This window comes from Pseudomonas orientalis, assembly GCF_002934065.1.
Classification (GTDB): Bacteria; Pseudomonadota; Gammaproteobacteria; order Pseudomonadales; family Pseudomonadaceae; genus Aquipseudomonas; species Aquipseudomonas orientalis_A.
This window is the reverse complement of the sequence record NZ_CP018049.1, coordinates 1,211,691-1,269,361: the sequence shown is the minus strand read 5'-3', so window position 1 is coordinate 1,269,361 and position 57,671 is coordinate 1,211,691. Positions and strand designations below refer to the sequence as shown.

25 protein-coding genes (2 of these 25 cut by a window edge) are annotated in these 57,671 nt (G+C 59.6%); 16 read left to right on the top strand and 9 right to left on the bottom strand.

The features are described 5' to 3' along the window. On the top strand, nt 1-2,632 hold the 3' portion of the coding sequence (locus BOP93_RS05555; protein ID WP_104501843.1) for a dermonecrotic toxin domain-containing protein. The gene continues 2,939 nt to the left of window position 1, outside the view; the window shows 2,632 of its 5,571 coding nt (coding positions 2,940-5,571); the start codon falls outside the window, past its left edge; the stop codon is at nt 2,630-2,632. Nucleotides 2,633-2,710: 78 nt separating this feature from the next. After that, nucleotides 2,711-3,628 carry a transcriptional regulator MetR gene (metR, locus tag BOP93_RS05550; protein ID WP_104505242.1) on the top strand — a complete coding sequence of 306 codons (918 nt, stop codon included), beginning with the start codon at nt 2,711-2,713 and terminating at the stop codon, nt 3,626-3,628. A gap of 933 nt (nt 3,629-4,561) precedes the next feature. On the opposite strand, the gene BOP93_RS05540 is transcribed toward metR, so the two are convergent. Next, complete coding sequence (locus BOP93_RS05540) at nt 4,562-5,068, bottom strand: GNAT family N-acetyltransferase (RefSeq protein ID WP_104501841.1); 507 nt, start codon at nt 5,066-5,068, stop codon at nt 4,562-4,564. Then, nucleotides 5,065-5,475: an NUDIX hydrolase gene (locus tag BOP93_RS05535; RefSeq protein ID WP_104501840.1), complete on the bottom strand. Its 411-nt coding sequence runs from the start codon at nt 5,473-5,475 to the stop codon at nt 5,065-5,067. Before BOP93_RS05535 ends, BOP93_RS05540 begins: the two co-directional genes overlap by 4 nt. A 156-nt stretch (nt 5,476-5,631) precedes the next feature. Between BOP93_RS05535 and BOP93_RS05530 the strand changes: the two genes are divergently transcribed. Beyond that, a complete protein-coding gene (locus tag BOP93_RS05530) occupies nt 5,632-6,339 on the top strand; it encodes a hypothetical protein (RefSeq protein WP_104501839.1) in 708 nt (235 codons plus the stop codon). Here the strand turns inward: BOP93_RS05530 and BOP93_RS05525 are convergent, their stop codons facing one another. Next, nucleotides 6,340-7,653: an HD domain-containing phosphohydrolase gene (locus BOP93_RS05525; RefSeq protein WP_104501838.1), complete on the bottom strand. Its 1,314-nt coding sequence runs from the start codon at nt 7,651-7,653 to the stop codon at nt 6,340-6,342. It abuts the gene before it with no gap. 201 nt (nt 7,654-7,854) lie between these two features. Between BOP93_RS05525 and BOP93_RS05520 the strand changes: the two genes are divergently transcribed. The 4 genes from BOP93_RS05520 to BOP93_RS05505 are packed head-to-tail and all read left to right on the top strand — an operon-like array spanning nt 7,855 to nt 13,910. Then, complete coding sequence (locus tag BOP93_RS05520; protein ID WP_104501837.1) at nt 7,855-9,732, top strand: putative bifunctional diguanylate cyclase/phosphodiesterase; 1,878 nt, start codon at nt 7,855-7,857, stop codon at nt 9,730-9,732. A 19-nt stretch (nt 9,733-9,751) separates the two neighbouring features. Continuing rightward, on the top strand, nt 9,752-10,720 hold the full coding sequence (locus BOP93_RS05515) for a cytochrome-c peroxidase (protein ID WP_104501836.1): 969 nt from the start codon (nt 9,752-9,754) through the stop codon (nt 10,718-10,720). Continuing rightward, on the top strand, nt 10,717-12,534 hold the full coding sequence (locus BOP93_RS05510; RefSeq protein WP_104505241.1) for a DAHL domain-containing protein: 1,818 nt from the start codon (nt 10,717-10,719) through the stop codon (nt 12,532-12,534). Before BOP93_RS05515 ends, BOP93_RS05510 begins: the two co-directional genes overlap by 4 nt. Next, the gene (locus BOP93_RS05505) at nt 12,531-13,910 is read left to right on the top strand and encodes an ATP-binding protein (protein ID WP_104501835.1); all 1,380 of its coding nucleotides are present in this window, start codon (nt 12,531-12,533) and stop codon (nt 13,908-13,910) included. The genes BOP93_RS05510 and BOP93_RS05505 overlap by 4 nt, the downstream gene beginning before the upstream one ends. Before the next feature lie 19 nt (nt 13,911-13,929). Here the strand turns inward: BOP93_RS05505 and BOP93_RS05500 are convergent, their stop codons facing one another. Next, nucleotides 13,930-14,202, bottom strand: coding sequence for a type B 50S ribosomal protein L31 (locus tag BOP93_RS05500; RefSeq protein ID WP_104501834.1), 273 nt, complete (start codon nt 14,200-14,202; stop codon nt 13,930-13,932). Between the two features lie 106 nt (nt 14,203-14,308). Beyond that, on the bottom strand, nt 14,309-14,788 hold the full coding sequence (locus BOP93_RS05495) for a hypothetical protein (RefSeq protein WP_104501833.1): 480 nt from the start codon (nt 14,786-14,788) through the stop codon (nt 14,309-14,311). A 184-nt stretch (nt 14,789-14,972) separates the two neighbouring features. On the opposite strand from BOP93_RS05495, the gene BOP93_RS05490 reads away from it, so the two are divergent. Together BOP93_RS05490 and BOP93_RS05485 are read left to right on the top strand one after the other, a co-directional pair. Next, nucleotides 14,973-16,592: an FMN-binding glutamate synthase family protein gene (locus tag BOP93_RS05490; RefSeq protein WP_104501832.1), complete on the top strand. Its 1,620-nt coding sequence runs from the start codon at nt 14,973-14,975 to the stop codon at nt 16,590-16,592. A 175-nt stretch (nt 16,593-16,767) separates the two neighbouring features. Then, nucleotides 16,768-17,907, top strand: coding sequence for an OpgC family protein (locus tag BOP93_RS05485; RefSeq protein WP_104501831.1), 1,140 nt, complete (start codon nt 16,768-16,770; stop codon nt 17,905-17,907). Between the two features lie 370 nt (nt 17,908-18,277). Here the strand turns inward: BOP93_RS05485 and BOP93_RS05480 are convergent, their stop codons facing one another. From BOP93_RS05480 to BOP93_RS05470, 3 genes are all read right to left on the bottom strand, one after another. Next, a complete protein-coding gene (locus BOP93_RS05480; protein WP_104501830.1) occupies nt 18,278-18,478 on the bottom strand; it encodes a hypothetical protein in 201 nt (66 codons plus the stop codon). Nucleotides 18,479-18,637: 159 nt separating this feature from the next. Further along, nucleotides 18,638-20,695 (bottom strand): M3 family metallopeptidase, encoded by a 2,058-nt coding sequence (locus tag BOP93_RS05475; RefSeq protein WP_104501829.1) that lies wholly within the window; start codon nt 20,693-20,695, stop codon nt 18,638-18,640. Between the two features lie 143 nt (nt 20,696-20,838). Next, nucleotides 20,839-22,260, bottom strand: a complete 1,422-nt coding sequence (locus BOP93_RS05470; RefSeq protein ID WP_104501828.1) for an amino acid permease — start codon at nt 22,258-22,260, stop codon at nt 20,839-20,841. A 959-nt stretch (nt 22,261-23,219) separates the two neighbouring features. On the opposite strand from BOP93_RS05470, the gene BOP93_RS05465 reads away from it, so the two are divergent. From BOP93_RS05465 to BOP93_RS05450, 4 genes are all read left to right on the top strand, one after another. Next, nucleotides 23,220-28,100, top strand: coding sequence for a hypothetical protein (locus BOP93_RS05465; RefSeq protein WP_157943448.1), 4,881 nt, complete (start codon nt 23,220-23,222; stop codon nt 28,098-28,100). Between the two features lie 119 nt (nt 28,101-28,219). Beyond that, nucleotides 28,220-33,256 carry a hypothetical protein gene (locus BOP93_RS05460; protein ID WP_157943447.1) on the top strand — a complete coding sequence of 1,679 codons (5,037 nt, stop codon included), beginning with the start codon at nt 28,220-28,222 and terminating at the stop codon, nt 33,254-33,256. 187 nt (nt 33,257-33,443) lie between these two features. Further along, the gene (locus tag BOP93_RS27280; protein WP_157943446.1) at nt 33,444-33,962 is read left to right on the top strand and encodes an ecotin family protein; all 519 of its coding nucleotides are present in this window, start codon (nt 33,444-33,446) and stop codon (nt 33,960-33,962) included. 313 nt (nt 33,963-34,275) lie between these two features. Further along, a complete protein-coding gene (locus tag BOP93_RS05450) occupies nt 34,276-37,368 on the top strand; it encodes a transglycosylase domain-containing protein (protein ID WP_104501824.1) in 3,093 nt (1,030 codons plus the stop codon). On the opposite strand, the gene BOP93_RS05445 is transcribed toward BOP93_RS05450, so the two are convergent. Continuing rightward, entirely contained in the window at nt 37,355-41,992 is a 4,638-nt protein-coding gene (locus BOP93_RS05445) for a hypothetical protein (protein WP_104501823.1), read from the bottom strand. The genes BOP93_RS05450 and BOP93_RS05445 overlap by 14 nt on opposite strands. Nucleotides 41,993-42,126: 134 nt before the next feature. Between BOP93_RS05445 and BOP93_RS05440 the strand changes: the two genes are divergently transcribed. The 3 genes from BOP93_RS05440 to BOP93_RS05430 form a co-directional block, all read left to right on the top strand. Then, complete coding sequence (locus tag BOP93_RS05440; protein WP_104501822.1) at nt 42,127-47,205, top strand: dermonecrotic toxin domain-containing protein; 5,079 nt, start codon at nt 42,127-42,129, stop codon at nt 47,203-47,205. A gap of 210 nt (nt 47,206-47,415) precedes the next feature. Then, a complete protein-coding gene (locus BOP93_RS05435) occupies nt 47,416-53,634 on the top strand; it encodes a membrane-targeted effector domain-containing toxin (protein WP_104501821.1) in 6,219 nt (2,072 codons plus the stop codon). 230 nt (nt 53,635-53,864) lie between these two features. After that, nucleotides 53,865-57,671, top strand: the 5' portion of a protein-coding gene (locus tag BOP93_RS05430; protein WP_104501820.1) for a dermonecrotic toxin domain-containing protein. 1,374 nt of this gene lie beyond the right edge of the window; 3,807 of the gene's 5,181 nt are visible here — the first part of the coding sequence; it begins with the start codon at nt 53,865-53,867; its stop codon lies beyond the right edge, outside the window.

Here is a 57,671-nt window from a genome sequence, read left to right as displayed (position 1 = left end):
CGAGATGATCCAGACAGGCTTTGCTTGGCCGGCCACCACTTCGCTGGCTGTCCATCAGTTGAATGCCCATATGGGCCGCTTGCTCGAAGCCCATCGTAATGACTCACGCTCCAACGACGATCTGGCCAATGAAAAGTACCATCTTCAAAGCGCCAAGTTGTTCAACGGCATCAAAATCGCCCTGAGTATTATCCCGATGATTGGCACCGCCGTGTCCCTGGCAGACGCTGTCACCAACCTGTATCAGGCGGTGGCTGCGTTTCGGCGCGGTGACATAGGCGACGGCATCGACCTGCTGGCCTCAGTGTTCGAAAGCCTGGTGTATGCGGCCATGGATGCCCTGGCCATGGCCGCCGTGCCCAGCACACGCGCCAGCACCGCCCGCCAACTGACCGCAGCGCGCCAAGCCAAACAAGTGCCGAAGCCAAGCTTATGGCGAACGTTGAAGCAGCGCCAAGGCACCACCACCCGGCAGCGCTTCGCAGGCTTCGAACACCCCGCCCCCCTTGCAAGCGGCAGCCTGCAACCGGTGCTGACCGGGCCCTATCGCCACACCTTGCGCCATAACGTGTCCGGCGATTACTTCATACTCAGTGAAGGGCGTTATTACAGAGTCAGGTACGACGCTGGCACCGGAGAAATGCGCCTGATTACCAGAAACAGGTATGACAGCCTGATCGTTGAACTGGACCATGCCCTGCAATGGGACACCTACGGTGCGCTGCATGGTGGTCGCAACACCGTTTATGGCGGTGGCAGCCGGCGCAGAGGGCATGGGCAAGCCCAGCCGGGCAGCGTTCCACCAGCGGTCAATCGGCAACTCCCGGCACCCGCGCTGGAGGTCAATACGCGGCGCGCTACGCTCGGTAACGATGTGACAACCCAATACAACAACCTTAAGACCCAAGTCGATGCCAGCACCGCAAAGTTAAGAAAACACGCAAGCGACTATCCAACCCCCTCAACCACGTCCACTCAAAGAACAACAGACAGCAAAGCCCTGGATGTCGACCTGGCCAGGGACATCGAAAGCGCCAAGAAGATGTATACGTCGCTCGAACTGGCCCAGCAACAGCAAGTCCGCCTACCCGACTTCAACTATGCTGCAGAAATGAGTAAAACAGCCCACATTGTGTCGGACCGACTCAATCACCTGATTCACCATGCCAGCAACCGGTCCGTGGCGTCACTTGACCGATCCATGGCGATCACCCAGCAACTGGATAGCCTGTCTCCAGCCTCCCCCACAACTCAAACACTGCTCAGTGAAGTGAGGCAATGCCGCCTGGCCATTCTTGATGATCTTAACGTGATAGAGCGCTCGATGAAGGACATGGGCACCTGGAGCAAACGCATTACCGCCAGACCGCCACGCACTGAGGTCGCGGCCAACCTGGCTCATTGGAAACAAAAATTTACCGACCTGCGCATTACCAGCATGCGCAGCGGCCAACTGTTGCACCCAATCACCCGCCGACAGCCAACCGTGAGCATTGACTGGATCTACCAGGAAATCGCGGTGAATCAGGCCAGGCACAACGTCAGCCGCGCTCTAACCGCACACATGACCCTGTCCGAAGCCAATATCAGCCGGGTTGAACGCAATCGAATATTGCAGAACTGCATCAAGGTCTATGAAGAGTTTTCCCGTGATCTGAGTGCCTGGAACGAGAAGTCACCAGATCATTTCGATCCGAACTTCCTCCAACTCATGCAAAAGGACCTTGACCGCTTGGTTCGAAAAGCCGACCGGGCCATCAAGAGACCCGCTTCCGAGCCCAATCCAAACGCTACTCGGACCGCCTTTGAAACCGAGGACGGGCAACTACTGATAGGCACCGAAAAACCCGCCGGGCAACAATCACCGCGACAATTCATCATCAGCGACGCCGACGGCAACCCCACTGAGGTATGGGATAGAGTTGGCGACAGCAACACCTACCGTTTGAACCCGACCCAGAGCCAACCTGCCGCCGCCCCGCCTGCGCTGCCCACCGACCGCCGCGCCACGCTTGCGGATGCCCGTACCCGCCTGGACGGAGTGGATGCTTTTGAAAAGCAGGTGCAAGGGTACAAAACCATGGAGCCGATCAACCTCGAACACAGGCTGGTCACCGAAGCCAGACAACTCAGGATTCGCGCCAATAACGTGCAAAGCCTGGACGCGGGCAACCCGATTGTTGATCAATTGCGCACTCGTGCAACTGCGCTTGAACAGGCAGGCGAAGCCTTACGGATCCAACGCAGCCTGGAAAGCCCAACGCCGACTGAAGGCTACCTGGACTATCTGGTCGGTAAAGGCCGAGTGGTGATTCGAAAAATCGGCGCGCGTAAAAAGCTCAGGGACAAACGCCCTGACGGCAAAGACGACTACCTGCAGGAATACGAGATCTACGACTCGAACCGGCAGGCTAAGGCTGACCAACCGATCTGGTACGCACACTTTCACTATGACGCGCCGCAGTCCTCGTTCGACAGTTTCCCCAAGGCGCATTTAAAGCGCTTTGAACAACGCTACCTGGGCATGAAATGGCAAGCCGCAGCAGAGGGACTGGCATTTGCAGACACTAAAATCTGGCGTGGGTCTATCGAAAAGCCCTTCGCCAGAATGCACTTCCAGGCGCTGAAATAACCCCGACAGGCAGGCGGCCAACATGAAGAGCGCTCAATGAATTATTATTGAGCGCAAATTTTATTCATGGAGGCCGCCGTGCTGGAAATTCGTCATCTAAAAACGCTGCACGCGCTGCGCGAGGCCGACAGCCTGGTGGAAGCCGCCGAACGCCTGCACTTGACCCAGTCCGCCCTCTCCCATCAGTTCAAAGAACTGGAAGAGCGCCTGGGCATGCCGCTGTTCGTGCGCAAGACCAAACCGGTGCGCTTCACCAGCGCTGGCCTGCGCCTGCTGCAACTGGCCGACGCCACTCTGCCACTGCTGCGCGGTGCCGAGCGCGATATTGCGCGGCTGGCTGGCGGTACCGCTGGGCGCTTGCACATGGCGATCGAATGCCACAGTTGTTTCCAGTGGCTGATGCCGACCATCGACCAGTTCCGTGATGTCTGGCCGGAAGTCGAATTGGACCTGGCCTCGGGCTTTGCCTTCGCGCCGCTGCCGGCCCTGGCCCGTGGCGACCTCGACCTGGTGGTGACCTCCGACCCGATGGAACTGCCAGGCATCACCTACGTGCCGCTGTTCACCTACGAAGCCATGCTGGCGGTGGCCAACCAGCACGCGCTAGCGAACAAGTCTTACATCGTGCCGGAAGACCTGCTGACAGAAACCCTGATCACCTACCCGGTGGAACGTGACCGCCTGGACATCTTCACCCGCTTCCTTGAACCGGCCGACGTCGAACCCGCCCAGGTGCGGACCTCGGAGCTGACCGTGATGATGATGCAACTGGTGGCCAGCGGCCGTGGGGTGTGCGGCATGCCCCACTGGGCGCTGCATGAATACAGCTCACGCGGATATGTGAAGGCCAAGCGTTTGGGTGAGAAGGGTTTGTTCGCTACGTTGTATGCGGGCATTCGTGCCGACATGCTCGATGCGCCTTACATGCGCGACTTTTTGCTGACGGCCAAAGACACCTCGTTTTCCACCCTGGATGGCGTCAGCGCAGTGCGTTGAGCTACAGCATGTCGACTCAATGTGGGAGGGCGGTGCGACGATTCGACTTGCGCCATCCCACATTTGGCTATCATGAGGCGCGGATATGGGAGTGCTTCGTCGAGCGCGCAAGCACGTTGCCACAGTCCTCCGCCAAGGGAAAAGCTTACTCGCCGGTCATTGCTCTTGATGAAACGCAGCAGTGGAATACTTACTCGGCGCTGCATGACGGCCGTCTCACCGGATATGGTGGTGGCAGCGGACGGGGACGGGGAGCATCGGGCGCGGGTCCGAGCAGGCCAGTCGCCCTAGAGCAACAGATGCCCGCGTCCGCGTCCACCCCCCCATCTGGGTCGCTCATTTCCACTATGTGGCGCAGGACTCGGCGTTCGACAGTTTCGTCAAAGCGCATTTGAAAACACGTGCACAGCGCTCGCTGGGAATGACCTGGCAAAAGGCTGAAGTGAACACCGGAGCCACCTTCGCGGACGTTGAGATTTGGCGCGGCAATATTGATAAGCCCTTTGCAAAGAAACACTTCGAGGCTCTGAACTAACTTAAATGACGCAAGGGCGAACATGAGGAGTTCGCACCACGCTTTCGTGACAGCCTGAAAGCCGACAATCATCCCACTGATACCCAGCGATCCAACTGTGGGAGCGGGCTTGCCTTAATGCCAGTCAGTCAAGGCTTTTTGTAGGAGCGAGCTTGCTCGCGAAAGACGCACAGACGCCGCGTTATTCAGGAAGCCCGCGTTATCGTTGACGTTTTCGCGAGCAAGCTCGCTCCTACAGAAGGCGATGACGTTAAACTGATTGGCATTAAGGCTTGCCTGCGAAGGCGGCCTGGCAGTCGACCAAGATGCTGGATCAGACTGCCGCCTCGCAGGCAACTCGGCTCATCGGTCACACCGCGGCGATGCTATCGCGGGCAAGCCAGCTCCCACCTTGGACTTCAGCCAACCTGGAGTTCGCGCCACATGTGGATCTTGTCGAAATACTCGACACCTACCCGCACCGCCAGTGGCTCGAGGCCGTACTGGATGAAGCCGCAGCGTTGGTAAAGTGCCAACGCAGCTTCATTTCCAGCGGTGACGGTCAGTTGAATCAGTTTCAAGCACGGATGCCGGCGAGCTTCCTCAAGCGCTGCTTGCACCAACTGCCGCCCCATTCCCTTCTGCTGATAAGCCTCGGTCACGTACAGGCCGAACAAGGTCACCTTGTGCCGCGCCTTTTCGCGAGGCTCGTAGGCCAGGCCGACGATACCGGCCAGTCGCTCTCCATCAAAGCCGCCCAACAGGCAATCCAGCGGGCTGTCGAGACGCTTTTCCCACCAGCTCAATGGCATCGAGGCACGCTCCGCGACACTGGACGTGAACGCTTGGGGATAGGCGCCATAGGCCTCGAGCATCAATGCCCGATAGGCTTGCGCATCGTCGGCGTCCAGCGGGCGAATCATCATGCGCTAGCCAGCGAATCGCGATAGAACGGCAGGATCAAATCGCGCGTCAATGGCGCCAGATGCAAGTCACCTTCGCCCATGGGGTCGATCCAGCACACCTCTTCAATCTCTGCTGAAGGGGTGACGGCGACGTCGACCTGCACCTTGAACAACGCAGCCTCTACGGTAAAACCCGGCTCGTTGGCCGCAGGCGCCGAGAATAGGCCAAGATAGACGGCTTGGTTTGGATCAACGCGCAGGTTCAGCTCCTCGTGCAACTCACGGACGAGCGCCTCGGCAGGTTGCTCGCCGGCGTCGATCTTGCCACCCGGTTGCATGAAAGCCAGGGTATCGCGCTTGCGCACCAGCAGGGTTTGGCCGTCGCCACGGATCAACAGCGCGGCTGCAATGCGGATAATCTTGGACATGAAACGCCCTCCCTCGGATTGAAAAGCGGCCAAGGATCCCATGCACATTCTGCACACGCAACTCGCGCGCGCAGAGCGTTTTTTTCCGACATACATACACCGCAAAGCCCAGTTTCGGCCGCGTGTACCAGCAGCAACTGGCCGAGATATTTCCCGATGTACATCTTCGCGCACGTCATAGAACAAACCGGCGCTTCCCTGAAACTCAATTTGATCACTCAAACCCGCCAGCAGCTCGGCGTGCTGGATGAAGCTGAGTTTCGCCGCTGGCTATCGAACCCGAGAAGCTTGAGCCGAGCCAATCAAGAGCGATTATGCAGTTCCATTCTGAACCTGCGATTCGAGCTGTCCACGCTTGAACATATACACCTGTCGACACAGCATTTCAGGCAACCTCTGTCTGCGCTGGACAAAGAGGAGCTGTTTAAGAAAGCCAGAAGGCTCATTGGCAAAAACGACAACTTCGACAAACAAATCAGAACATCGATTCCCCGCGTTCAAACCCATAGGGTTGAAAGGCCAGGGCCGGCGCTGCCTCGCGTCCCGGAAGTCCTGCCCACTCGCAACCCACACATCAACGTCGTGAAGCTGGATGATCTGGCGCGCACCCAGAAAAAACTCCTGCCCGCCCCCGCCACGGCCAAACTTGAGGAAATCATCCAGGATATCCAGGCCGGCCGTCTCAGCCGCAAGCGAAGAGGCAACTACACCTATGTCGATCTACCCCAGGTAGAGGCCGGCTCGGGCCGTGGTCTATGGCGCGTGGCGATTGAACAAAACGGCAAGGACGGCGGCAAAAACGTCTACATCATCAGGGGCATCTTTGATTACCACGCCAGCAAGCACGTAGCCTGGGGCGTTTAGCTACAGGAGTGGCGGTACCTCGTCGGGCGCCTTGATAAACACGCTGTACTTGGCGCCCTCCATGGCCTCGAATGCGATCAGCTTGTCCACCAGCGGCAGGTTCAGCACCTTGCCGGCGTTGAGCAACAGCATGCCGTTGTCGGCATTGAGGTTGCGCGCCAGCACCATACCGTCCTCCAGCTCGCGGGTGGTGAGGACTTTGACCGTAGGATCGCCCAGAGTCACATCGCTGAGGAAGGTGGCGCAGGCCTGCACGAAATCCTCCACCAGCTCCGAGTCATACAGGCGCCCGGCGTACTTGCGGATATACAGCAGCGCTTCGTCGCTGTTCAGATGCCGCTCCAGGATCAAGCCCTTCTGCAACTCGATGAAGTCCACGGCCAGCTTCAACAGCCGCGAGCCGGGCGGGATCGCGTCGCCCTTGAGGTGGTCGGGAAACCCCGAGCCGTCCCAGCGCTCCTGGTGATGACGAATGATGCGCGCCGCGTCCTTCATGGGCTCCAGCGTCATCAACAGCGACTCGCTCTGGGTCGGGTATTCGCGATACAGCGCGCGGTCGGTACTGTGCAGCTTGTCCGATGGCGCAATCATCATGCTGTCGTTCCAGCTGAGTTTGCCGATGTTGTAAAGCGCGGCGGCCATGGTCAGGTCGCGGGTGCTGGCTTCATCCATCGACTGGGCGGCGCAGTACACGCGGATCAACTCGATCAACGCGCGGTTGGTCTGCTTGTCTTTGGGCAGGCGCAGGTTGGCCAGCAGGGAAAACACTTCGGTACCGGTCACATAGCTGCGCTTGAGCTCGTCGTAGGCCAGGTCGAGCATGTCGGCGGTCTGTTGCAATTCGGCGGTGCGCGCCGTCACGCGTTTTTCCAGGGTGGCGTTGAGCGCCTTGAGCTGCTCGTGCTGAGCCTGGGTGAGACGTTCGAGCCGCTGGTGTTCGAGGGTTTGCTGCAGGATCAGCTGCAACTCCTCATCATTCCAGGGTTTGCTGATGTAGCGGTGGATCTGGCCGTCGTTGATCGCCTTGATCATAGTGGTCAAGTCGGCGTAACCGGTGAGCAGAATGCGGCGGGTACCCGGGTAGAGACAGTGGACCTCGGCCAACAGCGTGGCCCCGTCCATACCCGGCATGCGCGCATCGCTCATCACCAGATCGATGGGCCGGGTCGCCATAATCTCCAGCGCCTGAGCGCCGCTGGTGGCCAGCACGACGTCATAGGGCTGGCTGCGCAACAGGCGGCGCAGGCTGTTGAGGATCGATTCTTCATCGTCGACCAGCAAAACGGCGGGCTTGGGAGCGAGTTGTTCATCCATGGCGACTCTGCCTTCAAATTAAATCAAGTTAAGCTAAATTGAACCGCTATAACACGTATACGGTGTTGATTTGACGCGAAGTAGCCGCCGATATCAAGGTAACTCAACTATGCTGTCACGGCAGATGTGCACTTCGTTCAACTGTAGAACCAAGGAAGGAATCGTTATGCCATCGACCCTTTTGCATCTGTGGAGCGCGCCATGAATCCGGAGCCGGGACGCGCCAACCGTCGCATACTCATCGTCGATGACACCGCTTCGATCCACCAGGACTTTCGCAAGATCCTCTGTGCCGACGAGCACGGCGAGCCCTCCCTCGATACCTTGGAATCAGCTCTTTTCGGCACCGCCGCGCCAGTACGCCAGGCATTCGAGCTGGACTCTGCCTACCAGGGTCAGGAGGCACTGGTGCTGGTAAACAAGGCACTTGAGGCCAATGCGCCCTACGCCATGGTGTTTATCGATATGCGCATGCCCCCCGGCTGGGACGGGCTGCACACCATCGAACAGCTGTGGGACGTCGACCCCAACCTGCAAATTGCCCTGTGCACCGCCTATTCCGACTATTCCTTCGAGGCCATCGAAGCGCGCCTGAAATATAACGATCAGTTGCTGATCCTGAAAAAACCCTTCGATGCTTTGGAAATCCGTCAGATGGCCAGTGCGCTGACCTGGAAATGGCAACTGGCCCAGGACGCCGTGCTCAAGGTGATCGGCCTGGAACGCACCATCGAAGAACGCGTGCAGGAACTGCTCAAGGTCTCGCACCTGTTGCACTACGACGCCTTGACCGAGCTGCCCAACAGTACGCTGCTCGGTGACCGGCTGACACAGGCCATCGCCCTGGGCCGGCGGCATGACACGCAACTGGCGGTGATGTTTATCGGGCTCGACCGCTTCAAGCGCATCAACAACGCCCTGGGCTACCCGGCGGGCGACGAGGTACTTCAACAGGTGAGCCAAAGCCTGGTGGCGACGGTGCGCGCGTCGGACTCGGTGTTTCGCTACGGCGCCGACGAATTCGTGATCCTGCTCAACGACATCCAACATCCCCTGCAAACCCAGCATATTGCGCAAAAGGTGCTCAATGCCGTCAGCGCGACCCGTCACGTCGCGGGGCATGACCTGAGCGTGACCGCGAGCCTGGGGATCAGTATTTACCCCAACGACAGCAGCAGCGCGGTAGGTTTGGTCAAGCAGGCTGAAACCGCCATGCACACCCGCAAGGAACGCGGCCGGAACGACTTCAGTTTTTATACCGAAGACATGAACCTGCGCGCACAACACCAGCAAAACCTGGAGAGCGCGATCCGCCAGGCGTTAGACCGCGATGAGTTCGTGGTGCACTACCAGCCCAAGCTGAATCTGGACTCCGGGCGCATCGTCGGCGCAGAGGCGCTGACACGCTGGTCACAACCCTACGGTCGGGTCAGCCCGGCCGAGTTCATTCCGGTCGCCGAAGACAGCGGTCTGATCGTGCGCCTGACCCAGTGGGTATTGCGCCAGGCCTGCGCACAAGCCCAAGCCTGGCGGGAGATGGACCTGGCGCCGCTGTGCATGTCGGTGAATATCTCGGCAGTCGACCTTCGACAACGTGACTTTGTCGACAACCTGGTTGCCATCCTCGAACAGACCGGCCTGCCGCCAGCCATGCTGGAGCTGGAAATCACCGAGAGCGTGCTGATGCGGAATGTCGACGAAACCGTCGATACCCTGCAAAAGATCAAGGCCATGGGCGTGCGCCTGGCCCTGGATGATTTCGGCACCGGCTACTCCAGCATCACTTACTTGCGGCGCTTTCCTATCGATGTGCTGAAAATCGACCAGTCCTTCGTAAGCGGCCTCGGTGTGAATCACCAGGATGAACAATTGATCAGCGCTATCATCGGCATGGGCAAGAGCCTGGCGCTGAACATCATTGCCGAAGGCGTGGAAACTGTCGAACAACTGAATTTCCTGAAAGCCAGGAGGTGTGAAGAAGGTCAGGGCTTTCTATTCAGCAAAGCGTTGCCGCCCAAGGATTTCGTCCAGTTGCTGCACGCGAAGTGCTCGAGCCTGATGCCCGATCAATCGCCCTAGGCCTGCAAGGAGTGCTCGCTTGAGCCATGTTTCCAATCACCGTCTGGTTCTTACGCTCGCGTTGTGTCTGGGCACCGGCGCGCCGCTATCGGCCGCACCACTGAACGAGGCGCTCAAGCCTCTGCCGGCGGTTCCGACGCTGGACCCGGCCAAGGTAGAGCTGGGTCGCCAGCTGTTCAACGAGCCGCGCTTGTCGGTCAATAACAGCTTGTCCTGTGCCAGCTGCCACCAGTTGGACGCCGGCGGGGCCGACAACAAACCGTTCTCCATCGGCTTTGACGGCAAACCGGTGGAGCTCAACACGCCCTCGGTGTTCAACGCCAGCCTGAACTTCAAGCAGTTCTGGAATGGTCGGGTGGACACGCTGCAAGCCCAGGTCGAACAGGTTGTGATCAGTCCGGTGGAAATGGGTAGCGACTGGCAAACCGTGGTGCGCAATCTCGCTGCACTGCCCGCCTACCAGAACGCCTTCAAGCAGGCGTACCCCGATGGCGTCAGCGCCGCCAATGTGCAGAATGCACTGGCGACCTACGAGCGCACGCTGCTGACGCCCAACTCACGGTTTGATCAATATCTGCTGGGTAACACCGAGATCCTGACCACCCAGGAAAAGTACGGCTACCAGCGCTTCAAGGACTACGGCTGCATTGCCTGCCACCAGGGCGTCAACATCGGCGGCAACATGTTTCAGAAATTCGGCGTGATGGGCGACTACTTCAAGGCGCGCGGTAATCCGCTGGAGTCCGACCTTGGGCGTTACCTGCTGACAAAGGACGAAGAAGACCGCCATGTGTTCAAGGTGCCCAGCCTGCGTAATGTGGCCGTTACCGCACCGTATTTCCACGATGCGTCGGCCAAGACCCTGGAAGAGGCGGTCGACGTGATGTTCAAGTACCAGTTGGGGCGCAACCCTTCCCAGGAGGACAAGGACCTGATCATCCAGTTTCTCAAGACCTTGACCGGCGAATGGGCGGGCAAGCCGCTATGAGACGATTCGCCCGCCGCCGTGCCAGCCAGTTGCTGCTGGGCTTCATGACGCTGTTCCTGGCCTCGACCCTGGTGTTCTTGTACATCAAGTCCTCCCGCGACCAAACGGCCACTTACACTCAGTCGCGGGACCTGATCCGCGAGCTCCAGCAGCTCAATGCGCAATGGGACAGCGAAGTGCTCAAGGCCCGGATCGCGATCACTCACAACTACGATCCACTGGTCATGCCGCTGACGGAAATGACCCGCATCTGGGCGGAACTCGAGAGCCGCGATACCTACCACGGCGCCACCGACCTGGCGGGTTGGCAAGCCGGCCGGGCGGCGTATCAGACGGCCATCCAGGAAAAAGCCCGGCTGGTGGACCAGTTCAAATCCCACAACGCCGTGTTGCGTAACTCACTGGCGTTTCTGCCGACCGCCGAAGATGACATCCAGGCCCAGTTCAACAGCATCGACGATGAAGGCCGCCTGCAACTGCAGGGTGTGGCCACCGACACCTACGACCTGCTGCTCAGCAGCCTGGAGTTCGCCCAGGTCACCAGCGACGAGCGTGCTGCCGATATCCTGGTGGGCCTGGGCAAGCTGGCAATCAACAAGCAGAGCCTGCCCAGTGACTTCCAGGCGCCGGTGGATATCCTGAGCAACCATATTTCGCTGATCCTGCGCGAACAGCCGGTGGTCAACAGCCTGCTTGAGCGGATTGCCGCCGTGCCCGTGGCCGAACGCCTCGACGCGCTGACCACCCACCTCAATCAGGACCAGCAGGCCGCCGACCTCGTCGATCATCAATACCATCGCTACCTCTTGGTGTTCTCGACGTTGCTGGTGCTGCTGCTGCTCTACCTGGCCGTACGCCTGCTGCGCAGTTTCGCCGAGATCAACCGCGTCAACCGCGCCTTGCAGTCGGCCAACGAAACCCTGGAGCAACGGGTGGAACGGCGTACGCAACAACTCAAGGATGCCCAGAGCGAACTGATGGACAGTGCCCGTCAGGCGGGCATGGCGGAGATCGCGACCAATGTGCTGCACAACGTCGGCAACGTGCTCAACAGCGTGAATATTTCCGCCGACCTGGTCAGCCGCAAACTGCGCAACAGCAAGGCCCAGGGCCTGGGCAAGGCCATGCAGTTGATCAACGCGCATCAGGCCGACCTGGGCAGCTTTCTCACCGAGGACGAAAAAGGCAAATTGCTACCGGGCTACCTGAATCAACTGGTTGAGGCGATTGCCATCGAGCAGCAGGGCATGAGCGAGGAGTTGACGCAACTGAGCAAGAGCGTCGACCACATCAAGGACATCGTTTCAACCCAGCAATCCTATGCCGGCGCTTGCTCGTTGCTCGAACCCGTCGATATCGGCGCGCTGATGGATGACGCCTTGCGCATGAACGCCGGTGCGCTGAGTCGTCACCATGTCACGGTGGTCAAGCAGTACGCGCCGGTACCGCAGATCCTGGGGGACAAACACCGGCTGCTGCTGATCATGGTCAACCTGATCAGCAACGCCAAGTACGCCATGTCCTCTCTGTCCGAGCGGCCACGGCAAATCACCCTGACGGTCGAGCAGACAGGTGACGACAGGCTCAGGATCAGTGTGAAGGACGATGGCGAAGGCATACCGGCCGAGAACATGACGCGGATCTTCACCCACGGGTTCACCACCCGCAAGGAAGGCCACGGCTTCGGCCTGCACAGCTGCGCGCTGGCGGCCGTGGAAATGCACGGCCAGCTCACGGCCCACAGCGACGGGCCGGGCCTTGGCGCGGTGTTTACCTTGACGATTCCCTTGACCCTTGCAGGAAGTACCCTATGAACCAGCCCCCCAACCGGCGCATCCTGCTGATCGATGACACCCCCTCCATTCATGAGGATTTTCGCAAGATCCTGATGCCCGACGCACAAGCCAACCAGGCGCTGGACGATATGGAGTCGGCGCTGTTCGGCGACACCGCCAGACCGCAGGCCCAGGCGTTCGAACTGCATTGTGCCTATGGCGGCGAAGAAGGCCTGGGCCTGTTGACCACCGCCATGGCGGAAAAACGTCCCTATGCCCTGGCCTTCGTTGACATGCGCATGCCCCAGGGCTGGGACGGCGCGAAGACCATCGAAGAGTTGTGGAAAGTCGCCCCTGACCTGCAGGTGGTGGTCTGCACCGCCTACTCGGATTACTCCTGGGACGACCTGCTGTCTCGCCTGGACGCTTATGACCGCGTACTGATCCTGAAAAAACCGTTCGACAACATTGAAGTCCAGCAAATGGCCAATACCCTGGCCAATAAATGGGACATGGCCCGGCGTGCTTCCCTGCAAACGGCGCAGTTGGAGCGACTGGTGGAACAACGCACCGAGGCGTTGCAACTGGAAATCAACGAGCGCAAGCACCTGGAAAGCCAACTGGTGCAGTCGGAGAAACTCGCATCGCTGGGGCAACTCGCCGCCGGCGTGGCCCATGAGATCAACAACCCGGTGGGCTTCATTTCATCCAACCTCAGCACCCTCGAGAGCTACTTCAACCAGCTGCAGCAAATGCTGGAGGCGTATCAGCACAGCCAAGCATTGATCCCGCAGCAGGAGCCGCGCGACCGGCTTGAGGCATTGCGCACAGAGCTGGAACTGGACTTTCTCAGGGAAGACATTCCGGTGCTGATCCGTGAGTCCAAGGAGGGTATTGGTCGCGTGGTACAGATCGTCAAGGACCTGAAGAACTTCTCACGGGTGGATAACGACCAGACCTGGCAGTTCGCCAACCTGCAACACGGCATCGATTCAACGCTGAACATCGTCGCCAGCGAACTCAAGTACAAGGCCGATGTGATCAAGCACTACACGCCATTGCCGGACATCGAATGCCTGGCCTCGCAGCTCAACCAGGTGGTGATGAACCTGGTGATCAACGCCGCCCAGGCCATGGGGCCGGAACGCGGCACCATCACCATCAGCAACGGCGTGGACGGCGACACCATCTGGCTGGAAGTGGCGGACAACGGCTGCGGCATTGCCGCCGACACCGTGCAGAGGATTTTCGACCCGTTCTTCACCACCAAGCCGGTGGGCGAAGGCACCGGTCTGGGGCTGTCGCTGTCCTACGGCATCGTCAAGAAACACCGGGGGGATATCTCGGTCACCAGTGAGCCGGGCAAGGGTACGACGTTTCGCGTGGTGCTGCCGATCCGGCAGACGGCGGCGTAGGACACGCCGCCGGCCGTTCTTATTCGTCGGCTTTTTTCGGGCTTGAGCCAAACGACGCGAAGCGCTTGTTGAAGCCGGCAATCCGGCCTTCGACCTGGGTCTTGCGTTGCTGGCCGGTATAGATCGGGTGCGAAGCACTCGAGACGTCCAGCGGGATGTACGGGTAGGTATTGCCATCGCTGTGTGTATGGGTGCGATCACTGTCGGCGGTGGAGCCGATCAGAAAGAACACGTCGGCGGCGGTGTCGTGGAACAGCACGGTGCGGTAGTCGGGATGGATACCAGCTTTCATAAGGCCTCCGGGGCGTCTGGGTGCTTTGCATATGTTATAGAGTAACACTAATTACACACCCAAACGAGAACGGATTGCAATAGCCCGGTGACCGAATGGGCTGTTGTCACGGTTTTTTGGCGCGTAGTGCGGTGGCCAGGCTCAGTGCGTCCGACACTTCGTGCAATCCGGTTTTGACGGAGCCCGGCGTGGCGTCGTTCTTTTTCACCGCATCGAAATAGCCTTTGGCAACGGCCTTGTAATCCCCAGTGGCCGCGCCGACCAGCGCCTGGTCAAAACCATCCGTACAGGTTTTATTGAACCCGGTCAGTGCGCCACTCACAGCGCTCTCGCCGTTGGACTTGGCCTTTGCAATGCCCAACAACACGTTACTCATGCCGGGGATAAACCACAGATTCTTGCCGGCCTCGGCGGCAAAGCGCTGAAGTTTTCCCGGTTGAGTGCCGTCGCGGTTCACGGGGGCAGCCTCATGCCGGGCAGGCCTCATCCGCTGCTCGGATTGAGCGACAGGCTGTTCACGGCCGATCGCCAGCGGCAGGCCTTGATTGACAAGGGAATGGGCGGAAACAGCAGACGGGATTGGCATGAGCGATGACTCCAGAGGCATGAGAAAGCGGGCGTCTGCACGGATAGTGGCCGCTTTTGGGTGAACGGTTCCATGGCCTGTGCCTGTGCACGTGGCGCTCCAGAGCCGTCGATCCTTGTCGCTTGTTTGAGTACGGGCGCAGAATGCCGGATCGACCTCAAGAGTCCGAACCAAGGAAAACCGTATGAGCCTGTCGTTACTCAGCCGTTACGCGTTCTTTGCCGCATGCGTCATATTCACCCTGGCCAGCCTGCCCTTTATCGAACATGAATGGCTGTGGCCCCTCACGCTGGTTACCGGACTGCTCAGCCTGATTGGCATGTTCGACCTGCTGCAAAGCCCCCACGCCGTACGTCGCAACTACCCGATCCTGGGCAATATCCGTTACCTGGTGGAAGCCATCCGCCCGGAAATCCGCCAGTACCTGCTCGAATCCGACAGCGATGCCCTGCCCTTCTCCCGGGCCCAGCGTTCACTGGTGTATTCGCGTGCCAAGAACGAAACCGCCGACAAACCCTTCGGCACCTTGATTGATGTGTACCAGTCGGGCTTCGAGTTCATCGGCCACTCCATGCGACCCGCACCGCTGAGCGATCCCAGCGCCTTTCGCGTGATGGTCGGGGGCCCGCAGTGCACACAGCCGTACTCGGCGTCGGTGTTCAATATTTCGGCAATGAGCTTCGGCTCGCTCAGTGCCAATGCGATCCGCGCGCTGAACCAGGGTGCCAGGCTCGGCAACTTCGCCCACGACACCGGCGAAGGCAGCATCAGCCCCTACCACCGCGAAAACGGCGGCGACCTCACGTGGGAACTGGGCAGCGGTTACTTCGGCTGCCGCACCAGCGATGGTCGTTTCGACCCGCAACGCTTTGCCGTGCAAGCGCAGGACCCGCAGGTGCGCATGATCGAAATCAAGATGAGTCAGGGCGCCAAGCCCGGCCATGGCGGGATCCTGCCCAAGCATAAAGTCACCCGGGAAATCGCCGACACCCGCGGCATCCTGATGGGCGAAGACTGCATCTCACCGTCGCGCCACAGCGCGTTTTCCACGCCCATCGAGCTGATGCAGTTCATCGCCCAGTTGCGTGAGCTGTCAGGCGGCAAACCGGTGGGCTTCAAGTTCTGCCTGGGCCACCCGTGGGAATTCATGGGCATTGCCAAGGCCATGCTCGAAACCGGCATCCTTCCGGACTTCATCGTGATCGATGGCAAGGAAGGCGGTACCGGCGCCGCCCCCGTGGAGTTTACCGACCACATCGGCGTGCCGCTGCGCGAGGGCCTGTTGTTTGTACACAACACGTTGGTGGGCCTGAACCTGCGCGACAAAATCAAGCTCGGCGCCAGCGGCAAGATCGTCAGTGCCTTCGATATCGCCAGTGTGCTGGCCATCGGTGCCGACTGGGCCAACTCGGCGCGCGGCTTTATGTTCGCCATCGGCTGCATTCAGTCGCAGTCATGCCACACCAACAAATGCCCGACCGGGGTCGCCACCCAGGACCCGCTGCGCCAACGTGCGCTGGTGGTGCCGGACAAGGCCCAGCGTGTATTCAACTTCCACCGCAACACCCTCCATGCCCTGGCGGAAATGCTCGCCGCTGCCGGGCTCGATCATCCGTCGCAGCTATCGGCCAAGCACCTGGTACGCCGCGTGTCGGCGACCGAGATCAAGTTGTTCTCGCAGTTGCACGTGTTCCTCAAACCGGGCGAGTTGCTCACCGGCGAGGTGAACGGCGAGTTCTATTCGCGGATGTGGCAGATGGCGCGGGCAGATAGCTTTGAGCCGCACGAAGTGGCCGCGGCCTGATTCATCCAGTGAATGCCTGCCCGGACGCCGGGCAGGCCATCGAGACATTCGGTAACACCCAGCCTTTGCAATTGCTTACAAATACCGCCAACCTGCGCCCGCCCGACGTGGGGGCGTGCGAATACGCCCGCGCTCGCTGATTTTCACTCAACAACTTGTTCAAGAGCCCGCAGCCATGCTGAACGGACGCGACCCGCGCATCGATTTTTTTCGAGGCCTGGCGTTGATCTTCATTTTTTGGGATCACGTGCCCCACAACCCCCTGGCCCATGTCACGGTACAGAACTTCGGGTTCAGTGACGCCGCCGAAATTTTCGTGTTCCTGGCCGGCTACGCAGCGGTGCTGGCGTACGGCAAGATCCTCCAGCGCGATGGCTATTTCATCGCCTGCCTGAAAATCCTACGCCGGGTGTGGACGCTCTACGTGGCGCATATTTTCCTGTTGGCGCTGTTGATGGGTATCGTGATTTTCGCCAACAGCCATATCGAGACCCGCGACCTGGTGCAGGAGATGGGCCTGGAGCACTTCCTCAACAATACCCAGCAGGCCATGCTCGATGAGTTGCTGCTGCGCTTCAAACCCAACCTCACCGACCCGTTACCGCTGTACATCGTGCTGATCCTGAGCCTGCCGATCACGCTGCCGCTGCTGGTGCGCGCCCCCATGGTCATGGTGGCGATTTCGGTGGTGGTGTACCTGCTGGCGCCCTGGCAGGGCTGGAACTTGCCGGCGAGCAATGGCGGTGTGTGGTACTTCAACCCCGTTACCTGGCAGTGCCTGTTTATCCTCGGTGGCGCGGCGGCCTTGCGTGCCCCTGGCCCGGCTGACGCCCGCCCGGTACTGCGCCAACCCTTGTTCGTGGCCGCTGCGCTCTATGTGGTGCTCACCGGCGCGATCACCCTGTCGTGGCGCTGGCCAGAGGTACACAACGCCTGGATGCCAGGCGTGATCGGCGAATGGCTGTACCCCATCAGCAAGACCGACCTGTCGCCGGTACGCCTGCTGCACTTTCTTGCGCTGGCCTACGTCACCGCGAAACTGCTGCCCGATGTCGGCTGGACACATCACTGGCTGGCGCGGCAATTGGCACGAATGGGGCGCTATTCCCTGGAAGTGTTCTGCTTGGGCGTGGTGCTGGCGCCGTTGGCCGACATGCTCAATGCCATGGCCGGGGACAGCTTGGCGATCAAGTTGTCCACGGCCTTGGCAGGAGCTGTCTTGATGGGAGGGCTGGCGGCGTGGCTGGATCTGAACAAGCGCCTGGACCAACGCTACGCCACCCGCACCGCAATGGCTGCAAAACCGCCAGGCTGAACGGGTGCGCCAGATAGCGAATCAGCGCGAATCACGGGTTGGGCCCGCCGGTAGTTCTTTTCGCCGGCCCAATTGGGCAATCAGATAAGCGACGGAGTCGGCGTTGTTAAGTACGGTCATGATGCGTTTAAGCGGATCGGTCCGGAAAACGCGCCGGGCATCGACGAGGGTTTGGGTGCCCATGAGGGTGGCCTGGGTAAAAAGTTGCAGCCGTGAGGCCCCGTTGAAGCAGGCTGATTCCAAAACCTCTTGAGCCGTTGTTTCAGCTCTGTTTTCAAGCCCCGGGCCAATCCTTGCACTGATACTTCCCAACGCAACTGATCGTCAGCCTCCTGAGTGGGCTGCTGGGGAGCCGGCGCGCGTTGAGGATTTATGTAGCGCCGGGTTTCACCCGCAGGCCAGCCGCACTCAGCTGCGTCTTGAGGGTTTCATGGCTTTCCAGCTTTTCCAGACCACGCACCGGCGTATAGAGAACAACCCCACCTTCCGAAGCGGGGCTCATGACGAATGCGTCCGCCAGTTCAATAGCCGGTTGACCGGGCATGTTCAGTTGCAGGGTCTGGACGTGCATCGGCGGTTCTTGCGCCCGCCGCAAAGCATCGGTGGCCAGATAGACGGCGTCGAACCAGTCAAGGTCCTTGAGGGTGAAGTTGCGTGTACGTTGGCGCTCGCTCAGCTGCGTGCGCTCGGTTTGAGTTTCGCTGAAAAAATACGGGGGGGTTGTCAGGGGTCATTGAAGGCGCTCCATGCCGGATTGGCTGCTGAGCAGCGGTGATGAATGCTCGCCGCATCGCCCGCCTTCACCCCGGAACAGCGCAAGTGAGCGCAGCAGCGTCCCGGTATCGCCTGCTGAGATAAACGCGTCCCGGAAGGCTTTCCCGGTCTGCGGGTTGAACAGGCCATCACGCTCGAACCGCTCGAACGCCTGGCGTGCCAGTACACCGGACCACTTGTAGGAATACAGTCTGGCTCCATAGCTACCCATCGGTTGTTCGAAACTGTTCATCGGGCGTGTGCCATCAGGCCACTGCAAATACCCGACTTCAGCGTTGGCATGGGTGAACACCTCATGAGGGGTACGCCCGTCGCTATAGGTACGGTGCACCTCGAAGTCGACGAGGCCCGTGAGCAAAACACTGGCGGTTTCCTGGCTGGTCTGGGTGTGAACGAATCGGATCATTTGATTGGCCATATCGTCGGGCAAGGGATCTCCCGTCTGGAAATGGCCGGACAGCCAGATCAGGAACGACGAAGTAAAGCAGAATTGCTCCAGCACTTGGCCGAAGAACTCCGCCGTATCATGACCAAACTGGCCCATACCGGAAATCGCCCGGTAGGGGGCGACGGTCAACAAGTGCTGCAGGCAGTGGCCGAACTCATGCAACAAGACTCGCAATTGCAGATGATCCAGCAAGCAAGGCTGGGTCCCTGTCGGTCGTGGCAACTGGCTACGCAGCATCGCCAAGGGCCGGCGTGGGCGCCCCTCGGCCGTCATCCGGTGATTGCGCAAGCCCGAGGCGGCATCAATCTGGCCGCCTGCCACGCGGCGATAAGGGTCGATAAACAAATGACCGATCGGCTCCGCGTATTCCCTCAATTCATATACACGCACGTCCGGGTGCCAGGTATCGACCGTGGTTTGCTCGATCATCTCAACGCCGAACAGGGTCTGAGTGAAGGTGCACAATCGCTGCAATACCGTTTCCAGCGGGAAGTAGTTGCGCACGGCGTCCTGGGAGACGCCCGCCACGGCCTGGCGAATTTTTTCCGCGAAATAGGCGTGATCCCAGGGTTGCAGAACATCCACCCCCCGTTGCGCGGCATAGCGTTGCAGTTGGTGGGCCTCATCGACAAATGTCGCGCGCGCCTGATCAACCTGTTGGTGCAAAAATGCAGTGACCTCTTCGGTCGTCTGCGCCATTTGTCCCACCAGCGCCAGTTCGGCGAAGTTGGCATAGCCCAGCAGTTGCGCTTTGTGGTGCCGACTGTCGAGCAACACCGTCAGCACCAGTTCATTGTCGGTCGCAAGAGCGTCAGGACCGGTGCTCACGGCTCGGCTGTAGTAAGCCAGCATCATTTCCTGGCGCAAGGCTCGATGGTCGGCATGGTTCATCACCTCCTGAAAAGACTGCTCGGAAAGGGTCAATAACCAGCCATCCATGCCAGCGGCCCGCGCCGCGGCCTCCATGCGTGCCAAAGCGGCATCAGGCAGTCCGCTCAGCAGCGCCTTATCCTGGATGTGCCTGCGCCATAGGTCGTTGGCGTCTCTCACGCGGCGCAGGAACTCCTGACTGAATTCGTCGATTTGCCCATTCAACGCTTTGAGCCGTAGCCGCTTCTCAGGTGACAGATCAAGGCCCGCCAAGTGGTACTGACGCAGTTTTTTACGCAACGTGCTTTGGCGTTGTTCATTGAAAAGGGCCGCGATCGGACTCTCGGCAAGTTGTCGATGGAGCCGATACAGGTCATCGTTCCCGGCCAACTCGGCTTTGTACTGCACTGCCAGTTCATGACTGCGGTGGGATGCCTGCTGCCACGCGGGCTCTTGGGGAAGAGAGTCAAGCAATTCGATGAGGGTGAGCACATCTTCCAGCCGGGACTCCAGCGCCTCCACGGCTTGAACCAGGTCGTCCCAGGTTGGGAACAGCGACTGGCTGGCAATGATTGCGGCAGTGGCGTTGCGGCTGTCAGTGATGATCTGCTCAATGGCGGGCACCAGGTGTTCTGCCCGGATGGCGGAGAAAGGCGGCAAGTCGTAGGGCAGTAGAAGTGGATTGCTGTCGGGCATGAAGTCACTCTGCAAAGGTCGCTGTTGAAACAGCTAGCCTAGGGAATGAATGTTCATGGGGAGGGATAGATAGGTAGGGATAACAACGGCAGAAAAAGCGCTAACGCGAAGCATCGAAATGCCCCGCGTTATGCTCAAGCACGTCACATGCCTTTAAGTGCCGCACCTTTGCCGGCGTTGCTCGGTTGCAACTTGAACACGTAGTACAGCACGGTCAACACCACCAGGAACGCAGGCCCCACATACAGCGCCACTCGCGTATCCGGGAAGTACGCCATCAGGCCTACCACCAGCAGCAGGAACACCAGTGCCAGGTAGGAACTGACCGGGTACAGCCACATCCGATACTTCAGACCCGCCTGCTCGGCCGGGCTCAAGCCCTTACGGAATTTTAGCTGGGCCAGCAGTATCATCAGCCAGGTCCAGATCGCGCCGAAGGTGGCGATGGAGGTCACCCACACAAACACCTGGTCCGGCACCAGGTAGTTGAGCAACACGCCCAGCAGCAAGGCGAAGATCGACAGCAGCAGAGCCTTGCGCGGCACGCCATTGCTCGATGTGGTGCCGAACGTCGCAGGCGCCTGGCCGTTCTGCGCCAGGCTGTAGAGCATGCGCCCGGTGCTGAAGATGCCGCCGTTGCAGGACGACAGCGCGGCGGTGATCACCACGAAGTTGATGATGCCCGCGGCGGTCTTGATGCCCAGACGCTCGAAGGTCATCACGAACGGGCTGCCCTGGGTGCCGATTTCATTCCACGGGTAGATCGACAGGATCACGAACAACGCGCCCACGTAGAACAGCAGGATGCGCCAGAACACCGAGCCGATTGCGCTGGGAATGGTCTTCTGCGGGTTGCGTGCTTCACCGGCGGTAAGGCCGATCATTTCCACGCCCAGGTAGGCGAACATCACCATCTGCAAGGACATCAACACGCCCTGCACGCCATTGGGCATGAAGCCGCCGTGGGCCCACAGGTTGGAAATACCCAACGCTACGCCGTCATTGCCGAAGCCGAAGGCAATGATGCCGACGCCGCCGATCACCATGGCGATGATGGTGACGATCTTGATCAACGCGAACCAGAACTCGAACTCACCGAATGCCTTGACCGCGATCAGGTTGATGGTGCCCATGCTGATCAATGCCGCCAGGGCCCAGATCCAGCGTGGGGTGTCGGGGAACCAGACGCCCATGTACACGGCCACGGCGGTGATTTCCGCCACGCAGGTCACCAGCCACAGGAACCAATAGTTCCAGCCGGTGAGGAAGCCCGCCAGCGGGCCAAGGTAATCCTGGGCATAACGGCTGAACGAACCGGCGACGGGGTTGTGCACCGCCATTTCGCCAAGGGCGCGCATGATCACCAGGATCGCCAGGCCACCGATGATGTACGAAAGCATGATCGCCGGGCCGGCCATTTCAATGGCCTTGGCCGAACCAAGGAACAGGCCGACACCGATACAGGCGCCTAGGGCCATCAGGCGAATATGCCGTTCACCGAGTTCGCGTTTGAGCGGGCCGCCTTGAGCGGTCTCGCCATGGGGCAGTGGGTTGCCGACTGGCATGGGGTACAACCTCATCTTGTTATTGGATAATCCACTTGGTCTCACAGACAGGCCGATAAGCCTGGCAGTGGGGATGAGTCCGAGTCTGTTTCATGGACAAACCCACCTTGTAGGACGAAACCTACAAGGTCAGCGGGGCATGCAGTATAAAAACCTCGACACAGGGTTTTTCACTATAAAAAAACACAATTTCAGTGGTAGCTCGTGGGAATAAGCCGGTTTACGAAGGAGCTTTAACTGGTTTTGTCCTGAAAGCCGCTGACCAAAACGGCGGCGAGTATTGCACAGCATTGGTGCATCGTCATGCCCTGCGATGGCGCAATTGCCGACGCCCGGCTCAAGTCCTTCACCCCATAGCGACACCCTCCAGAAAGAAACGAGAACGGTCCCGCTGCAGCCTGCCTCCGTAAAAGGCACGCTCGGCCAGTACCTTCAACGAGATTTCACGGATGACTGACTTGACCACCAACGACGGCCCCTCCCCCATTACTCAGACCACCCTCGACCAAGGCAAGGCGCAACGCCAGAGCAGCGACAGGCAAATGCTCCAAACATTGATCGAACACTTGAAAATCCGCTCGAACGCCCCGGCCACTCTTCTGGTCATTGCCCCACATTGCTCCCTGGACTGCTGGCTGCAACTCTTTCGCGAGGCGCTCAACCGTCCGCAATTACTTGTCTGGGCCCAACGTCGCTCAATGCGCCTCACCGGCATGACCCTGCGCAACGGAGCGCTGTACGCCAAAAATGCGACCACGCCGAGTGTCACACTGAGCGACGACAGCGGTTGGCGGCGGTTTACACCTCCGATTTTGCACATCGCCCACATCATCGACCCAGACGCCATCGGCCTGCCCTGCCTGCCGCCCAAGGATCAAAACCCGCCCCTGCAACTGAGCGCCCGGCAGGTCTTGAGGTTCTACGGCTACCCACAACCGCAAAACCGCATACAGCGTGAGATGGTGATCGAAGAAATGAGTCGCCTGTATTCGTTTTGCGGCACCGCCGGTTCGCCCAGCCTTACAACCGCGTTCGAGCAATCGAACCAAGACCTGCGCGCTTTGGCTGAACAACTGATGGCCAGCATCATCGCCGCGAATCTGGACGAAACCGCGTTCAGCCCACACATGCTGGACCGGGCGCGATTGCAGTTAACGTCGCAATCGTTTTGCGCCAAAACCCTGCAAAGCGCGGCGACGTTACTCAAGGGCATCATCGAGCACCCGGGGTTTGAGGCATTGGACCAAACCCGTGACCTGCTACCTGACGAATATGATTTTGACCCCCGCGTACAGACGATCAGAGGCGTAAAGGCCGATGGCATGCCTGTCAACATCGGCCGTGAGCTACTGGCGCCGCTGTCGGCGGGCGAACCGCTTGAAAGCCTGATGGTCGTTGCCCGACGCCTGGACCTGAACATCCACGTCGACACCAAGATAAGCCAGGCGCAATTGCTCAGACTCCACGGCCTCGAACTGCCTGGCACCCGCGAGGCTGCCTGGGACCTGGTTGCACGACTGCGCCGCAGTGCCCCTCTACCTATTCCTCCCAGCGGTGACCTGGCCAATGCCGATGTCGCCTTGATGGATCACCGCCAACGGCTCGCCATTGCCCATGATCGCGACACCCTGGCTGTAGCGGTGAGCAACATGCTCGTGAACAAAACACCCAGCCCCGCGCAGGCCGCCCCCCGAGTGATGCTGACCGACACCCCGCTCCCTCACCCCGCCCTTACGCCCTCGACACCGCAAAAGCAGACAGACCTTAAAAAAGGGCTGCAGCGCTATAAACTCGACATGCCGATAAAACAAAAGGCGCTGCAAAAAACTCTGCACCGCCTGGAAACCACCCAACCCGTCTCCACCAGACTGGGAAACTATTGGGCTGCCCTGGGCATGCCTCAACCGGACACACTGACCCTGTCAGCCGAGCAACGCGCCAAGGTCATTCGTGTCACCCGTGATTTTTTACCCCGCCCCAATAAAGGTTTAATCGACCTGCTGGCCGCCGACCTGCTGGCGGATCACACCCTCCCGGCCGAAGCCGAGGAACTGCTGCACAAATTACTCGCCCGCCCAGCGGTGCAAAGGCTGGCGGATCTGTTGATCAGCGCCGTGCAGTGGTATGGCCACGCAGCCGATGAGACGACCAATCAAGCAAGCCGTGACGCCCTGATATTGGCCGCATTGATCCTTAACCTCGATCCACACGCCGGTGAAACACGCTATAGGGTGGCCGGCCTGAACCTCAATCACAGCGATTACTGGGGCCGGTGCTACTCGCCATTACGTACCATCATCGAATTGCACCTGATCGACAGTGGCGTTGCGACCTCCGCCACCACCGCGTTGGCCGCGCATCTGTTGCTGGCCGGTATCGCGCCTGAGTTCCTGGTCCAGGAGATTCCTGACTCGCTGTATTTCATGAGTTCTCACGCCTGGATGCTCTTCAAGCACGGCGTGATGCTGGCAGAAGCGCTCGCCTGTGGCTCATCCAGACACCTGACGTTCAATGACGTCATGACCCTGGCCATGCAAGAGCCGGCCACCCGCAGGCAACAAGAATGGCGCACACATTACGCGACCGGCAGCCTGATCGACTGGGCGGTTGCCCAGGGCGAACTGCAAGCAGCGCCCGCCGATCATGCGTATAGCGTGGATGAGATTGATGTCGTCAAAAAAAAACTGGACACGCGTATCGAGGCATTGCGCAAAGCCTCGACACTCTTCGCCACCCCGCTCACCACTCGCCGAAGTCTTGCACGCAAGGACCTTGAAAAAGTGTTCCCCAAAAACCGATTCCTCACGCGCAAATGCCTGCATTGGAAAGCCAGCCCCACCCAAGTCCCTCCCCCACTCCTCCTGCCGGGTTTAAACCCGCAATCATTGGTGGAGCTGCACATGAGTGGTCACTTGCAGCCCTTTGCAGCACAGTGGCATTCAACACACCCAGGCATCGACCTGGCGAACATGAAAGAGCACTTCGCCAAACTGGCGGATATCAACATGCTGTTCCAGACAGTTTGCGAGACTCGGGTAAAGGCACTCAAGCAAGCCTACACCTGCGTCATTCAATACCTGCTGTCACAGCTGCCACTGGCCGATCGTTTGAAACTGCAAAAAGGCGACGTGCAACTGTTGGTAATGCGGCAACCAGCGAAAAAACCACCTCACCTGGAGGCGCTGAGCGAACGGATGGCCCGCACAGGCAGGCTCGGTTTTATCCTGAGCTGCAAAGTAAACGGCAATGTTCATTACTATGAGCTGTTTCCATTACTGAACCTTGTGTGCAAAAACGATCGTATTCCATCTGGCCTGGTACTTGGCGGTGTGTCCATAACAGTGACCACCGGTAATCCCCGCAGCATCCAACCGACCACAGTCCTGTACTTGGGCAGCCGGTTACCCATTGACGAACAAGCCTACTTGACAGGTCGACCACCAAGGCCCGATCAGCATTCAACCGTGGTGCTGGATCAACTATGGCACTTCGAGGTCGCGCCGACACTCGATTCACCGTTGACTTTCGACTCGCCCAGATGCCGCAGCCTGGCGAACACCATCGTCGAACAACATTTCTTCCTCGATATCGATGCCTTGCTGGTACAAGCCAGGGAGGCGACCACCCTTGAGAAGAGAACACAAAACGCCGAGAACCTCTTCAAGGTGCTTTTAGGTTTCATACCTTTCTGGTCCTGCGCCCACGACCTGGCCTCTGGCGAAATCAATCGCCAGGTAGAGGGGGCCTGGGGGTGTGCCTTCGATGCAATTGGCTTGTTCCTCCCAACCAAAGGCTTGCTGGTCGGCGGCGTGAACCGCCTGAGAAACACCGCCCCGGCCTACGTAAAACTCCTGCAAGTGGCCAAACTCAGTGCCCGCTACCTGAACGACACCCTCAACCCTCTCGACCTGGCGCCGTCCCTGGTGCGCCTTACCGGACATGGCCTGATACGGCTGAATCAATCAGGCCAACAGGCATTGAACACAGCACTGCGCAATGCCCGGCAGCGAAGCATGCCTGGAACCGCCACCCCCTACACCCGGCTGATAGACAGGGCCGATGCAGGGCCGGCAACCGTGACGCACACTGATGGTTTGACTGACCTGCTGGTGATTAAACGCCCGCTCGCCTGGCATGCCTTCGACAACTTCAGCGCGCGACCTTATGGGCCTCAAATACAGAACTTGCGCCTCGCCAACGCCATTGCAGTCACCCCCGTCAGCACGGCGGACGGCTACAAGGCGCTGGTGGCGCAACCACTTTTCGAAACGCCGCCTTTGATCATGCAACGGGCCAATGCCACTGACCTGCTGGACCAGGAACGCGTATGGCGCCTGAGCCATAACGCCCCCAGTCATCTGGACGAGTTGAACTCACCCGCCTTTTTCAACCTCACCGACGAGCTCGATTCCGTATGCACGCCCGGCAGGCAAAAACGCAGCCCGATTCCCCTCATCTGCTTCACCAAAAAACTCTATCCGCACCAACGCTCGATCCAAAAGCGCCGAGTCCAGGCGCTGGAACATATCCGACTGATACCCGCCCCGCTGCAACTTGTGGGCAAACGCAAGCTGGTGATCAACCGCTGTGTCCATGAGGTAAGCCCTCATGGCATCGGATTCAGACTTACACCGTTACCTGCGCACCCTCCCCTGCAGTACAGGCCACAGACCCACGGCACGTTCATCAACGAACCCGAATTCGGCCTGCCCAACGCTCAACTGGACATCCAGTTGAGTACCCAAAGCAGTGTCGTGAAACTCAAAGGCATTGTTGATGGCATCGATGACAACCGCACCCTGCGGGCGCTGATCGTTGACCTGTCTCCCCCCAGCGTGACGGTTGGCAAACACCTGGTGGTCGAAGCCGACGTGGGGGTTTTTTACAAGACGACCACCGTCGCGCCAGGCTCCGGCGACCTACAGTTTGACTTGCTCAATTACAGCCGGGGCGGCGACGAGAGCGCGTTGATCAACGCCTACGGTGACCTGAAGAACCAATACCTGCACTCAGGGGGATTTATCGTCGACCAACCGCTGGTGACCCTGCCGACCCTGGAAACGCTTTACCGACAGTTGCTCCAGCGCGGTTTTTCCGCCGAAAAGGTTGCACTCATCCGCACCAGGACCAACGCGCTTAAAAAACTCAAACAACGCGAATTTTTGCTGAACACCTCCTCTGAAGGACGACGCCTGAACATCAACGTCGTCGCCGAACCGATCACGCTTGATACCTGGGCGCCCAACCCCATCACCCGGCCCGGCACCGATCAGATCAACCGCTACCTGGCCGAACAGGCCTACGCCAGCACCCATGCACGCGTTGAAACAACAGGTATCGGCTCGGCCAACATCAAGGGCGTCACCCGAAGCGAAGCCCTTCGCGCGCAGATAGCCGAGCCCGTGGTGATGTGGGAGTACAGCAAGATTGGCCATCCCAACTACACCGAAGTCATTCTCAAGACCGGAGCCGGCAATTGCGACCAGTTGGCCCATGTCGCCCGCGAGCAGATTCGTAGCAACGGCGGTACCGCGCAATTGTGGGGAACGATCCCACCCGCCCATGCATTCGTTCTAGTGGGGACACCGCCGGCAGGTCTGCACCAAACAGCCGACTTCAGCCAAGCGCAATGGGCGGACTTATGGATTTGTGACCCCTGGAGCTCGATTGTCTGCCCGGCGAACAAATACATCAGCAAACTCATCGCCACCATGGAAGCTTGGAACACGAACAAGGTCTCGGTGTTATTCAATGACGGGGTTCAATATCGCTGGGGGCCAGCCAATGACGCCGCCTGGCTGAACTTGTTGAACACCAGCATTAAATACGCGCTGACATAACTCCACCCAGCCTTTATGCAGGGTTAGCGGGCAACAAGCGCGCAGAACTTGCACGACAGTCAGCATTAAAGACCGCGCCCCCTGCATAGCGGCGATGATCACCAACGAGACATTTCCAAATGACAGACTTCCCACCCCCGCACAATCCTCCCAACCCATCGCTGCGCCAGGATGGCAACCAGCAAATGTTGAACACCTTGATCGAGCATCTCAAGGCCGGCCCGCACACCCCATCGACTTCATACAGGGTCCCGCTCCATTGCTCCCTCGGCCGCTGGCTGCTGCTGTATCGCAAAGCGTTCGAGCGCCCGTCTTTCCTCATGTGGGCCAAACAGCAGGGCTTCAAGCCGATTGACGTGAGCGTGCGTAACGGGGCACTGCATGCCAACGGCACAGCATTCACCCTTGAAGGTGCCAGCGGTTGGCGCCAACTCGCTCCGCCCATACTGGCCATCGCCCGGATCATCGACCCTGATGCGGTCGGCCTGCCTTATCCTGCCGACAACCTACTGCTGGGCGCCCGTCAGGTACTACGGTTCCATGGCTACCCTCAGCCGACCACGCTCGCCCAGCGCAGCGTGTTGATCGACGCACTGGGGCGCGCCGAATCTGAATTGGCGGACGCGTTTGGGCAGCTGAATCAGGACCTGCACACCTTAGCGGACGCACTACACGCACAGATCGGCGCAGACGACCTGGATGAAACAATATTCAGCCTCTACAGCCTGTATCGCGGCCGTTTCTGGCTGAAGTCACGCTCGTTCTGGGCCGGCTCCATGGACGCCGCTGCGACGCTGCTTCAAGAGATCAGCGAACACCCACCGTTTCAGGCATTGGCCCAACGCCATAGGTTGACGCCCGGGCTGTACCAGTTCGACCACCTTCAACAGTCGATCAAAGGTGTCGGTCCGTGGGGCTTGCCTGTGGAAATCGGGCATGAGCAACTGTCGGCTCTGCATCTGGAGGGCCGGCTTGAACGCCTGCAAGCCCTTGCCAGCGCCATGAACCTGCACATCCACCAGGATGGCAAATTCAGCCTCGCGCAAATGCTCAAGTTGCACGACCTACCGTTGCCGGATAATCGCGAAGCGGCCTGGGAGCTGATCAAGCAACTGCGGCGCAGCGAACCGCTGCCGGTGCCGCCCGTGAGTGATCTGGCGCATTCCGACGTCGCCTTGCGCCAGTATCGACAACGCCTGGAAACCACCCGGCTCGCTAGCCCCCAGCAGGTCAATTACTGGGAAGCCCTGGGTATGCCACTACCGGGTGCGCTGACCCTTTCAACCGAACAACGCGCCAAGGTGATCCATATCAGCGCAGCTTTTGTCCCACAACCCAGCTCCGGCTTGTTCAACCTGCTGGCCGCCGATCTGCCGCCTGGGCCACCGGATGAACAACTGCAACAACTGCTTGCCGCTCCCCGTGCGCACAAGCTGGCCGATTCGTTGCTCGGCGCCGTGGGCTGGTTCGGACACGCCCCCGGTGAAACGACCAGCAACGCCAGTCGAGACGCATTGGTTCTTGCCGCGCTGATCCTCAGTCTCGACCCGCAGGCCGCACAAGCGCGATACACCCTCGCCGGCCTGAACCTGAACCACAGCGATTACCATGGGCATCGTTATGCAGACCTGCGCCGCTCACTTGAGCTGCACCTGATTGAGGCCGGTGTTGCTACTCCTCAAACCACAGGGTTGGCCGCACACCTGCTGCTGGCTGGTGTCGCACCGGAGTTTTTGGTGCAAGGCATCCCTGATTCGCTGTACTTCATGACTTCCCACGCCTGGATGCTGTTCAAACAAGGCGTGATGCTGGCAGAAGAGCTCGCCTGCGGGTCAACACGACAGCTGGCGTTCAGCGACATCATCGCCCTTGCCATCCAGGAGCCGGCGACGGACCAGGAACGCTTGTGGCGCGAGCATTACGCCACCGCCACCCTGATCGACTGGGCAATCGTCCACGGCGAACTGCAGCCTGCACAGACCTATCGAACCGATGAACTCGACGCCGTCAAAGAACGCCTGAAAGCCCGTATAAAGACGTTGCACGACGCAGCCGAAACCTTGCGCAGCAAGCTCATCACGCGCCGCAGCCTGGCCTTGACGGACCTTGAACGCGTCTTCCCCAACCACCGCAGGCTAAAGAAAAAATGCCTGCAAGAAGGACAGGGCCCCTCTCGGCTCCCCTCCCACAGGCCGACCACGGGCGTAAAGCCTCAGTCTCTGGTGGATCTGCATATGAGCGGCCACCTGCAACCCATTGACGATAAATGGCGCTCAACCGACCCCGACCTCGACCTCACCCTGCTGAAAAAAGACTTTGGCCAGTTGCGCGATGTCAACGCGCTGTTCAGCGAGGCCGCTGGTGCTTACACGCAACGACTCAAAGAGGCGTATATCCAAGCGATCAGTTACCTGCTGTCGCAGTTACCCCTGGCCGACCGCAAGCGCTTGCATGAGGGGGCGGTACAACTGCTCGTGGTGAGGCAAGCCGCCAGCAAACCGCAGATCGACGAAAGGCCCGGAGAAAAAATGGCCCGCACCGGCCGGTTCGGCTTCATCCTGCGTTGTACGGCAGGCAACAGCTTCCATGACTACGAACTGTTTCCCCTGCTCAATCAAGTGCAACAAAACACCCGCCTTCCTGCCATCCTGGAACTGGGAGGCCGCCCGCTCAAGGTCACCACCGGCTCCCCCCACAGCACACGACCGATCGCGTATTTGCATGAGGGCAGTCGCCTGGCCATTGATGAGGACGCCTACTTCAAAGGCAGCCCACCCATACCTGGCAAGTATTGCACCGTTATCGTGGATCGACTCTGGCATTTCGCGGGGCTTGCGGCCACTGCCCGTCCGCTGGTGTTCGACTCGCCAAGAAACCTCACGTTGGCGAGCACCATCGTCAATCACCACTTTTTCGTTGATGTCGATAGCTGGGTGGCCCAGGCCAAAGGCTTGACCACCCTTGAAGAGCGAAAAAAAAACAGCGAGCAGTTGTTAGAGGCGCTGCTGGGCTTCATACCCTTCTGGACCTGCGGCCATGATCTCGCCTCCGGGGAAATCAAACGCGTGCTCGATGGCACCCTGGGCTGTTTTTTCGACATGCTTGGCTTGGTCATGCCGACCAAAGGCTTCATGACCAGCGGCTGGGGCCGCCTGATCAAGCCCGCACCGGCCTACTTGAAACTGCTGCAACTGACCAGACTCAGTGCCACCTTTATCAATGAGTTGCTCAACCCACTGGAGGCGGTGCCATCGGTGGTGCGCCTGACGGCCTATGGCCTGGCCAGGTTAAACCACTCAGGCCAGCGGGCACTGGCGGGCGCACTGCGTCATGCCCAACAACGTCTGGCCCACGGGACGACGATGGATTACGCCCGGCTGATCAACCGCGCCGACGTCAGGTCTGGCGTTCTGATGCACCCTGAGGGGGTCTCGCCTCTGCTGGCGATCAGGCGGGCCAACGCCTGGCATGCCTTTGACCCCTTCAGTGCAAGGCCGTACGGCCCTGCGCTGGAAGGGTTGCAACTGGACACCACGATGGCCGTCACCCCGATCAGCTTCGCCGACGGCTACAAGGCGCTCGTTGTAGAACCCTTTTTCGACACGACGCCCTTGCTCATTCAACGCGCCGACGCGACCGACTTGCTGGACCAAGACCGCGTCTGGCGTTTGTCCCATAAACACCCCGACCGACTGGACGAACTCACCTCAGCGGCCCATACCGGGCTCACCGACCACTTCGATACGGTCTGCCCCGTCGGCAGAGCAAAGCGCAGCCCGGGGGTGCCCCTCATCTGTTTCACCAAAAGGCTGTACGCCTTTAAGGATTCGATTCATAAACGTCGAGTCCAGGCGCTCGACCATATTCGCATCCAGCCGGCGCCAATGATCGATGGCAACAAACGCCAGTTGGTCTATTACCGAAACGTGCATGATGTCACCCCGCACTACGACAGCTTCGAGCTGACCCCTCAACCCCAACCCTCAGTATTGATCTACCAACCGCAGGTCAGGGGCAGGCGCATTGACAACGAGCCGCAGTTCGGCTTGCCCGAAGACGACCTGGACAGCCTGCTCACCGGTAAAACTCAAGTGGTGGAAATCGATGGGCTGGTGAACCTCATCAATGACCGCAGAACCCTTCGGGCGCTGAAGATCACCCTACCCAACACGACAACGCCTTACTGGGTGGCCGAGGCCGATGTCGGTGCTTTTTACCGGGCAAACGCAACGCCCGGCGGCCCCGACACCTTGCAATTCCAGCAATTGGATTTCAGCCAGGGCGGCGACGACACAGCCCTGATCAGGGCCTATTGCGACACCAAAATGCAGTTTTTACGCGCTGGCGGGATGATTCCCGACCAACCACTGGTGACACTGCCGACCCTGGAGGTCCTGTACCGACAGTTGAGCAGGCGCGGATTTTTGCCGAAAAAAATCGAAAATATCCGCAAAAAGGCCAGCAGCCTGAGGGTCATCAAGCAGCGGGAACTGCTGCTAAACGCCTCGGACGAGGGAAGGCGCCTGGATATCAATGTGGTCTCGCGGCCGGTGCAACTGGACATCTGGCCACCCAGGTCCACCACGGGTATCCCGCTCAATAAATACCTCGCAGAGCAAGCCAACGTCAGCACCCAGGCAGTGGTGGATAGAACCGGCCTGAGATCCAACAACGTCGTTGGGGCGACCCCGGCTGAAATCCTGCGACTGCAAGAAGCTGAGCCCGTTGTGATGTGGGAATACAGCAAGATCGGTCACCCGAACTACACCGAGGTCATTCTCAAGACGGGTGCCGGCAATTGTGACCAGATGGCCCATGTGGCGTGTGAAATGATCCGAACCAATGGTGGCGTCGCTCATGTGTGGAGCTGCCGGGGCCATACCTTTGTGGTGGTGGGTACGGTCCCTGCGGGCTTGACCCAGACCCTGGATTTCCAGGGCACCGACTGGGCGAACCTGTCTATCTGCGACCCCTGGGCATCCATTACGTGTTCGGCGCAGGACTATATACGGCAACTGAAGATAAAAATGACCGTCTGGTACCTGGAGGACAAGATGGTGTTTTTCCATGACGGCGTGAGCCGTCGCTGGGCACCGGCCAATGACCCGACCTGGCTGAACATACTGGAGACCAGCATTAAATATCCGATGCCATGAACACATTTTCCCCCCAACCGGCCCGAGGCCAACCCCGCTGTAGACTGGCCACGCAACTCGAAAATACCGCCACTCTCCCGATGGCCTGACCGTGTCGGGCGCAGGCGTAATTAATTACCGGAGGCAGGAGAGACAGAAGTCGTTAAATCGCCTGGTCGTTCAACAACCGAACTGAAAAGGCAACATCATGGACATTACCCAATCCGTTATCTCTGAAATAGTCACTGCCGTCTTGGCAGCGCTTGACGCCACGCCCTCCATCAATAACCCCATAACTCCATGCGTTAATCCACCTGAGCTACCTGACCGGCCTGAAAATGCATGGGTTCCCCCCACCTATAGAAAACATATTTTCTGGCTGGATAAACGCAACAATGAAGAAAGTCTCGTCGTTGTAATCCATGGCAGGGTACTCATGGACAATGACTGTGCAGTCTACGTAGTCATGCCCGGAGTGGATGGAGAGCTTCGCATGACTGACGAAGGCTACTACCAAATAGACAGCCCCCATCCAGGCTCCTACCTAAGACCGCGCCTGACCTGCGCCTCCCTTCCCCGCAGAAGGCATCCGCTGTACCTGCGCAATAACGTACTGAACTACTCCAGTAGCAATCCAATAGTCATTCACGCACACCAAGACATTGATATTAAATACGTGGTACAGGAGAAAAACCCGACGCAACCACCGGCTGAATCCTCACAGTAAACATCCGCCGAATCGGGAGGGGCGCATTTGATGCGCCCCTCTTTGCGCCTGCGCGCCTCAATCCACACTGAAAAACAAGCGCCTGGCCAACGCACGAGAAATAAGTGCCCACTTGATATCCAAGGTTTACCGCACCCGCCCGGTCTGAATCCACGCATGGGCCTCGACTCGGGCCTGGGCAAGCCACAGCGGCATGATGTTACGCAGGCTTTGCTGGAACGGGGCCAGGCTTGCAACAAACCTGATGGCACCGGCAATCAGCGTCTACGCTTCAGACAAGTCCGATCAATCTGCGTGCAGGGGTCAATCGACTATGGGCGCACTGTGGCAAACCGAATCGAGCAAGGTTGCGAAATTACAAGGCAGTCCGGACCCAGCGCCTTTACCCAAAAATAAACCCCGGCACCGTTATGTACGGCGGCTGTTCGGGTTGATCGTGCTGATGGCGCTGGTGGCCTTGGGGTTTGCCGCCACCAAAGAGATGCGCACCTCACGCCTGCAGGCCAAGGAACTCAGCCGCCTGGCCCGTACCCTCACCTACCAGGTACAACCCGGCCCCAGCGATGCCATCACCTATCCAGGCGCCGGCCCGTTCGACCGGCGCCTGGGTTACAGCGACCTCGGCACGTTCCTGCCGCGCTTGCTCAAGCGTGGTTATGTGATCGAGGCCCAGGCACGCTTTTCGCCGCAATTGATGGACTACAGCGCCAAGGGTCTGTTCGTGCCCTACGCGGAAAAGATCCAGGCCGGGCTGTCCATCACGGATTGCCGAGCCGTGCCGCTTTACCAGTACAAGTACCCGCAACAGTTGTATGAGAGCTTCGACGCCATTCCGCCTCTGGTGACCGGCAGCCTGCTGTTCATTGAAAACCGCGAACTGCTCGACCCCACTCAACCCCAGGCCAACCCTGCCGTTGACTGGCCGCGCTTCGCCAACGCCGCGTGGTCGCAAGTAGCCAAGGCGCTGCATCTGCCGGGACAGAGTGCCGGCGGCAGCACCTTGGCCACGCAGCTGGAAAAATACCGCCACTCTCCGGATGGCCTGACCGTGTCGGGCACCGAGAAACTGCGACAGATGTTTTCTGCCGCCGTGCGGGCCTATCGCAATGGGCCACAAACCTTACTGGCGCGGCAGAATATCCTGCGTGACTACCTCAACAGCGTGCCGCTGTCGGCAGTGCCCGGCCATGGCGAAGTGCACGGCTTGGCCGAGGGGCTGCGAGTGTGGTACGGCGCCGACTTCAACCAGGTCAACCAGGCGCTGGTCGGTCCGGTGAACAGCGAGCAAGGTCTGGCCCTGCGTCAGGTGTTGTCGTTGATCATTGCCCAGCGCCGCCCTTCTCACTACCTGGCCAAAGGCCGTGAAGAGCTGGCTCAACTCACCGACAGCCATCTGCGCCTGCTGGCCCACAACGGTGTAATTGCCCCTGCGCTGTTGCAGGCAGCGCTGACGTCCAGGGTCAGTTATCGCGACTGGGTGCAACAACCCACGGTGCAACCCATCGAGACGACCAAAGGCATCAGCATGGCCCGCGCTCGCCTCGCCGCCCTGCTCGACCGCCCGCTGTACGATCTGGACCGCCTCGACCTCTCGGCCACCAGCACTCTGCAAGCGCCGTTGCAGGCCCAGGTCAGCGATTACCTCAAACGCCTCGCCGAGCCGGACTACGCACGCCAGGTCGGCCTGCTCGGCGATCGCCTGCTGACCCCAACCAGTACCGCGCAAGTACGTTACAGCTTCACCCTGTTCGAGCTGACACCGGACGGCTCACGGGTACGTGTACAAACCGACAACACCGACCAGCCCTTCGATATCAACGAAGGCAGCAAACTCGAGCTAGGCTCCACGGCCAAGCTGCGAGTGCTGACCACCTACCTGCAAATCATTACCGAACTGCACGACAAGTACGCCGCCCAAACCACCGCCGCACTGAAGAAAGTCGACATCGCCGAACAGGACCGCATCAGCCGCTGGGCCGTCGACTACCTGATCCAGACACCGGATAAATCCTTGGCCAACATGCTCGACGCCGCCCTCGACCGCACTTACTCGGCCAGCCCCAGCGAAGGGTTTTTCACCGGCGGCGGTATGCATCGCTTCCATAATTTTCGCAACGAAGACAACGGCCGCAGCCCGACCCTGCGCGATGCCCTGCGCGAGTCGATCAACCTGCCGTTCATTCGCCTGATGCGTGACTTGGTGCGTTTCAGCACCTATGCGGGCGCCAACAACAGCGCCGAGTTGCTCAAGGACGACAGTGACCCGCGCCGCCAGGAATACCTTGCCGACTTCGCCGACCGCGAGGGTACGACGTTCCTGCGCAAGTTCTGGAAGAAGTACCAGAAGAAAGACACCCAGGACCGCCTCGACACCTTCCTCGACGGCCTGCGCCCCACGCCGATCCGCCTGGCCGCCGTGCACCGTTACTTGTTGCCCAACGCCAGCCAGGGCAGCTTCGACCTGTTCGTGCGTGCGCACCTGAACGGCATCACAACCAATGGGAAACTCACCGATGAGCGCCTGCAAAATCTCTACAAAGCCTACGGCCCCGGCAACTATGACCTGCCCGACCAGGGCTATATCGCCAAGGTGCACCCTCTGGACCTGTGGCTGATGGGCTACCTGCTCAATCATCCCGAGGCAACCTTCAGTGAGGTGGTCAAAGCCAGCCAGTTCGAGCGCCAGGAGGTCTACAGCTGGCTGTTCAAGAGCCGTCATCAGACCGCCCGCGACAGTCGTATCCGCACCATGCTCGAGGTCCAGGCCTTCCTCGATATTCATCAGCGCTGGCAGGCGGTGCGTTATCCGTTCGACCATCTGGTGCCCTCCCTGGCCACGGCCATCGGCAGCTCCGGCGATCGCCCGGCGGCGCTCGCGGAATTGATGGGGATCATCCTCAACGATGGCGTGCGTGCGCGGGTGGTGCGTATCGACAGCCTGCACTTTGCATCTGATACACCGTATGACACCCAAGTGATCAACGACCGCGCCGAAGGCAAACGGGTGATGCCGCTCGAAGTGGCGCGAGCACTGCGCGGGGCCTTGTCCCAAGTGGTGGATGCCGGTACGGCCAAACGTGTGGCCGGCAGTTTCAAGCTGGACGACGGCACAGCGCTGGCCATGGGCGGCAAGACCGGCACCGGTGACAACCGTATCGAGGCCATCGGCGCCGGCGGCCGGGTACTCAGTTCCAAGGCGATCAACCGCACCGCCACCTTTGTGTTCTATATCGGCGATCGGCACTTCGGCACGCTCACTGCCTTCGTCCCGGGCAGTTCGGCACAAACCTTCAAGTTCACCTCGGCGCTGCCCGTGCAGGTGCTCAAAGGCATGGCGCCCATTCTGCTGCCGTACCTGAAGCCAGGCAGCCACACGCTGTGCCAGCCCGTGGCTAGTCAACACTGAAAAACAGGCGTCGGGCAAAAGGCCGCGTAATCTTATCCCGGTCAATTTCCAGAGTCTGGCGCACACGCCCGGTCTGGCCACTGCGCATACGGGTGAACGCCTCGGCCTCGACCCGGGCCTGGGCCTGGCGCCCCAAGCGTTCCTGCTCGGGGCTCTTGAGGTGGGGATCGCCCACATAATGATCATCCGGCCCCTGGGCCGTTTTATAGTGGAAGTGGGCGTAGCACAAAACCCGGGCGGTATTCCTCGCGTCAACGACCATATACACCTGCAGGTAATCATCAACCGTGTCCTTGAGCAGTACGCGCTGCCCCTTGCGGTAAATGAGCACTTCATTGTGGCGCTTAAGAAAGTCGACGTGGTCCTGAGTGCGGGGCCGCAGCCGGGTCGCTTTAATCCGTGCCGCCAACCCCGCAGCCTTCAGTCGGGCCTCGGCCAGCCGCAGGTCGCGGGCCATCGCCAGTGCCTTGGCTTGCTGCACAGCCACCAGTCGAACGGTTTCCATACCCTGGCGCCTGCGGTCAATCGCCTCAGCGGTCCAGCGGCGGGTATTGGCCTGCGCCTCGAGCAGGTACTCCAGGGAAGACGGATCGTTGACCCGCTCAATCAGCACCTCCACCTGCTGGATCGCTCTACCTTCATCATCCAGCAGTGCCTGACCTTTTTTCAGCAAGCTACCAAGCTGCGCATCAGGCTTTGGCGTCGGCATCACCGGTTCCCAAACTCCGTCCCGGGCCTCGGTAAACGTGCCGATCAGCTCGCCGTCAGCCTCATGCAGCTCTGCGGTGACGGGCGCCAATGACGTGGCTTCATTGATCTGTACCACATACATATCGTGATTACGTGTACGGATAATTCTTTTACGCCGGGTGCCTTGGGGCACTGGGACCGATGCAGTAGGCCGCTCTGTCCGGGGTTCAGGTTGCAAGAGGCTCGCCAGTTCTCTTTCGATCTGTTGGTGCAGGCTGGCAAGCAGCTCCTGAAGTTTTTGCAGGTACTCCAAGTCGAATTTTTCCGGCTCCATGGCACGCCAGAACTCAATCTGATCGTCGACTTGCGCATAGACATGGTCAATATTCTTCAGCAGTTCAATGCGTTCTGCCGGCGTCGCCTGCAGCTGTTGCAAGTCCGCCAGAGAGCGAGTGGCACGGCGCGCACGCTTGATGGCTTCGTTGACAGCGTCGAAGAAATCATCGCTGAGCTCAGGTCCCGCAACATCGATGGAAATTCCCCACAAGGTCGTCAGTTGCAAGACTTGCAGATCCTGTATCAAAGGGCGCCCGGCCAGCGTCAGCTCTTGGACCTTGTCCCGACCTAGTCGGGGAACACGGCTCAATTCATCCAGATACCCGGCCTCCAGGGTTCGCCAGCGGATGCCCTTTTCCTGCACGGCCGCCAACTCACGCATGAGGGTGCCCAGCTTGGCATGGTCCTGACGGTTGATATCCGATGCGGCCTCTTCCGGGGTTTCCTCGCTCAGCCGGTCCAGCAGCGGCCTGAGCCTGGCATTGCAGTCCACTACGTGCCGTCTAGACTGCGTATCCAATAACTGTGCGGTCAGAATCACTGACGCCAACACGTTGCAAAGTTCTTCCTCATAACCAGGGCGAGGGGCCAATTCCCGCAGACGCTTGAGCAGTTGCAACTCGCGCTGTGCATGCTGGAACTTGTTGCTCATTTCCCGACCATAGCGCTCCCACGCCTGGGTACGTTGCGGGTCAGTGATTTGCCCGGCGGGCCGGGTCGCCAACGTGTGTGCCAGGTGCATCGCGGTGTCCGCCCGGGTGCGGTCCGCCTGCGTTTTTGCATATTCGGCCTCAAGCGCTGAGTGGGCAGCCTGCTGCGCTTGCGGGTCATGCGCAATCACCTCGTCGGGATTACCGCCCGGAAACCGCAGTCTCAAGTCAAAGTCCCACCGTCCCTGGCCCAGAGGCCTGAGCCAAGGCCCAAGGGTGGCGCCATCAGCGCTGACCACCCGCACCACGCCTTGATTGATTTGCACCCGGTACAGCGCCCCGCGAACCAACGCCTGCCATTGCGGCGGCACATGGGTGGTATCACGCAACAAGCCCTGGGCAGCACCACTGGGCTCGGCGTTGGCCAGGGCAACCGGCCAGGGCGTGGGGAAGGTCTTCAGGCGCAACGGCTGGATCAACGCCCGCTGTTGCGGGGTCAGCACGTCGCGGGCATTGGCCCAGCGGGTGGGCGTGTAGAACGTCGCCGGCGGGGGAACAGGCTTGAGCGGCACAGCCCGTTGCACGGGTTCGACACGCGCCAAAGGTGCAAACACCGGGTGCTCCAGCGCCAAATGCTGTTGGGCATCCTGGGGCGTGGCCTGATGCGCCACAATCGCCATCAGGTTCACCAGCAGGTCGGTGAGGGCTGCACTCCTCGTTTGCCCGTCGTCACTCTGCAGCCCTCGGACATCGCGCTGCGCGCTGTCAACCAACTGAGCCAGCCAGCCCCCCAGCATCAACGGCCCGTTGAGTAATGGCAGCACAGTCCCCAACAACAGCCAACCAGCCTGCTTCAAGTTGGCCCAACGCCGCTCGGCGTTCGACACCGACTGGCGGTCCGCCAGGGCTATCAGTGCCTGGGTCGTGGCGTTGAACACCTGCTCCGCCGGGTCGGTGGTGACCACCTGTTTGCTCAGCTGTGCCGGTGCCGGCGCCTCATACACGCTGAACTCATCGCCCGGTAGAAAGCGGCGAATATGCGGCTCATTAAAACCATTGTTGGCATAGATCGCCTGACGCGCAGGCGCAAGCCAGGTCAACACATTGTCCTGCAGGGCACCTGGGGTCTTGATCGCCGTAAACAGAGCCTCCAGCGATTCATATTCCAGCAGCATCGGGCTGAATAGTGGCCGGTACAACAGGTGCGGGCCGAGTTGCCCCTGTTGCGGCCCGATAATGAACATGTTGGCGACCACATCCGCTGCGGCCTGCACCGAAGCCTTGAACGCCAACGGCCACAGCGCGACCGCCTGCCCATTGGCCTTGCGTTCGGCGACACTCGCCTGCAAGGCCGCGAGTACCCGCTGAAAACCGCTCCACGTCACACCGTGCTCGCCTTTGATCTTCGATTCCAGGGCCAACATCGGCAGTTGCACTCGCAGTTGCCGGCTGAACTGCTGCCGGCGGCGGGCGGCCCCAGCCGTGTCGTCGATCAGTGTTTTTTTCAGCAGGGCAGGATAGGTTTGTCCCACATCCGCCTCGTCCACACAGCACTTGATCAGGTCGTACGTCAGCCAGGTCGGTGCCTCTGCGTCGTTGAGCGTGATGCGCTTGGCGGTGTGCGGGAAGCCGGCGAGGTTCTCCAGGGCCAGCTCGGTCATCGTCAGCGTGACAGGGTCCACCTCCCCGGCAATGAACCCGCCAGGCACCGGCACGGCTGCCGCGACCACTCGATCAAAGGTCAGCGAAACGTCACCCGGCTCAAGGTTCTTCGCACCCGGTTGCCTCCTCAGGCACTGCTGTAACTGGCGGTCGGCGTACTGGGTAATCGACTCGATACCCTCAAGAAAATGCGCAGCCCCGCTTTCATGCCGGGCCAACACCCACTGCTGCAACAACTGGGCGTAGGCAATGCTGTCCCCAGGGCTAGCCTGGCTCAGCCACCCTGGCATGGCCTGGCGCAAACGCTGCTGGGGCGCGCTCAGTTCACAGATAAACCAACGCCTGGGATCAACGATGTAATCGAGCAACGCTTGGCACGCCTGCGGCGTACGCCGCACCGTGCGCGGGATGCTATCGATCTCCAGCAGTTGGCGTGCCAGGTAACTCGACGCCAAGGCATCGAACGGGTCGCCTTGAGCCTCCACGACGAACCACTGGTCAGCCGCCCCCGTCAGCACCGGGCTGGTGTAAGCCGGCAACAAAGCGCCGATGTCGTCCAGTCTGTTGAGCACGTGCATACCGCTCGCAGGGCTGAACAGCAAGGTAGTCGAAGCATGGTTGAGGACCAGCAGCGGCAACATCTGCGTTTGATCGGCCCCTTGCAGGTGCACGGTCTGCATCCGCAACGGGCCGCCATGCAGGCTCCATGAAGCGGTCGGCCGCACCGGGCGTAACAAGGTCTTGGGGAACAGCGCAGTGAAACGTTTTTCGTCCATGCCAGGGGGTTTCGGTGAGTCGTAGAGCAACGCCAGCAGGTGGTCGGACAGATCCCCCCAACGGCTCCTGTTTTTCGTAAGAAGCTCACGCCACCATGTTTGTAAACGATTGGAAAAAGACTTCAGCAGCACGGCGCCGCACTCATTGATCAATTTCTCCAGCTCAGCCAGGGTCGGCCCACTCGGCGCAAACACCTCGCGAACCCGCCGGACCACGACCTGATACTGCTCGACCAGCAATGTCGGCCTGGCACTGGCCAGGCGTTGCACCAGTAATTCGGGCAAAGGCTGGTAAGTGCAGGACGGCAATGCAGCGGTGCTGCCAGCGGTGGGTGTGGCGATGTGGATCAGGCCGGCCATCCACTGTTGCGTCGCAAAATGCTGGTCCAGATAGGCTTGGGCAGCCTCTTGCGCCACGGTGAGCAATGACGGTGGATCGCGAAACAGGGTCTCGATTTGGTCAATATGGGTTTGGCGCAGGGAAGCGGGGCGAGGCTGGGTCGAGGGCATGACAGGGTTTCTCGGTGTGATAGAGCCATCGACGCTACAGACTGCCCGACACCCAATGTCGATAGACAGTTACTGCCAGACGCTCCCCTGCGCGAATCTAGTCTGAGGGCCCGACCCACTTCAGAAAACAAGCCATGAGCACCATTGCCCCCTCGACACACGAAGATAAAGGCCAGCACTACGAAGTCATTCGCAAAGCCTTGCCCGACTGGATCACTACGCTGTCGGCATCACGTGTCAGCGCCTTGAAGTCCAGCCGCAAAACCATTGCGCCCTGGTATAAAAGTGCCTCGCCCCACCAGCATCAATTATTGAAAACTGCGATTGCCGAACATTGGCAAACCCAAACCCTTGTCGACCAGAAACTCGCCCCGGTCACCGACCTCAAAGGCTTTGCCGAGCCGTTGTTGAAAGCTGCGCTGAAACAGCAATACAACCTCGATATTGATGTCCGCAGCACCTACCTGCGGCTCTATGCCCCGGTCAAGCGGGCATGGTGGGTCGGGGATTTTGGCGCTGGTGTGCAAAGCCGCACGGTGTCGCTGCTGGACGCGGCACTGCACAACTTTGCCGACAGCGAGGCGTTTACCGCCGATTCGCAATTCATCACCCAGCCCGACGCCTTGGGCCATTTCGACGTCGTCCCGCTGAAAGCCCGGCTGTCGATCCAGCAGTTCAAAACGCTGGTTCGCGACCTGGACATCGGCGCCCGGTACCAACAGCACCTTGAGAACTATCTCGGCCGCACCGCCCCAGTGGTCGAAGGCGTACTGCGCGCCCGGGTGGTACTCAACCAGCAGGCCGCCCTCACGGTGGCAGCACGCATGGCGTTGATCAAGGGCGATATCCTGGCGTTGGATCATGCGTTGATCACAGGCTTGGTCAGGGGCCAGAAAAACCTGATGCTCGACGGCCAGGCCGCCCACTGCCATGACCTGAGCCTGATGGACGCGACCTTGACCGGCGTGGTACTGATTGCCGCCGACCTGGAAGCCAATCGCCAGGCATCACCCGTGATCGTCTATATCCCGGATGACCCGCAGCACCCACTCAAGCGCTATGCCTCGACGGTAGCGTTCATGCAGGCGCTGACGGGGCAACTGCGCCAGCCCGACTATCAGCAATTCTTCAGCCGGTTTGTCGAGCATCAGTACCAGGGGCATTTTTTCAACCAGTTGGGCGCGCGTTTGAGCCAGGTGAAATGGTATCGGCACACGCCCGGCGATCCACGGCCGAGCTGGCGCAAAACGCCAATCGACACCCCCAACCTGCAGTTCAGCGTGACGCGTGTACACACACCACTGTGGGAGCATTTGTATCAGCAAAGCCTCAATAAAATCCTCAACGATGCCCGTGAGCTGGCCATCTCCACCGCCTACGCCGATCGCATGGCACGTTGGGTCTGGTGGGACAATCTGGAAAAAATCCTCTCGGACATTCTCAACGCGGCGCTGTTAGTGGTGACCCCCTTCGTACCGTTTTTGGGCGAATTGATGTTGGCCTATACCGCTTACCAACTCGCCGACGAGGTGTTCGAAGGGTTGTTGGATTGGGCTGAAGGCCAGGGCCTGGAGGCCATTGAACATGTGGCGGGGGTGACGGAGAGCGTGGTGCAACTGATCGCCTTCGGCGCCGCCGGGCAACTGGCCCACCTCAAGCTCTCCACCTTTGTCGAAGGTTTGAAGCCTGTGACGCTGGCTGACGGCAAAACCCGTTTATGGCATGCGGACTTACGCCCTTATGAACAAAAAACCGTAACCCTGGCCCCCGGTTCAAAACCCGATGCCCATGGGTTTCACTCCCACGCCGGCAAAAAAATCCTGCGCCTGGAAAACAAACACTACGAAGTCAGCCAGGCCGCCGACACCGACCCGCACCGGATCATCCACCCACAACGCGCCGAGGCTTATCGCCCTGAAGTGCGGCTCAACGGTCACGGCGCCGTGGTGCTGGAGGGCGAAGATCCCCGGGCCTGGAGCGACTCACAACTGTTCCAGCGCCTGAGCCCGACCACCGCCACCTGGCCAGAAGCACACCTGCAGCAGTTGCGCGCGATCAGTGGTATCGAACCTGACACGCTGCGCCATACCTACACTGAAAACCAACCACCGCCGCCGTTGCTGGCCGACACCTTGGGTCGCCTTGAACTGCGGCAGCACATCGAGACCCTCAGCGATCCTGCCGCCGACAACGGTGAAGCGGCCTACTGGGCGGCCGACATGGTCACGCGGATGGACGGCTGGCCCAGCGGTAAAGCGCTCGCCGTATTCGAAGCGTCGGACTTGAGCGGCGAGTCGATCCAACATGGCGCGATGCAGGCAACGCCGGACGCAACATTGACCCTCAGCCGTGAGGACCTGCTGGCCGGCCGATTGGCCCAGCGAGTGGTGGACTTTCTGAATGAAACCGAACTCGCCGGGTTGCTCGGCGAACCTTTGCCCGCCGACAACAACACCCGAGTACACACCCTGCGTGAACACCTGAGCCGTTACGTGACCTCGCGTAAAGACGACATCTTCGAGCACCTGTACAGTTTCAAACGCCAATCCAACAGCACTCACGGGTTACTGCTGCAACGGCAGTTTCCCGAGCTGCCCGACAGCCTGGCCGGGGCGATAGTGGCCCAGGCCCGCCCGGCTGAAGTGCAGTTGATGAGCAAAGAACAACGCGTGCCCCTGCGCCTCAAACACCAGGCCAGGGAGTTGCAGTTTGAAACGCGAACCACCCACGCCTACGAAGGTTTCTACCCGGACAACGCGCCCACACCCGATACCGAACGGCTGCTGCTCAACGCGTTGAGAATCCACAGTGACGCCTTCGGCGACCTGCGCCTGAGCATCCGCGAGCAACAGCCCAGCGGGCAATTGCGTTGCCGCGTCGGCCCGGACGACGCGACCACCGATACGTTGCTGATACGCACAGCGCCAGGACGATACGTGCTCCATGGCGCCAGCGCCGATACCGCTTTGGATCTGTATGAAGCCGTGCTTCAAGCCATACCGCGTAACACCCTGGGCTTCGCGCCAGGCGACAGCGAAGCGCTGCGCCAATGGCTGACACGTACCCTGCAACCGCCCGCCGAGCGCCGCACGGTGTTGGCCGAACCGCCAACCCTTGACGTCGCCTCCCCTGCTATCCAGCACCTGCTGCAAAAGCCTCGGTTCAGCGCCCTGCGCCACAGGCTGGGTCTTGCCGGCGTTGAGGAGCGGCTCAAGGCCCTGTATCCGACGCTGACCGAAGACGACGTGACGGCCTACGCCCAATCGCTGCGCTCGACCGAAGGGCAACACCTGTTGATCGAGCTTGAAACCCAAAAGAAAACCCTGTGCAAGTCTCTCAAAGACTGGCAAGAACGCCCCGCCGCCGGCACCCAGAGACGCCGCCCGGCACTCCCGGAGCAGTTGTTCAGGAAACGCGTGAGCGCGCTCATACAGCAGAGCTGGGAGCAATCGGCCAAGGGTCATGAAACGGACTTCGGTGAGCGTCGAGTGGGTGGCGAACTGGACCTGCGCGGAGAAACCATCTATGGCTTCTTGCAGAGCTTTCCCCCCCTCGATACCCGGCTGGAGCACATCACCAACCTCAACCTGGCAGGCACTGACTTCACGGATGCCGACAGCCCCTTCCTGAATAACTTCCCCAACCTGCGCCTTCTGGATATCACCGGTAAACGCCTGAACACTCTCCCCCAGGCCGTCACCGGCATGCGTCGCCTCACCCACCTGGGCCTGGCCGAAAATCCGATTCGATGGCGTGCGCGGGACCTGGAGCACCTCAGGCAATTGAACCATCTGAAGGTGTTGATCCTCTCGCACAACGAACACCTGGTCACACCACCGGACATCAGCCGGATGCCGGAACTGCGCATACTGGCGCTCAATAACACGCTCATTCGCGATTGGCCCATAGGGCTGTTCGAACTGCCGCGCTCGCCCGACCTCAACCTGAACCTGTTGAATACACGGATCACCCAAGTACCGATTGTCGAACCCGGTTCGGCGCACGCCGAACTGGTGACACGAGCCCGCCTGGACACCAACAAACTGGCGAGCGACGCCGAGGACCGGCTGGTCCGCTACCGCCGCGCAGCTGGCCTGGACCCCTATCGCACCTACCCCCCACGCGGTGAACTGGACAGTCAGTTCTGGCTTGAGCACCTGCCCCCCGAACAACGCCAGGGGTGGCAGGAGATTTGGGACGACCTTGAACGAGAGCACGGCTCCCAGGGCTTTTTCGAGGTCATCAAAAGCCAGCAGCTCCCGGCCCCTGACATCGTCCACGACCCGGACGATCTGATGCGCTACAACCTGAACCTGAGCCAATTGCGTACCAATGTGCTACGCCTGCTGAGGGCCGCCGACAGTGACGAGCCAACCCGCACCGCGCTATTCAACCTGAGCGCCACGCCGACCAACTGCGCCGATGCGGGCGCCCAACTGTTCAACGCCATGGGTATCGAAGCCATGAAGCTGGAGGCTTGGCGCAAGCCCACCGTTGAAGCTCGCACCCATGCATTGGTGCGGCTGGCCAAACAAAAGGCACGGCTGGACAAGGTCAATCGAATCGCACAGCGCGATATCCAGAGCCGTCTCAATACCCCCACGCGCAATGAAGATGGCAGTGAAGGCCCGCCCTTGCGGCTGACCACCGATGTCACCAACGGCGTGGCGGGCACAGTGGATGAAGTCGAGGTGTACAGCGCCTATCAGACAAGCCTGAAGAGCCGCCTGGATCTGCCTTGGCTGGCGGATCACATGCTCTATCGCGATGCCAGCAACGTCGAAGCCAGAAAACTGGTCGACGCCTACGACAAAGTCATTGAGGAGGAGCAAGGTGATGGGCTGGTGAACCAAATGCTTGAGCAGTACTTCTGGAGCGACTACTTGCTCAATATGCATCCCGACGAATACCGGACAATCAAATGCCAGCATGAACTAGTCAGTGAAACCATCGACGATTTGCGCCTGGCTCAAAACGCCTGGGCGGCCAATGAACAACTGTCGGCGCAGCGCAGGAATTCCGCCACCACAGCCCAACTGCGGCAGCGTCTGCTCGATCTGGCAGACACGCTGAATGTCCCCCATGAACACGTCCTGACCGGCGAGCCTATGACAGAAGAGCTGTACTTGAGCCTGTTTCTCAAGAGTTTCTACGATGAACAGGAGCTGGGCCGCCGCCTGACTCGCAAGGCCATGGTTGCCGCCGGGGTTTAACCCTCACTCCCATTGCACAAGCGAGCAGGTCCCTCTAAACAGGCGCAAACAGCCGCTATCGACCTTTCAGCGGCAGGTCCTTGCGCCCAGACTCCGTCTGAACGTGTGTGCTTGACCCGTACCCTGACCCGTACCCTGAATAGTTACCGCCGACACAACCCGCCCCCACCCCATGCTGAAGGTTCATCCATCAGCATGAGGGCATTGCCAATGAGCACGTCGAACCCACCAGCAGCATCACCGCCGCTTCAAGAAACACTTACCCACCTGCTTGAAATCGACCCGGCACTGCGTACTCAAACCCAGGAGCCTGCCGTATTACCACCTGAACTGCTTGCGCTGGAAAAAATCAACACTACCCTGATCAACGCCAACAAAATCTTGCTGGCGAGGTCACGCAGTTTGTTTGAGGCATTGGCACTGGCAGACCTTACTCAAGAGGCCGGAAAAACATTACTCGCCCAGCTCAAAACCGACTTGAACAAGCACCTGCAAGGCCTTGACGAAGCCAGCACCGTGGACAATCAAGGCCGCAAGAGCTACCTCATCCAAACGGCTGGCCTTGCAGCGTTGGAGCAGCAGGCCAAACTTGATATGCGCGATTACCTGCTGGCCCCCGCCGAGCAGCGCATGGTTGAAGACTGCTCCCGAAGCCCGGACTATCGACCGGGGATGTACTCGCTCAACTTCAGCTACCAGGACAACACCGTAGAGTTTGCCGGGGCCTTTGTGCTTACGCGCAAATCCAGCCCAGTCGTGGATAACCTGACGTCCGGGAAAGACGTCGGCCAAGTCCTGTTGTTCACCCCAAGCCGAGGCCTGGAGGCCTTCGACTCGCTGGCGCAACTGGACCAGCGACTCAAGGCGACGCTGGCGTTGCCGGCGGGCCAGGAGGAATTCTGCCAACACCTGCCTGTGCGTTATCAGGCGCTGGACGTCGATGACATCTGGCCTTTGCAATTGCTGCCCATCGACGACGAGCCATTGTTCGAACATACCTGCAACGCGATCATCGACAAGCGCAGCCAGGACATCGATTGGGCATTGAGCCTGGTTGAAAACCCGCTGCACGAGGCAACGCTGCTCCAGTCAGCCCTGGACAACGCGGTGAAGGCCGCACTGCCAGACTTGTCGTCACGCTTGGCGTTCAGGCGCCAACAGCTACTGGAGCGCAGCGTCTATAACAGCTTGCCGCACTGGTATCGCAATGCAGCTGCGACGGACCAGCAAACCCTGAGTCGTTTCATGCAGGATTACAATCAGGCCCGGGCCACCTATATCGAGTTGCTGGGGCCTGTCGCTTCGCCTCAAGCGCTGGCAAATTTCCAGTTGACCGAGTATCTGGACGAAGCGCTGGAAATCCACGACCTGGACCCGCACCACCTGAACATCACCACCCGGCGCAACGTCACCAATGTCGGCACCTATGAGCAGACACGCAACCTGGTGCAGTTAAGCTATGACGGGCTGCACACCGGCGACGAGTTGCCGGGCTCTGATTTTTTGGCTAATACCACCCTGGCCTACGCGGGCGCGGCACTGCAAGGCGACCATGCCATTGTGAACGCGCAGAGCCTGCTCGACCTACTGCGCGAACCCGGCCTGCAACCGCGCCTGGACTTTGCCGCGCTACAAAAAAAAATGCAGGCCGATACTGAATTCAACAAGGCTGCTCGCGACCTGTTTGATCATCGGCTGGTGTTGCTGGCCTTTATCGCCCGGTTGCGAGGCGACCTGAGCCAGGCAGACCATAGCCTGTTCGACACGTTGCGAGCCGGTACGAACCCGCGCCTGTGCGCGCGAACCGTGCTGCTGCATGGCGCGCAACTCAAAGACCTGTGGTTATTGCGCGAGGAGGATGCCGACGGCCAAATCCGGCGCTTGCTGTTGTGCACCCCGGATTCGCCACGTGAGCGACAGTTCCTGGTATTTGCCACCGAGCGCGAATGCCAGACGCATATCATCGGTTGGGCCGATGACAAAACGCGGCATAAGGGTCGCACCATGAGCGACTACCTGTTGGAGCAATGCCCGCTGCGTTTTCGCCCGAAGATGGGCACCTTCCTCGCCGGGCTGGGCTTCAGGCCCGACGCAAAGGAGCACGAAGAGGTGACATTCGGCCCTGTGTGCTCCCACACGGTCTGCCTGGACGCCATGGTCGTTCATTCGCAAAGCGCAGCGCAGGACGACTACGAATACAGCACCCCGCTCTGGTATCGCTCGGCCAAGCCGCAAGACCGAACCCGTTTGACCCGCCTTGCCGAAGATGCCGCAGGTGCCTTGCGCGTCTATAACGCCATGCCCGATTCAGAAGCGAACTTCATTACCTTCAATGCCTACCTGCACGATAAAGCCAAACTGAGCCTGAACAGTTTGCTGGGCCGCACTCAGAATGATGTTGACCCGGACAGCGTATACATTTCGGCGCCGTGGCCACTGCTGGGCGGTATGCCGAAGCCCATCACCTATACCCGGCTGTACAGAGACGGCTACACGGATAACGTCGGGTTTATCGACCCGAAATTTTCCACCTCGGCCACGTTCAGCGGCCCGGTGGGAGTGGACCTGAGTCGCTTGACCCCGCAGAACGTATCAAGGTCGGTAACGGGTGTATGGATCGGTCAACGCTACACCGACGAGGTTCGTGCCAAGTTGCAAAGCGCGAGTAGCCCTGGTTACGCCAGAAGGCGCGACGCCACCTTGGCGATCACACAATTGCAGATGAAGTACGCAGCGCTCGATTGCTGCCTGCGCGGCCATATCGCCCGGGTCGACTTGACCTGGCTGGAGCGTGCCATCGACAGCCTGGGCGATACGGCGGCTGCGACCCGCTCCACCTACCCTGTACATCGCCTGATGCTTGACGGCGATTGGGTGATGGGCAACTACCTGTTCAGCCACGCCGATAACCCGGTTTTGCTCTACACCCCCAACGCACCCGATGGCATCAGCTTTCGTGAGGCGAAGCTGTTCAACTACTGGCTGAAAAAAGTCGACGGCGTGTCGGGTTACCTGCAGGGTCGGGTGCCGGTCCAGTCCCAGGTACGGATCGGGATGTTTCTGAAGACTGCCCGCGATGGATTGCCAGCGACGATTGACCGTACCACTCCAAGCCCGGCGCGCTATGACCGGACAACCTCCGACACAACGCTGATAGACCTGCGCAATGACCTCTACAACATGGTATTGCAGCGAAAAATTGATGATGTGATTGCCACCACAGTCAATCGAACCGAGATGATCATGGGGATTCTCTGGACGTGCGTAGAACTGGTCACCGCCATCGCCACCATCCCTTTTCCCGTATTGAGCCTGGGCCTGGGTGGTTTGCTGGCGTTCAAGGACGCGATGCTCGCCATCAGTGCCTACCAGCAGGGTGACATGGCCGGGGCCTTGAGACACTACATCGGCTACCTGGCTAACGTGGGCGGTGCTGTGTTGTTTGACTTTCGCCCGGCCCTGAAAGGCCCTTTCAATACACTGTCCATCAGACCCGTTACTAAAGCGATACAGCAGACCACGCTGATCAACGATATTGACCCAGGCATTGCTGCCGGAATGCAACCGGTGATGTTCAAGGGCAAACCGTTCTGGATCAAGAGCACACCGGATTCTCTGGGGCGGCATCTGCTGTTTCACCATGACCCGGTCACCGGGCAAATGCAGTCGACTGCACGTTTGGTCAACAAGAATACCGATGGCCACTGGATACGCTCCGGGGTTGCCGCAGGCGGGCGCAGAAAGACCTACACGGTACTCCAGGAGGAAGTGGACCAGCCACTGGCGCGCTACGAGATTGCATCCGAGCAAGGCAAGTACTTCAGAACAGCGCTCAACCCTGAATATGTGCGCAACGTCGTCAACTATCCGGATGACGTTATTGCGCAGGGCGTACGTGAAGGGGCCCATTTTGATTTGAAGCCTCTACGTGAGAGCTATCCCAATCAGGTGAAACACCTGACTGAAGATGCGCAGGCGCTTTACGCCTCGCCTCCAGCACGCGCGGACCGCACCGGTTTGCCGGTACTGGCACCGGATTCCAGCCCGTCTACCGTACTTGCCACCCTGTTCCCACTCAAGAAGCGGCTGATCATTGGCGCATCCAATACCAGCGTTGCCAGTAAGCAGTTACTGATCGAAAACCTGCCGGCCCTGGCAGCGCAAGGACTCAAGCGCTTGCACATCGAAAACCTTCCGGCCGATATTTTTCGCACCAAACTCAAAATAATCAACGGCGAAACCAAGGGCAATCTTGCGCATGCCTTGAAGCAGGTCGAGGACCATCTGGCGCGGGTCGACGCAGCCTTGGGCTGGGATGCAGATGCGCCTTTTACCTTCCGTAAACTGATGCTTGAAGCCCACCGGCACAAGGTCGCGATCGACGGCGTGGATGCCTCGAGCTCCTATCATATGGAGCATGTGCTGGAGCTCTCTGAGAAAGAGCGATTTATCCCGCGTAACAGTCAACTCAGAAACTTCTATTCCCACCAGGCGCTTGCGCAAAACGATCCCGATGATGGCTGGATCGCCCTGGTAGATCACGTTCGCATAGGCAGTACCGACGAGGTGCCGGGGCTGGCCGACTTGCAGAATGTCATCGCCTTGCGTGTGGATGATGCTATCCCAGGCCAGGCAGTGGGCATCCTGCCTGATACATCCTCCGCCGCGCTTTCCCGGGGTGATTACAAGCTGACAATGGCCACCACCGCCCAAACCTTGCCGAAGGCCGGCCCCTCGAGAACGGTACAGGTCCCCCCATCACCGTCTCATTACAATGAGTTTGATCTGCCCGCATCGTTCAAACCGGACCTGGACGAGATGGTGCACAGGCATCAAAGCTTTGACACCCACTACGGACCTGCAGCGGGAGACCCGTACCATCCGGCGCGGCAGGCGTTCGAGCAAACACGCAATCGCCTGGATGAAGCCGCCAAAAAGGCTTTTACCGCTTACACGCCACTGCCCCGCCCGGACTTCGCCGACCTCGCCAGGGCGACCAGTGAGGAGGCATTTATCAGGCAGCTGTATAAAAAGATACGGGGACTGGTTATCGGCGAATCCCATCTTGATACCTACAGCAAACAGTTCCTGATCAAATACATGAAGCTGTTGAAGAAGGAGGGCGTCGAGACCTTGTACCTGGAGCACCTGTTCACCGATCTGCATCAGGCGGAACTGGAGCTTTTCTACCGCACGAGCAAAATGCCGAAGAACCTGAAACGCTATCTGAGAGCGCAAGATGCCGGCCATATGCACAGTTATACCGGGCCCGACACCTACACCAATGTGGTCAAAGCCGCGAACAAGGCGGGCATTCGTGTGCGTGCGCTCGATTGTACGGCCAGCTATTACGTTAAAGGCATGAACACGAACAACCCCCGCACGAACCTTTTCAACTATTTCGCCAATGAGGTGATCAAGGCCGACCAGTTGGCACAGGGCCCGCATAAATGGGTAGCGCTCATGGGGGACACCCACTGCGATACGTACTTGGGTGTCCCGGGCATTGCGCAATTGCAGGATGGGGTCAGCTTGAGGATACGCGATGTTCCCCCCACCCAGGCATTACCGCTGCAGAGGGGAGGATGGGAATTCGCCGAGGGGCAGATTGGCTCTCCCGGGACAAAAGCCATGCGCAGTGACTTCAAATTGCACGCCGGTATTGCCGGTAAGCGCGCGCCGTCGCCTAAAACTGCACCGAATCGCGCATGGCTGAGAAATGTCGACGATTTCCTGATCGAGCAGCCCTCAAGCACTGAAGCCAATGTGGTCTTCCGTACCATTCTCGGAGGGCAGGCGAGCGCCCCTATTAAAATTGACGACCTGGGGAAGTTCTTTGTTGAAGATTTTCCGCTATTGAAAGATAAACGTTTCACAACGTTGGAACAGGTGAGCCAGGCACTTAAAGACGACGCGTATATGACCCCCGTTTCCGCTACGACCCTGCCGAGCGCGCGGCTGAGAACCATCGGCGACGCCCTGATCGAGCGACCTACTATTCTTGATACCTGGTTGGTCCACCATTCCAACAGCGGAGAAGTTGTTCGCACGCTTATTGAACAGGACGCCAGTAATCAGTTCTTTATTAAACGTTGGAACCTGGACAACAGGCGCTTCCGGACGGTCGAACATTTGATCGAGGCACTCAAGCGAGAAGTCCATTTGTCATTTGTCACCCCTACAGCTTCGCCCCGAACGCGGCTGGTATCGGCAGGTCAATTCGTGGTTGAGCAACGGGCTTCACCGCCTCAAGCCACTGTGATCCACCGCTCCGGTGATATGAATATATATTCCACCGTCGTTGAAACAAATGCCGAGGGGCAGTTCTCTATTGATCGTTGGCCGCAGTTGCAAAATAAACGTTATCCAACGCTGGATGATTTGATTGATGCCCTCTTAAAGGACGTGGGTTTGACCGCCGCTTCATAACGCCGTGATCGGTTTTGGCCCTGCCCGTTCCCGGGGCGGGGCTTTATTGACCATTGAGGGGCATATCGGTCTTCCATCGCAACCCGGTAGTGGTTCCACGCACCACCCACCACTGACCGTGCGGCAGCGGCAAGGGCGATGTAGTGGTTATGTAGGCCTGCCCTTTTCGAGGGGGTGATTAGTGTAGATCGGGTTGATCATCCGACTATTCATTCAAAGGCACCACTACCATGCTACTCGAACGCCCCTACCTCCACGCTGCCAGCCACGCGACACAGGGTATTCACTTTGACTTTATCCGGCGCGCAATACCGGATTGGCTCAGCACTGCCACGCTGACCCGCGTTCGCGCAATGCGGGCCGCCAGCCCTTATGTCTATACCCGCCTCAAGGCTCTCGACGCGCCTGCTGACCCTGTCCAGAGAGAAGCGATGGGCGAATATTGGGCAGCCAGGAACGCTTTGGATGAGCAACTCAAATACATGAAGGACGTGTATTCATTCGCCGAGCGCCTGCTCAAAAAAGCCTTACGGGAATACGGCAACATTGATGTGAGAAACACCTTTATTCGTCTTTATGCCCCCGCCAAGAACAGCTGGTGGGTCATTGGCGTACACAAAGGGGTGACCAGCCGAACCGTGTCGTTGCTGGATGCCGCACTGCATAACTTTAGCGCCAGTGAGCAGTTTGACGACTATGCTTTTTTGTCCAGCGCCGACGCTCGCGGCCAGCAGAACATCCTGGCGCTGACCTCCAACACCAGTGGTCAACCCCTGACGGCAGTGGGTTTCAAAAACCTGTGCCGCACGCTCGATATCGGTCGGCAATACCAGACACGACTATTAAGCACCCTGGGTTTCAGCAATCAGGTTCAGGCCCATACCTTACGGCTCAAGGTGATTGCCTGCGACAAGGCCTCGCTTAAATATGCCGCCTGCATCGCCTTTTCACAGCAACACATCAAAGCCGATGCAAGGCGTTTGCTCTTTGATATCGTCGAGGGCAAGCCCACTCCATCCCTGGATGGCATACCGGTGGAGTACTACAACCTGAGCCTGCTGGATGCCCGCTTGAGCGGTGTCCTGGTGATTGCCGCGCCACAAGGCCGCGACAAACACATCGAACGTTTGATTGCCTATATCCCCGAGGACCCGGAGCATCCCTTGAAGGAATACGCCTCGCCGGTCGCGTTCATGAACGAGCTGACGCGCCAACTGCGCGACAGCCCTTCGCCCCCCGATGCAACGGGCCAACCGCAGACCAAGGCCACCTACCGGCAATTCTTCAGTCAATTTATCGACCACAAACAACGCGGGCATTTTTTCGCTGAACTGCAAAGCCGCCTATACAAAGTGCAGTGGCATCAAAAGGCACGCACCGACAGCGGCCCCAGCTGGCAAACCCTTGCGGTCGACACGCCGCAATTGCACTTCAGCGTGCAAAACATCTTTGACGATTACCAGAACCGCCCGCCCTCAGGCCACTCAGAACCCGATACGCTGTGGCATTACCTGTACCGGGTCAGACTCAACAAGATCGTCAACGATACCCGGGAAATTGCCATCACCACCGCCTATTCAGACCGGATGGCACGCTGGGCCTGGTGGGACAACCTGAGCAAGATCCTGTCGGACATTTTTAATGCCGCGCTACTGGTGGTCACCCCGTTCGTGCCGTTCCTGGGCGAGTTGATGCTCGCCTACACCGCCTACCAGGTGGCCAACGATGTGTTCGAAGGTATCGTTGACTGGGCGCAGGGCAAAGGGCTGGAAGCCATCGGTCATGTCATGGAGGTAATGGAGGCGGTGGTGCAGTTGGGGGTTTGGGTAGGGGCCGGCACTATCGGCCAGACGCTCACCCTCAAGCTGTCACCGTTCGTTGAAGGCCTGCACCCGGTGGAGCTTGCCAGCGGCGAAAAACGCTTGTGGAACCCGGATCTTTCTCCTTACAAACAAAGCATCAGCCTGCCCAAAGGCATCAACCCTGATGCGCAAGGCTTATATCAACATGCGCAAAAACCCTGGCTGGCTCATGCTGACAAACACTATCAGCTCACGCCTGACCCGCAACTGCCCTACCACCGCATCGAGCATCCCAATCGGCCGCAAGCCTATCGACCGAAAGTACGGCTCAATGGCAACGGGGCCTGGGTGCATGAAGGCGAACAACCGCGCAGTTGGGACGATGACACGCTGATGCGCCGTATCAGCCCCGCCACCCAGGCGCTCACGACCGAGCAGCTCGAACAGATCCGTATCATCAGTGGCAGCGATCCCGACCATCTACGCCATATGTACGTGCGCAATCAACCGTCCCCGCCGCTGCTGGTAGATACCCTCGAACGCTTTCGCGCCGGCCGGTTTGCCGAAGAATCGGCCCGTAAGATACGCACAGGTCAGGCACTCGAGCCGTACTCCTACTGGTTCGAACAGGCCGTCACAGAACTCCCCGGCTGGCCGCCAAACAAAGCCCTGGAGGTGTTTCACAACAGCGACCTGAGCGGCGCGTCGCGCAAGTACGGCAATGCCACCGCCCTGCGGGCCGATACCCTGACCATCAGCCTGGCCGACGTGATGGCGACCAAACTGCCGGAGCGCGTGTTGGGCTTTCTCGAAGAACAGCAGGTCAATACGTTGCTGGGCGAAACCTTACCCCCGGCACAACGAGCCCAAGCGCTGCGCAATCAATTAGCCAGTTACGTGGATGGCTTTGGCGGCCACATCGCCAACAGTCACTATCAATTGGACCAAGCCAGCAGCGATCCGCACATAGCCCTGCTGCGCCAGACCTTTCCCGAACTGCCGCTGAGCAGCGCCAATGCCTTGCTCAAACAGGCCTGGCCCGAAGAATTAAAGGCAATGACCGAAGAACAGGGCCTGCCCCTGCGCCTTAAAAGCCTGGCTCGAGAACTGGACTTCGACAACCAGGCCAGTCGTGCCGTCGAAGGGCTTTACCCTCCCCGGCAATCATCGGCACAAAGCGAACGGTTGGTGCTCAACACCCTGCGTTTGCACAGCGACTCATTCAGCGGCCTGAAAATCGATATACGTGACAACAGCCCCACCGGCCCCCTGCGCTGCAGCGTCGGGGAAGCCGATGCGCCCCAGACGCGTACCCTGGTGCGTAACGCTCAAGGCAGTTATGAAGTATTCGATGGCGAGTCCAAGTCGCGGAATCACACCGCCGATCTGTACGAGTCTGTGCTCTGGACCCTGGCGCAGGTTCCGGAACGCACCCCACCCTATGCCGTCGGCGAAGGTGAGCGGTTCAGGCAGTGGGTGATCGAGCACAGTCAGGCACCGGCCGAGCGACGCCTGGCATTGGCCGAACCGCCCGTGCGGATGCAACCCGCCACCGAAACCGAAGTGCTGCTGGGCGGCGGCGTATGCTGCAAGATGAGCCGAACCGACAGCGATAACACGCGGCCAAAAACGATTGCCGAACGCATCAAATTGCTCCTCCCCAACATGAGCAAAGATGGCGTCCGACGCTTATCCAGCACGCTGGGGACGCTCGAAGGCGAGCAGACACTGGCGCAGATGGAGTCGCAAAAACAGCAGCTATTCCAGCAGCTCAATGCCTACATCAAGGGCCCGATCCACAGGGAATCGACACTGTTGGAGCCGGAAGTACGCAAACGTCGATCCGAAGTCGCAATACGCCTCTACGACGGCTGGAGCAATGGCCTGACTGTTCACCTGGACGAGAGTTTCGAACACCGAGGTGGCATCGCCCTCGATTTATTCAACACCAACATGCCCGATGAGCTACCTACCCTTAGCGTGCCGCTGAACCACATCAGCGACGTGGACCTGCGCGGTTGCGATTTTGCAGACAGTCACACCGCCTTCCTGAACAACTTCCCTCATCTGCGCGATCTCGACCTGAGCCATAACCGCATCACCCAGTTACCCGAGACTCTCGGCAACCTCAAACGCCTGCGGCGATTGCACTTGGAAAAAAATGCTCTGGTGCTGGATGACTCGGCCATTGCCACGCTCAAACGCCTCAAGCGCCTCAAACAACTTGAGATGGCT

What these genes read in the sequence shown, in the direction of transcription:
- BOP93_RS05540 (WP_104501841.1), bottom strand. Translation starts at nt 5,068, where the DNA reads ATGATGATTCGCCCGCTGGACGCCGACGATGCGCAAGCCTATCGGGCA.
- BOP93_RS05535 (WP_104501840.1), bottom strand. Translation starts at nt 5,475, where the DNA reads ATGTCCAAGATTATCCGCATTGCAGCCGCGCTGTTGATCCGTGGCGAC.
- BOP93_RS05530 (WP_104501839.1), top strand. Translation starts at nt 5,632, where the DNA reads ATGTACATCTTCGCGCACGTCATAGAACAAACCGGCGCTTCCCTGAAA.
- BOP93_RS05525 (WP_104501838.1), bottom strand. Translation starts at nt 7,653, where the DNA reads ATGGATGAACAACTCGCTCCCAAGCCCGCCGTTTTGCTGGTCGACGAT.
- BOP93_RS05520 (WP_104501837.1), top strand. Translation starts at nt 7,855, where the DNA reads ATGAATCCGGAGCCGGGACGCGCCAACCGTCGCATACTCATCGTCGAT.
- BOP93_RS05510 (WP_104505241.1), top strand. Translation starts at nt 10,717, where the DNA reads ATGAGACGATTCGCCCGCCGCCGTGCCAGCCAGTTGCTGCTGGGCTTC.
- BOP93_RS05505 (WP_104501835.1), top strand. Translation starts at nt 12,531, where the DNA reads ATGAACCAGCCCCCCAACCGGCGCATCCTGCTGATCGATGACACCCCC.
- BOP93_RS05500 (WP_104501834.1), bottom strand. Translation starts at nt 14,202, where the DNA reads ATGAAAGCTGGTATCCATCCCGACTACCGCACCGTGCTGTTCCACGAC.
- BOP93_RS05495 (WP_104501833.1), bottom strand. Translation starts at nt 14,788, where the DNA reads ATGCCAATCCCGTCTGCTGTTTCCGCCCATTCCCTTGTCAATCAAGGC.
- BOP93_RS05490 (WP_104501832.1), top strand. Translation starts at nt 14,973, where the DNA reads ATGAGCCTGTCGTTACTCAGCCGTTACGCGTTCTTTGCCGCATGCGTC.
- BOP93_RS05485 (WP_104501831.1), top strand. Translation starts at nt 16,768, where the DNA reads ATGCTGAACGGACGCGACCCGCGCATCGATTTTTTTCGAGGCCTGGCG.
- BOP93_RS05480 (WP_104501830.1), bottom strand. Translation starts at nt 18,478, where the DNA reads ATGCACGTCCAGACCCTGCAACTGAACATGCCCGGTCAACCGGCTATT.
- BOP93_RS05475 (WP_104501829.1), bottom strand. Translation starts at nt 20,695, where the DNA reads ATGCCCGACAGCAATCCACTTCTACTGCCCTACGACTTGCCGCCTTTC.
- BOP93_RS05470 (WP_104501828.1), bottom strand. Translation starts at nt 22,260, where the DNA reads ATGCCAGTCGGCAACCCACTGCCCCATGGCGAGACCGCTCAAGGCGGC.
- BOP93_RS05465 (WP_157943448.1), top strand. Translation starts at nt 23,220, where the DNA reads ATGGTGATCGAAGAAATGAGTCGCCTGTATTCGTTTTGCGGCACCGCC.
- BOP93_RS05460 (WP_157943447.1), top strand. Translation starts at nt 28,220, where the DNA reads ATGACAGACTTCCCACCCCCGCACAATCCTCCCAACCCATCGCTGCGC.
- BOP93_RS27280 (WP_157943446.1), top strand. Translation starts at nt 33,444, where the DNA reads ATGGACATTACCCAATCCGTTATCTCTGAAATAGTCACTGCCGTCTTG.
- BOP93_RS05450 (WP_104501824.1), top strand. Translation starts at nt 34,276, where the DNA reads ATGGGCGCACTGTGGCAAACCGAATCGAGCAAGGTTGCGAAATTACAA.
- BOP93_RS05445 (WP_104501823.1), bottom strand. Translation starts at nt 41,992, where the DNA reads ATGCCCTCGACCCAGCCTCGCCCCGCTTCCCTGCGCCAAACCCATATT.
- BOP93_RS05440 (WP_104501822.1), top strand. Translation starts at nt 42,127, where the DNA reads ATGAGCACCATTGCCCCCTCGACACACGAAGATAAAGGCCAGCACTAC.
- BOP93_RS05435 (WP_104501821.1), top strand. Translation starts at nt 47,416, where the DNA reads ATGAGCACGTCGAACCCACCAGCAGCATCACCGCCGCTTCAAGAAACA.